This window comes from Ochrobactrum sp. A-1, assembly GCF_022488005.1.
Taxonomy (GTDB): domain Bacteria; phylum Pseudomonadota; class Alphaproteobacteria; order Rhizobiales; family Rhizobiaceae; genus Brucella.
Window position 1 is genome coordinate 873,486 of the sequence record NZ_JAKVQC010000004.1, and the last position, 57,220, is coordinate 930,705.

The window sequence follows — 57,220 nt, forward strand, 5'->3', positions numbered from 1 at the left end:
GCGCACGCTCTTTGAAGCAAAGGTCGATGCTGTGCGTCTGGAAATCGGTTTTGGCGGCGGTGAGCATCTGCATCATGAGACGGGTCGCTATCCGCAAACGGGTTTCATTGGCGTTGAGCCCTTCGTCAACGGCATGGCCAAGATGCTGGCTGCATTGGATAGCGAACCGCGACAAAATCTGCGTCTCTACGACGAAGATGCAACGGCGGTTTTGGACTGGTTGCCGGACGCCTCCTTGGCGGGTATTGATCTTTTCTATCCCGATCCATGGCACAAGCGTCGCCACTGGAAACGCCGTTTCGTCAGCGATGCCAATCTCGACCGCTTTGCCCGGGTCTTGAAGCCCGGTGCAAAATTCCGGTTTGCTTCTGACATCGAGCATTATGTTAACTGGACACTCCAGCATTGTCGCCGTCATTCTGCATTCGACTGGCAGGCAGAAGGTCCCTCCGACTGGAACGACGCTTATGAAGGCTGGCCGGGCACGCGCTATGAGGCAAAGGCTTTTCGCGAAGGTCGGCGCGCCGCCTATCTGACCTTCATACGCCGTTAAAGTTGCCAGCAGCGACGGCGTGTCATCGAACGTCAGAAGCGGTCTTGAAAAAATCCGCTTCCGCTGGTATATAAGTCTCAAATTCTTGGTCGTTTGAACAAGAGTGGGTCCACCCGGTCCCGCTCTTTTTTGTTACTTACGGCTAACTTGAAGAGGCTTTCCAGCCTTTTGAAAGGTTTTTAGGTTGACGGAACAGGTTCAGGCAAACGAAGCAGAAGCGCTCGCAACAGGCGCGGATGAGCGCATCATTCGCGAGACGGGTATCGATGCGAAAGTGGCTTCCATCATCGAGCCCGTCATCAATACGCTGGGCTTCCGGCTGGTGCGCGTGCGTCTCTCGGGATTGAACGGCCAGACCCTGCAGATCATGGCTGAACGTCCCGATGGCACGATGACCGTCGATGATTGCGAAATGGTCAGCCGCACAGTCGCGCCGGTGCTCGATGTGGAAGATCCGGTTAGCGGAAAATATCATCTGGAAATTTCCTCTCCTGGTATCGATCGCCCGCTGGTCCGCAAATCGGATTTTGCCGATTGGGCCGGTCATATCGCGAAGGTGGAAACCTCCATCGTGCACGAAGGTCGCAAGAAATTCCGCGGTCGCATCATTCTGGGCGATACGGAATCAGTCGTGATTGAAAGCGACCAGATTTCCTACGGCAGCGAACCTGTCGTGCGCATTCCATTCGATCTGATTTCGGATGCACGCCTCGTGCTGACCGATGACCTGATCCGCGATGCGCTGCGCAAGGACAAGGCCCTGCGCGAAGGCCGCATTCCCGGTGACGACCTCGGTAGCGAAGAAGCGGGCGAGCCGTCCGGTGAAGCCGCATCGGGCGAAGCTGAAAATAAAGAATAAGTTTCTGGCGTCCGGCATCTAGAGGAGCCGGGTGCGACACCAAGGAGAGTCCAATGGCAGTCAGTGCTAACAGGCTGGAGCTTCTGCAGATCGCCGATGCGGTCGCACGCGAGAAGTCGATCGACCGCGAGATCGTTCTTGCGGCCATGGCCGATGCGATCCAGAAGGCGGCGCGTTCGCGTTACGGCCAGGAAAGCAACATCCGCGCGGACATCAATGCGAAGTCCGGCGAGATCAAGCTGCAGCGCCTGCTCGAAGTCGTCGAGCATGTAGAGGATTACGCGACGCAGATTTCGCTTTTCACCGCGCGCGATCGCAATCCGGATGCACAGGTTGGCGACTTCATCGCCGATCAGCTGCCGCCAATGGATTTCGGCCGTATTGCCGCCCAGTCTGCAAAGCAGGTTATCGTGCAGAAAGTGCGCGAAGCCGAGCGTGATCGCCAGTATGACGAATACAAGGATCGCGTTGGTGAAATCGTCAACGGCACCGTCAAGCGCGTCGAATACGGCAATGTGATTGTCGATCTCGGTCGTGGCGAAGCCATCGTACGCCGCGACGAACTGATCCCGCGTGAAGCATTCCGTTATGGCGACCGTATCCGCGCCTATGTTTACGACGTGCGCCGCGAACAGCGTGGTCCGCAGATTTTCCTCTCGCGCACCCATCCATCCTTCATGGCGAAGCTCTTCACCATGGAAGTGCCGGAAATTTACGACGGCATCATCGAAATCAAGTCGGTTGCCCGCGATCCGGGTTCCCGTGCCAAGATCGCAGTCGTGTCGCGTGACGCTTCCATCGATCCGGTCGGCGCCTGTGTCGGTATGCGCGGCTCACGCGTTCAGGCCGTTGTCGGCGAACTGCAGGGTGAAAAGATCGATATCATTCCGTGGTCGCCGGACGCTGCTTCCTTCATCGTCAACGCGCTTCAGCCCGCTGAAGTTGCCAAGGTTGTTCTCGATGAAGATGCCGAACGTATTGAAGTTGTCGTCCCGAATGACCAACTATCACTTGCAATCGGTCGTCGCGGTCAGAACGTGCGTCTGGCTTCCCAGCTCACCGGCTGGGATATCGACATCCTGACGGAAGACGAAGAATCCGAACGTCGCCAGAAGGAATTCACCGAGCGTTCGACGCTCTTCATGGATGCCCTTAACGTTGACGAGATGGTTGGTCAGGTTCTGGCCTCCGAAGGTTTCGCATCCGTTGAAGAACTGGCCTATGTCGAGCCGGGCGAAATTGCGTCCATCGATGGTTTCGATGAGGATACGGCTGGCGAAATCCAGGAACGTGCCCGCGAGTATCTGGATCGCATCGAAAGCGAACAGGATGATCGCCGCAAGGAACTGGGCGTCGAAGACGAATTGCGCGAGCTGCCGGGCGTCACCACGGCGATGCTGGTGGCAGTCGGGGAAGACGGCGTGAAGACGATCGAGGACTTTGCCGGATATGCCGTTGACGATCTGGTCGGTTGGCGTGAACGCAAGGATGGCGAAACCGTTGCTCATAGCGGCATCTTCTCTTCCTTCGACGTTTCGCGCGTCGATGCGGAACAGATGGTTCTGACTGCTCGTTTGAAGGCAGGATGGATCACGGAAGAAGAACTGGCATCAGCTCAGGAAGAACAAGCCGAAGCAGAAGCCGGTGAAGAGGAAGCTGCTTCTTAAGGAGCTGCTGGAATAAAAAGAGCCGCATGGCTTCTTACGTCTGAGGCAATTCAGGCGTAAGCTGTGCGGCTCTCGCAATTGATCCCGGAAAAATGGTCGTCGTTCATTCGAATTGATTGGCCGGTTCGGGTTTCGAGCGGGTTCCGGCCATCTTACGGGTTGTGGTGGGGCTTTTGCTCTGGTACAGCGCCCGCGTTACGTCCGATGTGCGGGCAGACCGCAATATGGCAAGACTGGAGTTCGCGTGGAGCAGGATATGAATGACAGAACCTGTATCGTCACGCGCGAAAGCGGTTCTGCCGATGATCTGATCCGTTTTGTGGCCGGTCCCGACGGTTCTGTGGTGCCGGACTTGAAAAGGAATCTGCCGGGCAGGGGATGCTGGGTCAAGGCTGAGCGTCGTCTGGTGGATGAAGCGGTCAAGCGCAAGCTTTTTGCGCGGGCGCTGAAAGAAGGTGTGACGCCGCAGGCGGATCTTGGCGCGCTGGTGGACCAGCTGCTGACGAAATCTGCTCTCGGTAGCCTCGCTCTGGCTCGCAAGGCCGGGGCTGTGGTGTCGGGCTCGACCAAGGTGGATCAGGCGATCCGCACTGGGACAGCCGCCATGGTGTTGCACGCAAAGGAAGCCGCCGCCGACGGCGTACGCAAGCTCGATCAGGCTCGCCGTGCTGTGGTGCATCTAGATGGTCCGGAAATCCCTTCTTTCACTCTTTTTACAGGGGAAGAAATGGATTTGGCATTTGGGGGCGGAAATGTGATACATGCAGCCGTACTTGAAGGAAAGGCGGCGGCCGGGTTCGTAAAGCGGGCGCTTATGTTGCATCGCTATCGCGGTGAAAGCGCATCGAACTCGGATTAGAGCGCAAATCTGGAGGGGCTTGGCAGGCCCCGGATTGGATTGCGCGTTGAGGCGGATGACTGGAGCTTTATCCAACCTGACCCAGTCGCGTTGGATAATGCTCGAGTAGAGCGGCCGGAGCCGCGAAGGAAACGGAAACGTAATGAGCGATAAAACGAACGACGACAAGACGCTGAGCGTTAATACGAAGAAGACGCTGACCATGAAGCGGCCAGGCGTCGAGCAGAGCACCGTGCGCCAGAATTTCAGCCACGGCCGCACGAAGGCTGTCGTCGTTGAAACGAAGAAGCGCAAGTTCTCGCGGCCTGACGAAAAGCCGGAAGTCGAGGCAGCGGCCACAAGGCCAGCAGCTCCGGCACCCGCCGCGCCTACGCCTGCTGCATCTGCCCCTGCCGCACCGGCGCCAGTCGCCGCGCAGCCTGCACAGGCCGCTCCGGTAGTGCGCGCGCCCGCTCCTGCTGCCCCGGCACCGAAGCCAGCAGCACCTGCCGCTCCGGTAACAAGGCCGCATGTTGCACAGCAACGACCGGCACAGCAGCGCCCTGGCGGCCAGCAGGCACAACGTCCGCGCCCGTCCGACCGTTCCGGCATGGTGCTGAACACGTTGTCGCGTTCCGAAATGGATGCACGTCGCCGCGCGCTCGAAGAAGCACAGGTTCGTGAAGTTGAAGAACGCGCTCGCGCTGTCGAGGAAGCCAAGCGCCGCGCTGAGGAAGATGCTCGCCGCGCCAAGGAACGTGAAGAATCTGCCCGTCGTCAGGCGGAAGAGGAAGCCCGTCTCAAGGCCGAGGCCGATGCTCGCCGCAAAGCTGAGGAAGAAGCTGCCAAGCGTATGCCGCAGCCGGAAGCCCGTGCCGAGCGGCGCGATGATGCCCGCCCGGCACCGCAGGGCAATCGCCCGCAGCAGGCCGGTCGTCCTCAGGGCAATCGTCCGCCGCAAGGTGGCCGCCCGCAACAGGGTGGTCCGCGCCCGGCTCCGTCGCTTGCCGAAACCGCGCCGGGACCAGGCAAGCCTCTTCCACAGAGCCAGCTTCGCAAGACTGTGGCATCCGACGATGATGACCGTCGTGGTGGTGGGCAAACCACTGCCCGTCGTGGTGCACCGGCCAAGCCGGAAGTTCGTGCGCCAAAGGTGGTCAAGACGGAAGATGATCGCCGTCGTGGCAAGCTGACGATCTCCAGTAATCTGGAAGACGAAGGCCGTTCGCGTTCGTTGTCGGCGATGCGCCGCCGTCAGGAAAAGTTCAAGCGTTCGCAGATGCAGGAAACCCGCGAAAAGATTTCGCGTGAGGTGACCATTCCTGAAACCATCACTCTTCAGGAACTTGCGCAGCGTATGACCGAACGTTCGGTTGATATCATCAAGTACCTGATGAAGCAGGGCCAGATGATGAAGCCGGGCGACGTGATCGATGCCGATATGGCACAGTTGATCGCTGAAGAGTTCGGCCACACTGTCAAGCGCGTTGCAGAATCGGACGTTGAAGAAGGTATCTTCGGTGTAGCCGATAACGAAGCCGCGCTGGTTTCCCGGCCTCCGGTCGTGACCATCATGGGTCACGTCGATCACGGCAAGACCTCGCTGCTCGATGCGATCCGTCATGCGAATGTCGTGTCGGGCGAAGCCGGCGGCATCACCCAGCATATCGGTGCCTATCAGGTAGAACAGAACGGCCAGAAGATCACCTTCATCGATACGCCAGGCCACGCTGCCTTTACCGCAATGCGTGCCCGTGGTGCGCAGGCGACCGATATTGCCATCCTCGTGGTGGCTGCGGACGACAGCGTCATGCCGCAGACGATTGAATCGATCAATCATGCCAAGGCGGCAGGCGTTCCGATCATCGTGGCGATCAACAAGATCGACAAGCCGGCTGCAGATCCGCAGAAGGTTCGTACTGCCCTGTTGCAGCACGATGTCTTTGTGGAATCGATGGGTGGTGAAGTTCTCGACGTCGAAGTGTCGGCCAAGAACAAGCTCAACCTCGACAAATTGCTTGAGGCAATTCTGTTGCAGGCTGAAATTCTTGATCTCAAGTCAGATCCGACGCGTACGGCTGAAGGCGTTGTCGTCGAAGCCCAGCTTGATCGTGGCCGTGGTTCGGTTGCAACCGTTCTGGTTCAGACCGGTACGTTGCATCCGGGTGACATTCTGGTCGCCGGTAGCGAATGGGGCCGTGTGCGCGCCCTGGTCAACGACCGTGGCGAGCATGTCAAGGAGGCCGGTCCGGCAATGCCGGTCGAAATCCTCGGCCTCCAGGGAACGCCGCAGGCGGGTGACCGTTTCGCAGTGGTTGCCAACGAAGCCAAGGCACGTGAAATCGCCGAATACCGCCAGCGTCTGGCACGCGACAAGGCTGTCGCTCGCCAGTCGGGTGCACGCGGTTCGCTCGAGCAGATGATGAACCAGCTTCAGGTGTCGGGCACGAAGGAATTCCCGCTCGTCATCAAGGGCGACGTGCAGGGCTCTATCGAAGCCATCACCAATGCACTGGACAAGCTTGGCACCGACGAAGTTCGTGCCCGCATCGTTCATTCGGGTGCAGGTGGTATCACGGAAAGCGACGTTTCGCTGGCCGAAGCTTCCAACGCAGCCATCATCGGCTTCAACGTCCGCGCCAACAAGCAGGCACGCGACGCAGCCGATCAGCAGGGCATCGAAATTCGCTATTACAACATCATCTATGATCTGATCGATGACGTTAAGGCAGCGATGTCGGGCCTGTTGTCGCCGGAACGCCGCGAAACCTTCCTCGGCAATGCAGAGATTCTCGAAGTCTTCAACATCACCAAGGTCGGCAAGGTTGCCGGTTGCCGTGTCACCGAAGGCAAGGTCGAGCGCGGCGCAGGCGTTCGCCTCATCCGCGACAACGTGGTTATCCACGAAGGCAAGCTCAAGACGCTCAAGCGCTTCAAGGACGAAGTGTCGGAAGTTCCAGCTGGTCAAGAATGCGGTATGGCGTTCGAAAACTACGACGATATTCGCGCAGGCGATGTCATCGAAGCCTTCCGCGTCGAGCACGTTTCGCGCACACTTTAATAGCTTTGAGCCGGACCGTCCCGAATTGGGCGGTCCGGCTTTTTATTGCCCGGTTCCGAGGGTCTGACTCCCATCTGAATTGTGGTAAGTTACGCCCATAATTTTCAAGTCATGCGGTCGGACAGCCGAAAGAGCTGAACGCCGTTTTATGGCTGTTTATCGAGGATTTAACTATGGCACGTTCTCCCGACCCCAAGGGCTCAGGTGGTCTTTCCCAGCGCCAGCTTCGCGTCGGCGAACAGGTGCGTCACGCATTGGCGCAAGTGCTTCAGCGCGGTGAAATTCGCGACGATCTTATCAGCCGCACCGTGATTTCGGTTTCGGAAGTGCGCATGTCTCCTGACCTTAAGATCGCGACCTGCTTCATCACCCCTCTCGGTGATGCCGATACGCAGGCGGTTATCAAGGCGCTGGCTGCAAACGCTAAGTTCATTCGCGGACGCATGGCGCCAAGCCTAAGCCAGATGAAGTACATGCCGGAATTCCGTTTCCGGGCCGATACGAGCTTTGACAATTTTTCCAAGATAGATGCGCTCCTCCGCTCGCCGGAAGTCGCCCGCGATCTTGGACATGACGATGAAGAAGACCGGGAGGCAGACAAGGCTTCCCGCAATGGAGACGAATAAAGCATGGCAAGACGAGGCAAGAAAAAAGGTCGTCCGATATCCGGCTGGGTTATTTTCGATAAGCCGAAAGGGATGGGATCGACCGAGGCGGTCTCGAAGATCAAGTGGCTGTTCAACGCCGAAAAAGCCGGTCATGCCGGTACACTTGATCCGCTTGCTTCCGGCATGTTGCCCATAGCGCTGGGTGAAGCCACAAAGACCGTGCCTTATGTCATGGATGGAACCAAGATTTATCGTTTCACGGTAAGCTGGGGCGAGGAACGCTCCACGGACGATCTGGAAGGCCAGCCGACCAAGACCTCGGACAAGCGGCCGTCGCGCGCTGATGTCGAGGCATTGCTGCCGAATTATACCGGTGTCATTTCCCAGGTCCCGCCGCAGTTCTCCGCCATCAAGATCGACGGTGAGCGCGCTTACGATCTTGCGCGCGAAGGCGAGACGGTGGAGATTCCATCCCGCGAAGTCGAGATCGACCGCCTGGAGATCGTTGGTATTCCGGATGCCGATCGCACCGAATTCGAGGTCGAGTGTTCCAAGGGCACCTATGTGCGCTCGCTTGCGCGCGATATGGGCCGGGACCTCGGCTGCTACGGCCATATTTCGGAACTACGCCGCATTGAAGTTGCGCCATTTACGGAAGAAGACGCCGTAACCCTGGCTGAACTCGAACAGGCTTGGCCTCCACTTCCGCCGAAGGATGAGGACGGCAATATTGTCGAGCCCGCTCCACGTCGCGACTTTTCGGCAATCGACGCATTGGTCATCGATACGGGGGCAGCACTTGACTGCCTGCCGCAGGTATCGCTTACCGACGATCAGGCGCAACGCGTGCGTCTTGGCAATCCGGTGATCTTGCGCGGACGTGATGCTCCTCTGGAAGCGGACGAAGCCTGTGTCACAGCACGCGGAAAACTGCTTGCCATCGGGTATATCGAGCACGGACAATTCAAACCGAAGCGCGTTTTCACAACGGGCTGACGTTTCGTCAGAAGATCGCGATAAGGCGGCAAATTGAATTGAGACTGGCGTTCCCGCCAATTTTGCACTATATGCCCCTCATCGATCATGCGTAAAAGCATGTCAGATCGTGTAAATGGCCCGCGCTGGACGACATCCCGGCCCGGGCGTCTGGTTTTCCTCTCATCTAGAAAGGGTGTTACGATGTCGATTACTGCTGAGCGCAAGCAAGCACTTATCAAGGAATACGCCACCAAGGAAGGCGATACCGGTTCTCCTGAAGTACAGGTTGCCGTTCTTTCCGAGCGTATTGCCAACCTCACCGAACACTTCAAGGGCCACAAGAATGACAATCATTCGCGTCGCGGCCTCTTGAAGCTGGTTTCGCAGCGTCGTCGCCTTCTTGACTATGTCAAGGGCATTGACGAAGCGCGTTATCAGGCGCTGATCGGCCGTCTCGGCCTGCGCCGTTAAGGTTGAAATCGGGCGACGCCTCAAAACGTCGCCCGTTTGATTTATTCAGTATTTTGTCGTGCGGATAGCCGCTAATAGATAAAATGCGACAGTACCGGGCGAATGCCCGCTGGCATGAAACGGCGCACCGGGTGCATTCCGTCATGTCGATGAAGAGCCACAAGGCTCATGACCTGGACCAGTCATGGGGCAGGATTGCAGGCAGTTCGTGTCAGAGGATGTTCGGGAATGAATATTCTGACACATAACGAACTTCCCGTTGTCTTGCCCGTGGCCCGTCCGCCAACCGGGCGATGCCTTCAGGCGCTTTTGCGCGGCATCACCACATGAGGACAAGATATGTTCAATACCCATAAAGTAGAAATCGAATGGGGCGGCCGTCCGCTTACGCTCGAAACTGGCAAGATCGCCCGTCAGGCTGACGGTGCAGTTCTCGCAACCTACGGCGAAACCGTCGTTCTGGCGACTGTCGTTTCTGCCAAGGAGCCGAAGCCGGGCCAGGATTTCTTCCCGTTGACCGTCAATTATCAGGAAAAGACCTACGCCGCAGGCAAGATACCTGGTGGCTACTTCAAGCGTGAGGGTCGTCCGAGCGAAAACGAAACGCTGGTTTCGCGCCTGATCGACCGTCCGATCCGCCCGCTCTTCGTCGACGGCTACAAGAACGACACGCAGGTTGTCATCACCGTTGTTCAGCATGATCTGGAAAACGATCCGGACGTCCTGTCGATGGTTGCCGCTTCCGCAGCGCTTACCATTTCGGGCGTGCCATTCATGGGCCCGATTGGCGGCGCACGCGTCGGCTACATCAATGGCGAATACGTCCTGAACCCGAATATCGACGAAATGCCGGAATCGAAGCTCGATCTGGTTGTCGCTGGTACGTCGGAAGCCGTGCTGATGGTCGAATCCGAAGCACAGGAACTCTCCGAAGAAGTCATGCTTGGTGCGGTCGTGTTCGGCCAGAAGGGCTTCCAGCCTGTGATCGACGCGATCATCAAGCTTGCTGAAGTTGCCGCCAAGGAACCGCGCGACTTCCAGCCGGAAGACCTGTCGGCCCTCGAAGCCAAGATGCTCGCCGTTGTAGAAAGCGACCTGCGCGACGCCTACAAGATCACCGAAAAGCAAGCTCGTTATGCCGCCGTCGATGCCGCCAAGGCAAAGGCGAAGGAACATTTCTTCCCTGAAGGCGTGGAAGAAACGGAAATGTCGCCGGAACAGTTCGCGACCATTTTCAAGCATCTGCAGGCCAAGATCGTTCGCTGGAACATTCTTGATACCGGCAGCCGCATCGACGGTCGCGATCTTTCGACCGTTCGTCCGATCGTCTCAGAGGTTGGCCTTCTGCCACGCACTCACGGCTCGGCTCTGTTCACCCGCGGCGAAACGCAGGCTATCGTTGTTGCCACGCTCGGCACCGGCGAAGACGAACAGATGATCGACGCGCTGACGGGCACCTACAAGCAGCCTTTCATGCTGCACTACAACTTCCCGCCTTATTCCGTCGGCGAAACCGGCCGCATGGGGTCGCCGGGTCGTCGTGAAATCGGTCATGGCAAGCTCGCATGGCGCGCTATCCATCCGATGCTGCCTGCCGCTGAGCAGTTCCCGTACACGATCCGCGCGGTCTCCGAGATCACGGAATCAAACGGTTCGTCCTCGATGGCTACCGTTTGCGGTACCTCACTCGCTCTCATGGATGCAGGCGTTCCGCTTGCACGTCCGGTCGCGGGTATCGCCATGGGCCTGATCAAGGAAGGCGAGCGTTTCGCCGTTCTCTCCGACATTCTCGGCGATGAAGATCATCTCGGCGACATGGACTTCAAGGTAGCCGGTACTGAAAACGGCATCACCTCGCTGCAAATGGACATCAAGATCGACGGGATCACCGAAGAGATTATGAAGGTCGCTCTGGAGCAGGCCAAGGGCGGTCGCGTTCACATTCTCGGCGAAATGGCGAAGGCCCTCTCAACCTCGCGTGAAGAACTCGGCGAATTCGCTCCGCGCATCGAAGTGATGAACATCCCGACCGACAAGATCCGTGATGTTATCGGTTCTGGCGGCAAGGTCATCCGCGAAATCGTGGAAAAGACCGGCGCCAAGATCAACATCGAAGACGACGGCACGGTGAAGATTGCATCGTCCAATGGCAAGGAAATCGAAGCCGCGAAGAAGTGGATTCACTCGATTGTTGCCGAGCCGGAAGTCGGTGAAATCTATGAAGGTACGGTCGTCAAGACCGCTGACTTCGGCGCTTTCGTGAACTTCTTCGGTCCGCGCGATGGTCTGGTTCACATTTCGCAGCTGGCTAGCGACCGCGTTGCCAAGACCACCGATGTGGTCAAGGAAGGCCAGAAGGTCTGGGTGAAGCTTATGGGCTTCGACGAACGTGGCAAGGTTCGCCTGTCGATGAAGGTCGTCGATCAGGAAACCGGCAAGGAAATTGTTCAGGAAAAGAAAAAGGAAGAAGCTGACGCCGAGTAAGCGTTGATTTCTTCGATTTCAAAGGAAGCGCGCCTTGATGGCGCGCTTTTTTGTTGTTGCATGTGAATCATTGAGGCTTTGCGGACTTTTCGGATGCGATCCCGCAGAGTAAAGAACGGTTATGATTACACCGGCACAACAAACACTCTTTCTTCCCTTCGATCAGGGCATTCTGGTTATGCCCGAAGAGGGCCAGTCGTTCCTGGCCTGCGGTCTTTCTGCGGATAGGCATCTTGAAGATGAATGGAAACAGGCGCTGATCTTCCTGCAACCCTGGCGCCCCGACTGGCTGGCGCTGGAAAAGGAAGGCTTCAAGGCAGTTCCGAGATTAGCGTCTGACGTGGGCGAGGAACAGCGTTTTTCCGGCGGGCTACTTCTGCTCGGAAAACATCGCGGACGCAACGAGGCGTGGTTTGCGGAGCTTCTGGCGCGTGTTGAGCCAGGTGGATGGATTGCCGTGTCCGGCGACAAGAAGCTTGGCATCGACAGCTTTCGAAAATGGGCTGGCAACATTGCCGAGATTAGCGACCGCATGTCGAAAAACCATGCGGTGGTTTTCTGGCTCAAGCGTCCTGCCGATCTTGCTGGTGATTTCATTGCGGCGCTGAAACCGCTTGCGACCGATATTGACGAGGTGTTCCGGACCGAACCCGGCATGTTCTCGCACGGCATGATCGATAAAGGTTCGGCGCTGCTCGTCCCGCATATGGAGAAGATCGTTTTCGGCAACGTGGCCGATCTTGGCGCTGGCTGGGGCTATCTTGCAGCGCAATGCCTGAAGTTTGCGGATCGCATCAAATCCATCGATCTTTACGAAGCGGATTATGAAGCACTGGAGGCTGCTCGTGGCAATCTGGAGCGGCTTGGAGCGTCGATACCGATCAGCTTCAATTGGTTTGATGTGACGAGTGAAAAGATGGCAGGCATCTACGACACCGTTATCATGAATCCACCGTTCCACGAGGGAAGGGTGACCGATGTTTCGCTTGGTCAGGCGTTCATTGCTGCTGCCGCGTCGCGCCTTAAACCGGGCGGGCGTCTGCTAATGGTGGCAAATCGTCAACTGCCTTATGAGACAACGCTCAAAGGGTTGTTCAAGAACGTGACGCTCCTCGAAGAGGCAAATGGCTTCAAGATATTTGATGCAAAGAAGTAAATAAAGAGGCCGCCTGGAAGGCGGCCTCTTTCTAAGATGGTTTGGCTTATTCGCCGCGTTCCGCGTCGGAGCTTTTCAGCTCTTCGAGCGTGGGCATGGAGACGATATTATAGCCCGAATCCACATAATGGATTTCACCGGTGACGCCGCTGGAAAGATCGGACAGCAGATAGACCGCTGATTTGCCCACGTCATCAATATCGACGGTACGGCGTAGCGGCGAGTTGCGACGCTGATAGCTGAAGATCGCGCGCGCATCACCGATGCCGGCGCCGGCCAGCGTGCGCACCGGTCCTGCCGAAATGGCGTTGACGCGGATGCCCTGCGGACCGTAGTCGGCGGCAAGATAACGAACCATGGCTTCAAGCGCAGCCTTGGCAACGCCCATGACGTTGTAGTTCGGAATCGTACGGGTCGAGCCGCCATAGGTCAGCGTCAGGATTGAGCCGCCGTCCTTCATGAGCTTTTCGGCGCGCTGTGCCATTTCCGTGAAGGAGTAGGCGGAAATCACCATGGTGCGGCTGAAATTTTCGCGCGTGGTGACGTCTGCGTAGCGACCCTTCAGTTCGGTCTTGTCGGAGAAGCCGATGGCGTGAACGATGAAATCGAGCTTGCCCCACTTCTTTTCGATTTCGGCAAAGACCGCATCGACCGACTCGATATCTTCCACATCGCAAGGCAGCACGAAATCAGAGCCAACCTGTTCGGCCAGCGGCTTTACGCGCTTGCCGAGCGCATCGCCCTGATAGGTAAAGGCCAGTTCGGCGCCTTGAGCTGCGAGTTGCTTTGAAATTCCCCAAGCGAGTGAGTGATTATTCGCGACCCCCATAATGAGGCCGCGTTTGCCTTTCATCAAACCTTCCATATTTTCCCTCTCCCTCAGCCCTGGTAGCGCTGGAAAACCAGCGTCGCATTGGTGCCGCCAAATCCGAAGGAGTTGGAGAGCACGGTGTTGAGCTGAGCGTTGTCAATGCGCTTGCGAACGATAGGCATATCCGCGAAGGCAGGGTCCAGTTCTTCGATATGAGCGCTTTCGCAAATGAAATTGTTGTGCATCATCAAAAGTGAATAGATCGCTTCCTGCACGCCGGTTGCACCGAGCGAGTGACCGGTCAGCGATTTGGTCGCAGCGATCGGCGGGCAGGCGTCGCCCGAGCCGAAAACCTGACGGATAGCTTCGATTTCCGGCGCATCGCCAGCAGGCGTCGAGGTTGCGTGCGGGTTGATGTAGTCGATCTTGCCCTTGACGGTCGACAGCGCCATCTTCATGCAGCGGATCGCGCCCTCACCGGACGGAGCGACCATGTCGTAGCCGTCGGAGGTTGCGCCATAGCCAACGATTTCGCCGTAAATCTTGGCGCCGCGGGCCAGCGCGGTTTCGAGGTCTTCCAGGACCAGAACGCCTGCACCGCCTGCAATGACGAAGCCGTCGCGGTTCTTGTCATAGGCGCGCGAGGCGGTGGATGGTGTGTCATTATATTTCGACGACATGGCACCCATGGCGTCGAACAGAACCGAAAGCGTCCAGTCGAGATCTTCGCAGCCGCCCGCAAACATGCGGTCCTGCTTGCCATACTGGATCATTTCGAACGCATTGCCGATGCAATGGTTGGACGTCGCACAAGCCGAGGAGATCGAATAGTTGATGCCCTTGATCTTGAAGAAGGTTGCCAGCGTCGCGGAAGCCGTCGAGCTCATGGCTTTTGGCACGGCAAATGGGCCGACGCGCTTCGGGCCTTTTTCGCGGGTGATGTCGGCAGAATCGACAATGGTGCGGGTAGAAGGGCCGCCGGAGCCCATGATGATGCCGGTGCGGTCGTTGGAGACTTCCTCGTCGGAAAGTCCCGCATCCGCAATGGCCTGATCCATCGCAATATGGTTCCAGGCCGTGCCACGTCCATGGAAGCGCATCGCGCGACGATCAACCAGTGCTTCGACGTCGATATTCGGAGCGCCGTGCACCTGACAACGGAAGCCAAGCTCGGCATATTCCTCAGCGCGGGAGATGCCGGACTTAGCTTCACGCAGCGAAGCCGTGACCTCTTCGGTGTTGTTACCAATCGAGGATACGATCCCCATACCCGTTACGACCACACGCCGCATCGCGTTCTCCTTTACACCTGATCCGTGAGCGACGTGTCCGTCATGCGGACTGCCGCCTGTTCGCGGTTACATAGGTGCGATCTTCGCATGTTTTGAGCGCGGCCGCATGAAAACTGTTCACTTTTTTGCAGTCGCGCTCGTGGATGATGATGATTGAGGTGCCTTACTGGCCCTCGCTGTCCTTCGACAGGCCGACGCGCAGGTCAGACGCCCGGTAGATGGTTTCGCCATCGGCTTTCAGCCAGCCGTCAGCCGTGCCGAGCACGAGGCGGCCACGCATGACGCGCTTGAAATCGATGCCATATTCGAGAAGCTTGGTATGCGGACGCACCATGCCCTTGAACTTTACTTCACCGGTGGAGAGAGCCATGCCGCGACCCGGCTCGCCGAGCCAACCGAGAAAGAAACCGGTCAGCTGCCACATGCCGTCGAGGCCGAGGCAGCCCGGCATGATTGGATTGCCCATGAAATGGCACGGAAAATACCAATCGTCGGGGCGCACGTCATACTCGGCGCGGATATAGCCCTTGTCGAACTCGCCGCCGGTTTCGGAAATATCGGTGATGCGATGGACCATCAGCATCGGAGGCAGGGGAAGCTGAGCATTGCCGGGGCCGAACATCTCGCCGCGTGCGCAGGCCAGGAGCTCTTCATACCCATAGCTTGATTTCTGTTCTGCCATTACGCCTCCCTTGAGGTTCATTCTGTATCGACCGGCAATCCGGCCCGGTTGTGGGTTTCACCGGAACATCCCTACCACAGACTGTTTCCGGCAGTAAAATCATGCAATGGGTTTATTCGGGGGTTTATCCGAAAAAGCGGGCAATTCCCAAAGCTATTGATAGTTATTTCGCAACGGCATATATCAATGTCAGTATGCAATGGGCAACAGCCCGTTTGACGATTGATGATTTTGCAACAAGCTTGTGACGGAACCAACGGTGAATATGCAGTCTTCACATACCCACTCGACGGTCTCGATGGAAGAGCAGCTCCGCCGCGCGGGCCTGCGTCCGACGCGGCAGCGCGTTGCGCTTGCGAGCCTGATCTTCGCCCAGGGCGATCGCCATCTGTCTGCGGAAGACCTGCACGAAGAGGCCGTCATGGCCGATGTACCGGTGTCTCTGGCGACGGTTTACAATACGCTCCACCAGTTCACGGAAGCCGGTATGCTGCGTATTATCGCAGTTGAGGGCTCGAAGACCTATTTCGATACGAATATCTCGGACCACCAGCATTTCTTCCTCGAAGGGGAAAATGTTGTGTTCGATATTCCACATGGCGAAAAGGGCCAGCCTACGGTTGCCAACATGCCGGATGCTCCGCATGGCATGGAAATCGTCAATGTGGATATTATCGTTCGCCTGCGCCGTAAGGGCCAATAAAGGTCTCCTTTCAGTCAGGGATAAAAGAGAGCGGCCATGGCCGCTTTTTTTGTTGCCTATTGGACCATATGGGGCTGAAAAGGGACGAAGTTCTGCAATCCCGGCTGAATAGCCTCCCAAGCTCAGCTGGACACATTCCAAGGAGATATCATGCGTAAGCTACTCGTCGCCGCGACCATTCTTGCCCTGTTTACCGCTGGCAGCGCCTTTGCAAAAACCATCCGGATCGGAGTAACTCCGGGGCCGCATGCCCAGATCATGGAAAAGGTGAAGGAAGTCGCCGAGAAGAACGGTCTTGAAATCGATATTCAGGAATTCTCGGATTATGTCATCCCGAACACGGCGCTTGCGGATGGCGCACTGGAAGCCAACTCCTTCCAGCACAAGCCCTATCTCGACAATCAGGTCGCCGATCGCGGCTTCGATATTGTGAGCGTTGCGGAGACCGTCAACTTTCCGATGGGGCTGTACTCGAAGAAGCTGAAGAATATTTCGGAGCTGGCCGACGGCGCGACGATTGCGATCCCCAATGATCCGACCAATGGCGGTCGCGCGTTGCTGGTACTTGCCGAAAACGGGATTATTAAAATCGACCCGACCAAGGGGTTGAAGGTCAGCGCGCTGGATATCGTCGAAAATCCGAAGAACCTAAAATTCGTTGAACTCGATGCGGCACAGCTTCCGCGTTCGATGGAAGACGTCGATGCTGCCGTCATCAACACCAATTATGCCATGGAAGCTGGCTTGAACCCTGCGACCGATCCGCTGGTGCGGGAAGGCGAGAAAGCGCCTTACGTTAATATTCTCGTCGTTCGCACCGCCGACAAGGATGCCGATTGGGTGAAAACTCTGATTTCATCCTACCACAGCGACGAAGTGAAGGAGTTCATCGCCACGACGTTCAAGGGATCGGTGGCGCCTGCCTGGTAACATTCCGAAGTAAAAGCGGGGCGATTTTCGCTCCGCTTGGACGAAGTCAGTCGAAGGTTTCGCCCGGATATACGCCCCACAGGTCCGATTGCTTGATCCAGCCTCGGACGCCGCCCATGTCCACCCGACACCATTGGCCGGTACATTCGCGCACCGTTCCAACCACGCCTGGTTCGATCTCGGCGGCAAGCCCGGATGTGTCAGCGGCATCCCGGCGCATATTGACCATCGAACCCTGATTGTTCTTGAGCCAGGGTGCCGTGATTGCGGTTCGCTTGCCGGATAGAAGCGACTGATAAACCCAGCCTTCAGTTCCGTCCGCGTCGCGGATACGGCGCCAGTTGTCATATTCCTGGATGATTTCGACCGGCAGTCCGGCTTTCATGAAAAGCCAGGAAACTGCGTAGTCACGTCCCGGTCCGATGCGCAGATTGACGCGAGCGGGCTTAAGGCTGACGAAACGCGGCACGGGAAGTCCGCTTGCGCCGACAGTGGTACCCGCAGGCTCTGCTGCCTGCGCGCCATGCCTGTGCGAAGCGCCAAGCGGTGCCAGAAAGAAAAAAAATGCCAGAAAGCCAAGCGTGGCTATCAAAAAGCGTTGCGAAAGTACTCTGTACAAACTGCGACCTCTCGCCGTCCTGTCACGACAGAACGGTAGTAGCTTCGGCAGTTTAAGGGGGCTGCGAGGCGACGTTGCCGTCCTGTTTTCAGATCGTGCATCCATTTGTGTACAACAGATGGAGATGCGACTTAATTGTTTGATTTTAAATGCATCTTTTCAGAAAATCGTTGCGGACTTTCCAAGAGGCACCTGAAGTTTCCGGTTTTTCTTTGTCTTTGCCGCTTCGCCTTGATAGAGATGTTCAGCCGAAGCAATATCCCATATTGCACCGCCTTGGTTAAGGAGGTCTCAACATGAAGCTTCGGTTAACGCATTTTCGGGAAAAGTGGGAGTCGGTTTTCCGCTGAAAATGTGCAGGAAATTTCTTGGAGCGTGCCCTGCCATTTGGTTACAACAGGGGCTGTTCCAGGGGCTTTGCTTAACGATGGGGTGGAGATGTCGAACAAGAAGAAACCGCTGGTCGTTCTGACACGAAAATTGCCCGACCCAGTGGAAACCCGAATGCGGGAACTGTTTGATGCGCGTCTGAACATAGATGACCATCGCATGAATCAGCCTGAAATCATCGCTGCGATGAAGGAAGCGGACGTTCTGGTGCCCTGCATCACGGATGTCATCGATGCAGCAGCAATCGAACAGGCTGGCCCCAATCTCAAGCTGATAGCAAATTTCGGCAATGGCGTGGACAACATCGATGTCGCCGCAGCCGCAAAGCGTGGAATCACCGTCACCAATACGCCGAATGTCCTGACCGAGGACACTGCCGATATGACCCTGGCGCTGCTGCTGTCGGTGCCAAGACGTCTGGTGGAAGGTGCCAATGTGTTGGGCGAGCGTCATGGGCAATGGCCCGGCTGGTCGCCGACCTGGATGCTCGGGCGGCGCATCTGGGGCAAGCGTCTCGGCATTGTGGGCATGGGACGCATCGGTACGGCTGTCGCCCGCCGCGCCAAGGCTTTCGGACTTTCCATTCACTATCACAACCGCAAGCGCGTCAATCCTCAGGTCGAGGAAGAGCTGGAAGCGACCTATTGGGATAGTCTCGACCAGATGCTGGCCCGGATGGATATCATCTCGGTCAACTGCCCTTCGACGCCTGCCACATTTCATCTGCTGTCCGCGCGCCGCATCGCGCTGATGCAGCCGACCGCCTATATGGTCAACACGGCGCGCGGACAGATCATCGACGAGAATGCGCTGATCGAGCTAATTGAGCAGGGTAAACTTGCCGGGGCAGGGCTGGACGTTTTCGAGAACGAGCCAGCCGTCAACCCACGCCTGCTGACCCTCGCCGAAAAGGGCAAGATCGTCCTGCTACCGCATATGGGGTCGGCGACGATGGAAGGTCGCATCGATATGGGCGACAAGGTCATCATCAATATCAAGGCATTTGTCGACGGACATCGCCCGCCCGACCGCGTATTACCAAACCGGGTTTAAGAGCATTTTCGAGCCAAAAGTGTGAAGCGCCTACGCAGAGAAATCAGTCCACTGGACTGATTTCTGATCCCGCTTCGATGCGTAGGATAATGTGACGAAACAAATAGTTAGAGCGGTTCCAGCGACTCCGTTTTAACTGGAACCGCTCTAGCTTTTCCCGCTCGCGGTCTTCGTTTCTTCGGCGTTCTTGCCGTCGATGAAACGCAGGACCGTATGCGCATAGAGGCGCGGATTTTCGACCGGGACGCCATGCCCGGCATCGGGCAGAATGATCAACTCAGCACCTGGTATCTGGCTGGCGATGAATTCCGTATGTTCGCGCGTGATGGCCGTATCGCGGTCGCCGATGACAATCGCCGTGCGCACCCGGATATTGGACAAGTCCTCGTCGGTATAGTTCGGCTCATTTGCCCAAAGCGCGTGAATTTCCTTGTCGATGCTCTCATAGTGGCGCAGTTCCGGTATCGGCTTTCCTTCGGCGCGGGCCTCGACATAACCGGTATTGCCGTCGGGTGTGACATTGGCCGCCTGCGCAAACAGGCTTTTTAGCCGTTCGGGATAGCGCATGGCGATGTCGAGGCCGATAATGCCGCCATCGCTCCAGCCGACGAGGTCGACCTTGCCGATGTGTAGAAAGTCAAGCAGCGCCACATAATCATCGGCCATCAATCCATAGGTGATTGGATCATCGGTGCGGGTGGAGCGCCCCTGTCCGCGGCTATCGGCAACGATTACCGTGTGGTGACGCGCAAGGATCGGAAGCTGCGCATCCCACACATGCTGGTCGGACAAGCCGCCGGGAATGAGCAGGATCGGCGGTCCTTTGCCGACAATCCGGTAGTACATTTCAATGCCGTTGACTTCGGCAAAGGCGGCAGGGGACGCGGGAATGGTCATGCGCGCAATTCTCTCAGTCGAAATCGGAGAAGGAAAAGACAAAGCAAAGCCGACCAACAAAGCGGCTATCGTCAATGTCGTCTTTCCCTTCATAAGTCCCGCTCTCTTTTGGAGCATTCACAAGTCAGGGTCTGCGGATGAGTGTCGGCAGATCATAGAGGTAGGCAATTCGCTTGATGGCATCCTGTAGAGGCTCCAGCGTGACCGTCATCGTATGACCGCTCGCATGGATCAGCATGTCGGGGGAAGCGCAGATGGCGACATGGCCCTTCCAGAAGACGAGATCGCCGCGCTTCAGGTTCGAATAAGTCGCATCGGGCTCGATGATTTCGCCAAGCGTATTCTGCTGCATGTCGGAATCGCGCAGAACCTTGCGGCCTGCTACCCACATGCACAATTGCACGATGCCGGAGCAATCGATGCCGAAGCCTGACGTGCCGCCCCACAGATAGGGCGTGTGAAGAAGGGTTTCTGCGACCGCCACATAGTCCGCAGCATGTTCGCCAATCGGTGCAAGGTGGCTTGCGATCAGCGCCTCGCCGCTTTCCAGAAGTGCATATTCCGTACCGCGCGTCTCGGCCGCGCCGACGATACGCACGCGTGAACCGAGCGATAGCGCCTTGGTATGGGGAAAGCGAAGATCGGCGCCGGGATAAACGAAGGTGCGTGGCACGATGACCAGATGTGTTTCGATTCCAGCGGGCTGTTCCAGCGCGGCAGAGGAGACGTAACCCGTATAGCCGTCGCGTTCTGCCTGCACCCACGACCAACCGTCCATTTCCTCAAAGACGCGGACGTGATCGCCAAAAATCATCTGGGTCTGCGGACCGCTATCCATACGTGGTTCGGCGCGCAGATCGACAACGGATGCGGAAACCTGCATCGGCGTTCCGGCGGTAAAACGCGCCGCTTCCACCTGACCGGATAGCCGTTCATCGGCGAGGTCAGGGCGATAGGCGTTGAGGCGGCGGTCAAGCATGGTCAAAGTGGTAACTCCCTGGCTTTGGCGATCACCAGATCACCCAGTCTTTCAACATAAAGTGCACCGGCGACCGTCCTCTTTACTAGCACATTTCGCCGGTCTTTTTCATCACGATGCCGGGAGACGAACTCAAGCGCACCCATCGTGTCGAGCGCGCGGGTAATCACCGGCTTGGTGACGTTCAGTTTTGCTGCAAGTCCCCGCACAGTATGCGGCGGGGGCTCCAGATAGATGGTGAGGAGAATGGCTGCCTGTCGCGTGGTGAGATCGGGCATCTCGTCACGCACCTGTTCCAGCGACAGGGTTCTCAGTAATGTCAGCGCCTGCAACGGCTTCAGCTCAATCGGCATCCGGTTCCACCAAAACGGGGATTGTTTCGGAACCGTTTTATTCAATCTGCTTTTGACGTTTCAGGCAAGTGGATTCATCGTGCCGGATAACGCTTCTTCAAAAGCTGGTAAAGAGCGCGAATGGCTTGCGCCTCTCCACCGATCGGCGAAGCGGGCTTTTCGACTGGTACCCAGCCGAAAATGTCGAAATGCGCCCAGCTTTGAGCCTTTTCGACAAATTTGCTGAGGAAGAGCGCTGCCGTCACCGAGCCAGCAAAGCCATCAGTGGTGACATTGTTGATGTCGGCGATCCGTGAGGACAGCTTTTGCGCATAAGGCTTCCAGAGCGGCATCCGCCATAGCGGGTCTGCCGTCACATCCGCGCTTTGCGCAATCGAAGCGGCAAGTCCGTCATCATGCGTGTAGAATGGTGGCAGGTCGGGGCCGAGCGCGACACGAGCAGCCCCCGTCAGCGTCGCCATATCGATCAGAAGTGCAGGTTCTTCTTCATCGGCAAGTGCAAGCGCGTCGGCAAGGACCAACCGGCCTTCCGCATCGGTATTGCCGATCTCGACGGTCAGCCCCTTGCGGCTTTGCAGCACGTCACCCGGCCGGAAGGCATTACCGGCAATCGAATTCTCCACTGCGGGGATCAGCACGCGCAGCCGCACCGGCAATTGCGCATCCATGATCATGGAGGCGAGGCCGAGCACATTGGCGGCTCCGCCCATATCCTTCTTCATCAGGAGCATGCCGCTTGCCGGTTTGATGTCGAGACCGCCGGTGTCGAAGCAGACGCCTTTGCCAACCAGCGTGATTTTCGGGTCGCTTGCCTTGCCCCAACTAAGATCGATCAGGCGTGGCGCAATAGCACCAGCCCGACCGACCGCATGGATCATCGGGAAATTCTTCTCCAGAAGCGCATCGCCTTCGGTGACGGCAATGTCGGCCTTGTATCTCTTCGCCAGTTCGCGAGCGGCATTTTCGAGAGCATCCGGCCCCATATCGTTGGTCGGTGTGTTGATGAGATCGCGCACCAGTGTAACCGCATCGGCGATGCGGCGGATTTCCGCTTCGTCCACGCCATCCGGCAAGGCAAGGCGGATCGCCTTGCCATTCGCCTTGCGATAACGCGTAAAGCTATAGCCACCCATCAAGAAGCCCAGAACTGCAAGCGCTGCGTCATCGATCGCACCGTCAAGATGCCAGTCTCCGTCCGGAAGACCGCGCGCAAGCTTTCCGGCCAAAAGCTGCGACTGACCACCCTTTTTCTCATCGCCTGTTCCAAAAAGCGCACCCGATACCGATCCACTTGCACCCGGAACAACGAGTACGCGACCGGCTTCGCCGTCAAAGCCATTGGCCTTGGCCCAGACAATTGCATCGGCGGGAAGGCGGGAGGTTTCCAGCCCGCCTTTCGACGTAAACCAGATCGGGCGGCTTTGTTCGGATTTTCGGGAAAGAAGTTCGACAGACATGATGCTCTTTCTGACCAGTAAGCGATATCCGGCAAAAGCGCTGGGATTTTGTCGGAAGTTCATAAAAACAAACAGATAGCGCGATTATTGCCGTGCGGAAACAGAAACCGCAATCGCTTTATTAACCAATCATTAGGGTTAACAGATTATTGATTTAGCAGGAATTGGGCTTGAGGGTGACTAAAGCATGTTGGATGGGCGACACGCTTTAGCAGGAGAGGCGGGATGCTGAACATCGTTCGAAAAGACGCTATCGCAACACGTCTCGGCTTCGCCTGCATTCTTTCGGCACTTATACTTTCCGGCTGCACATCGGTTGACCGGACCACCACCGGTTCAGTGCGGCGCGCGGCAACCGTCGCCACTTTCGATCACATGAACGACGCCCAGCTTGCAGCCATGGCCGGACGGCTCGGCGCGCAATATGAACGCAATCCGAAGGATCGCCAGACAGCGCTCAACTATGCCAACGTGCTGGCGCGCCTTGGCCGCAACGATCAGGCGCTGGCTGTGATGCGGGCGCTCGCTATCGTCTATCCGAAGGATCAGACCGTTCTTGCGGCTTACGGCAAGGCGCTTGCCGGTGCTGGCCAATTCGACGGCGCGCTTGATGCCATTCGCCGTGCACAAAATCCGGCCTATCCCGACTGGAAACTGGTTTCTGCAGAAGGTGCCATTCTCGACCAGATGGGCCGGAAGGAAGAAGCCCGCGCGACCTATCAGAAAGCGCTGCAGCTTCAGCCGAATGAACCGTCCATCATCTCCAATATGGGGATGTCTTATCTTCTGGCCGGCGATGCGCGAACGGCGGAAACCTATTTCAAGCAGGCTGCAGCCGCGCCCGGTGCGGACAGTCGTGTGCGTCAGAACCTGGCCCTTTCAGTCGGCCTGCAGGGGCGTTTTCAGGAAGCCGAAGCGATTGCCGCGCGCGAGATTTCTCCGCAACAGGCCAAGGCCAATACGGATTATCTTCGCTCCATGCTGGCGCAGCAGAATTCCTGGAACATGCTCAAGGACAAGCCGAAGGGCTGATTTCTTCGATCAGATCGCGCTTAGTTGCCGCCGAACAATCCGCCCTGCGCCGAAATCTGGATGAAGGCCGGGCCGAGGATAACGATAAAGAGCACGGGCAGGAAGAACACGATCATCGGCACGGTGAGTTTCGGCGGCAAGGCCGCAGCCTTCTTTTCGGCTTCCAGCAAACGCAGATCGCGGCTTTCCTGAGAAAGCGTGCGCAGCGCCTGTGCGACCGGTGTGCCGTAACGCTCCGCTTGAATAAGCGCCTGCGTTACGGATTTCACCGGCTCCAGACCCGTGCGATTGGCGAGATTGTCATAAGCCTGACGGCGTTCCGGCAGGAATGAAAGCTCGGCATTGGTCAGCATCAGTTCTTCGGCAAGCTCCACGGACTGAATGCCGATTTCATCGGCCACCCGGCGAAAGGCAGCTTCGGTGGACATGCCCGATTCGACGCAGATCAACATCAGATCGAGCGCATCCGGCCATGCGCGGCGGATGGATTGCTTCCGCTTGGTCGCCCTGTTCGAAACATAGAGATTGGGTGCATAGAAGCCGGCATAGCCTGCGAAAATGCAGACAAGCAGGCGAACGAAGAAGGTTTGATCGGCAAGGACACCGAGCACGAAAATGTAGATGGCGGCGACTATCATCGTGCCGAAAGGCAACACAAAGCGCAGGAACAGAAAGATGTTGAGCGGGTTTTGCCCCCGAAAGCCTGCCTGCCTGAGCGAAGCAATCGTCTTTTCATCGGCAAGAGCACGCTTGAGATCAAGCTTTTCGACGAATTCGCGGATACCCTGCTTCTGCTGATGACGCAGGCTGTTGCGACGGTCGCTCTCCGCTGCAAGCCGGGCGCGTTCGCGCGAGCGAATGGCTTCGCGTTCGGTGGCAACCGATTTCATGCGCGACTTCAGCGCGCTGCCACTGAGAACTGGCATGAGGATCGTTACCACGGTCGCAAAAACCGCAACCGTGATCAAAGCACCGATCAGAAACTGTGGGTCGGTCAGTTTTTGTGTGAGGAGAGAAAACATGTCCGGTGCCTCACATATCGAAGTTGATCATGTTCTTCATAATGAAGATGCCGGTCAGCATCAAAACGGCTGCAATGCCCAGAAGCATATGTCCGGTCGAAGACGTGAAAAGCAGCGTCATATATTGCGGGCTCGTCAGATAGACGAGAATCGTAACGATGAAGGGCAGGGCACCGATGATTGCTGCGGATGCTTTGGCTTCCATGGAAAGAGCGTTGACCTTGGCTTTCATCTTCTTCCGGTCGCGCAGAACCTTCGAAAGATTGTTCAAAGCTTCTGAAAGGTTGCCACCTGCCTGGGCCTGTATCTGAATGACAATGGCAAAGAAGTTGGTTTCCGGGCATGGCATGGAATCGGGCATCTTGCCAACCGCCTCAGGGATCGAAAGCCCGATCTGCTGCGCCTCGACAACCTTCTTGAACTCGCTTTTGACCGGTTCCACAGCTTCGCTCGCAATGAGCCGCAAGCCATCGTTGAGCGGGAGTCCCGCTCGGGTCGCACGTACGATGACATCGAGTGCGTTGGGAAACTCTTCGAGAAATTTCTTCAGTCGCCGCTTGCGCTTTTGCAGCACGAACCAGCGTGGCAGGCCGAAGAAGCTGGCAATCGCGATACCTGGCAGGAAAAGCAACGGTGCGCCGAAGATCAGCGCGATGAATGTTGCGAGAAACGCGGCCACACCGGAATAGATATAGAATTTCCGCAAAGTGAGATATAGCCCGGCCTGCGTCAGCAGAATGCGTAGAGGTGGATATTTCTGGTTCTTCTCGCGTTGCTTCTGTCGCGCTTCCAGATCCTTGATGTTGTCCTGCAACTGTTTTCGGCGCTTGAGTATGTCGGCATTTCTGTCGCGTTCGCTGCGCGTTATCGCCCGTTCCGAGCCGCTGTTGCGCACAGTTTCAAAACGACGCGCTGCATGATCTTTCTTGCCGAGCTTTTCATAAAAAAGCGCATAGAACAGAGCCGCACAGGCAATCACGGCAAGCACGACGAACATCATGATGCTGGCGCCGGAACCGGTCATGCGTTTGTCCTTTCCATGCTGTCGAGCACGGAAGCAAGGCGGCTGTCCTCATTGTAATAGCGGGCGCGTTCCCAGAAGGCAGGACGTCCGATTCCGGTCGAGCTATGACTGCCGAGAATGCGGCCGGAAGCATCTTCACCTTTGATATCGTAGAGAACGAGATCCTGGGTGGTGATGACGTCGCCTTCAAGCCCCACCACTTCGGTGATGTGGGTGATGCGGCGTGAGCCGTCACGCAAGCGAGCGGCCTGAATGATGATATCGACCGAGCCCACGATAATTTCGCGTACTGTCTTTTGCGGCAGCACGTAGCCGCCCATGGCGATCATGGCTTCCATACGATTGAGGCATTCACGTGGGCTGTTGGCATGGATCGTGCCCATCGAACCGTCGTGACCGGTGTTCATGGCCTGCAGGAGGTCGAAAACCTCCGGGCCGCGCACTTCGCCGACGATGATGCGTTCGGGACGCATGCGCAGGCAGTTTTTCACCAGATCGCGCATGGTGACTTCGCCTTCGCCTTCCAGATTGGGCGGGCGGGTTTCCAGACGCACCACATGCGGCTGCTGCAATTGCAGTTCAGCCGAGTCTTCGCAGGTGATGATGCGTTCGTGCGTGTCGATATAACGTGTCAGGCAGTTGAGAAGCGTCGTCTTGCCTGAACCGGTACCGCCCGAAATGATCACATTGCAGCGCACACGGCTGATGATCTGCAGCAGCTCTGCTCCGGCATTCGATATAGCGCCGAATCGCACCAACTGGTCGAGCGTCAGCTTGTCCTTGCGGAATTTACGGATGGTCAGGGTTGGGCCGTCGAGCGACAGCGGCGGCGCGATGACGTTGACGCGAGAGCCGTCTGGCAGGCGCGCATCGCAGATCGGGCTCGATTCGTCGACACGACGTCCGACCTGACTCACGATACGCTGGCAGATGTTGAGGAGCTGCTGGTTATCGCGGAAACGGATGCCGGTTTCCTGCAACAAACCGTCCACCTCGATATAGGTCCGGCGCGAACCGTTGACCATGATATCGGCGATGTCGTCACGGGAAAGAAGCGGTTCCAGCGGGCCGTAGCCCAATACGTCGTTGCAGATGTCATCAAGCAGCTCTTCCTGCTCGGCAATCGACATGACGAAATTCTTGATGGCGATGATGTCGTTGACGATGTCGCGGATTTCCTCACGCGCGGCGTCCGGTGCCATGCGTGAGAGTTGCGACAGATCGATCGTATCGATCAACGCCGAGAAGACCTGCGATTTGGTGTCGTAGTAACTTTCGGTCTTTTCGCGGCCCTGTGTACCTGGCTGGGCGGGAGATCGGGCCTGTGTCGTCGGGACGGCTGCCTGCATACGGGATGGTTGGACTGCCGACTGGGCCGGAGTGGATATTGCAGCCGAAATGGCAGGTTTCGGCGCAGCCGGTCGTATTCCGCTTTCCGGCTTGTTTCCCGTATCGTTGCCTCTTCTGCCGAACATGATTTCCTGCCGTTATTTGGTCTTGCGTGCAAACTTGCCGAGAAAGCTCGAAATGCCGGTTTTCTTGCGCGGCTGCACATCGGCCCTGCCGGTCACTGCATGCGCAATATGGCTGATGGCTTCGGCAATCGGGCTTTCCGGATTGGTTTCTGCGATCATCCGGCCATTATTGGCTGCATTGCCGAAAAGCTGTGGATCGAAGTCGATGGTTGCGACTGGATCAATGCCGAGCGGCTCGGAAAAATCGGCGAGCGCGATTTCCGGTCGTTTGGGAATGCCCATCTGGTTCAGGACGAGATGTGGCTTCACATCGTTCGGGCGCAGTTGCGCCAGCGTGTCGAGCAGGTTCTTGGTATTGCGGAGGTTGGCAAGATCGGGTGTTGCAACGATCACGACTTCGTCGGCGCGCATCAATGTGGTCCGCGTCCAGCCGCTCCAGCCATGTGCCACATCCAGCACAATCAGCGGAGAATTGCGCTGGGCAACATCAATCAATTCGGCGAAGGCATCTTCACCGAAATCGAACGTGCGCTCGAGGCTAGAGGGAGCGGCGAGGATCGAAAGATGGTCGCCATATTGAACCAGCAATCGATCGAGATAAACCTCATCAATGCGCTCTGGTGAGAAGACGGCATCGGCAATGCCAAGCGTCGGATCCTGATCGAAATTGATATTGGCTGTGCCAAAGGGCAGATCCATATCCGCCAGAACGACGTCGTGCCGGAACAGGTCGGAGATCGACCAGGCGACATTGTGTGCGATTGTTGAAGCACCAACGCCTCCCTTCGCACCGATGAAAGCAATAGATCGACCGAGCGGTTCCGCACCGGGATCGAGAAAAATCGAGGAGACGATGGCCAGAATATCTGCGAGCGAAACAGGCGCGACGATATATTCTGAAACGCCGCGGCGAAGTAGTTCGCGATAAAGCCAGACTTCGTTCGAGTGGCCGATGACCATGACTTTCGAGCCGGGATCACAGACCTCCGACAATTGCTGCAGTTCTCCAAGCAGCACATTGGGCTCGGAGGCTGATTCGACGATGATCAGATTGGGCGTGGAGGCGGTCTGATAGAACTCGATTGCAGCCGCGATACCGCCCATCATGACCTTGAGATGGGTTTTGGCCATACGGCGGTCACCGCCCGCGCGCTCAATCGGAATGGCGACGCTTTCGTTCACACAAAAGGCCTGGATTGAAATGCGTGGAATGGGGCGCACATTTTCAAGCATGATCGGCGCGCGGCCCGTCTCGACGCCCTGTTCTTCTTCCGCCGGTTCGAACGCGAAGTTGCTCATGGCGCCCTCTTAATACTCGGCCTGCTGGCTGCGGGTTTCCTGCCAGTTGTCCGTCTGTGCAGGCGACATTTTCACATAGCCCTGATCGCCGTTGAGGCGCTCCGTCGTGCGGTCCGAATCGATTGGCAACATGACGCGCGGTCCCAGAAGGTCGGCCGGATTGGCGACCTGAGCGGCAAGATTGTTCTGCGACGCGCAGCCAAAATTGGCGTAGTGCTTGTTTTCAGGCGTGCTGGCGAGATCGTCCGGCCAGCGACCGCACGGTGTCGTGCCAGCTGTCATCGCATAATAGCTGATACGGATGGGGGCCGCTGCTTCCGGGTTGTCTACGGGATAGTTTTCGATGGCGATATTGTTCGCCTTGATGCCGCTGCGCCGCAGTGTTGCCGACACCTCTGTGCTCAGCCGATAGGCTGCGGCCTGATTGGATGCACCCGACGGCACCAGGACATAGAGCATACCAGAACCGTTGCGTCGATAATTGGTAATGGCTCCCTGAATGATGCCGCGCTGCATCGGGCTGAGCTTCTGGTCGGCTTGCGCGACCGGAATATCTGTGACCTGTTCCCGCTCGGCAATCGTGATGGGATGGTTTGTGCGGTAATCGTCCGGCAGCGCCCCCACAGTGACATGCTGGCGGTTCGCGCAACCTGCGAGAAGGGCCAGCAACAGGGCGACAAGCGCTGGTCGGGCGGAAATCCTGCAAAAGCCTCTGACTGAATAGGTCATGATCTGTCCCCGCTCACTTGTAGATATAACCGACGACGCCGTTGTAGCGACCGGGCGGCAGTTTGGTTTCCATCGTGCCGTAAACGCGATTGACCTTGCCAAGAATGTATCCCGCGCCATCGCTGGCCGGGTTGAGATTGTCGTCAGGCCGCGCAAGCTGCTGGCGGGCAACAGGGCGCGCCAGATAAGGCGTCACGATCACCACCAGTTCGGATTCATTGCGGATGAAATCCTTGCTGCGGAACAGCGCGCCGAGGACCGGAATCTTGGTGAGGCCCGGAAAGCCTGAAACCGACTGACGCACTTCATCGCGGATCAGGCCGCCGATCATCATGGAGCCCCCGGATGGAAGCTCGACCGTCGTGTCGGCCACACGCTTGCGCAGCGACAGAATACTTGCGCCGACGCCATCCATCTTGTTGGTCGTGCCTGCGCCTTCCGTCGTCGGTTCGGAGACGGAGGTTCTGATTTTCAGACTGATGCGTCCCGGTCCCAGCACGGTCGGCATGAATTCGAGGCCGATCCCATAGTTAATCTTCGCCAGTTCATTGGTTCGCTTCCCGTCATCATCATATTTCACGCTGTTGATGACGTTATATTCGCCGCCGACATTGAAAGCCGCTTTTTCGCCTGAGATCGCGGTCAGCGTCGGCTCGGCGAGCGTCTTCATCACGCCAGCCGTTTCCATCGCCCGCAGATAGGCCGAAAAATTGCTCGTCGCGAGGCCGAACCCGGTATCGGACAGGTTGTTGCCTATGGCTCCGGCAATACTCTCGGAAATTCCGCCATAGGAAATGCCGTTCGAAACACCGCCGCCGCTCATGTTGACGCCAAGCTGCTTCATGACCGAACGGCTGACCTCGGCGACGGTGACTTTCAGCGTCACCTGATCTTCGCCAACGATAGTCAGCATATTGACGATGGCGCTCTCGCGGCGGTTTCGGTCAGGATTGTTGATGGCAACACCGCCGCCATCCGTTGGCGCGGATGCAGTCGTGGTGAATTGGCCGGTTGTAGCCTCGCCACCAGAAACGAAAAGACCGGCAAGTTTTGCAGCCTTCGCGGAATCCTGTGGGGTCTGCACCGTTCCGGTCAGCACCACATTATCGTTGATCAATTCGACGCGAATATCGGAACCGGGAATGAGACGCTTCAGCTGGGACGAAATCCCGCTCACATCGCGCTCGATTTCGACATCGATGGATGCGACCTGCTCGCCATTCGGACCGAAAACGAAAATATTGGTCTGCCCGATCTGTTTGCCGAAAAGATAGATGCGCCGCGACGTGCGCGTCACCGCATCGGCAATGGTCGGGTTGGAGACGAGAACGTCATAGGCATCCTGCGGAAGATCGAGAACGACAGACTTGTTGAGGCCAAGCTTGATCGTCTGCGAACGCTGCTGGCTGCCGACCTTGACGACGCCAGCTGCCGCCATGGCGGACATATCGGTGAGGGGCAGTGAAAAGGCGGCAAGCGCGCTGGCAAAAAGCGCGATCTTTTTGGAGTACGGGCGCACGCGTTTTATCTTTCTCATGAGCGCGGTCCTATTTCTGTAACGCTGCCGGACTTGATGATCTTGACCGTCCCGCTTCGGGTCGGCGAGGAAACCAGATAGTCGGCCTGCTTGATATCCTTGTCCTCGACATCCTGTGTCGAGCGCAGTGCCAGCGTCAGGCGATCCGCCATCTGCTGGGCGACGGTGATGATTTCGGCCTGTTCCGGCGTGACTTCGAGCGTGGCTGTCTGGCCGACCATGACCTTGCGGCCCTGCTCGTCTTCCTGAATGGCCTGATCGATGGCCAGAACACGTACGTTCTGCAACACGGTTTCGGTGGTGAAGGGTGTCAGCGATTTATCGCCATTGTCCGGCTTGCGGCGGGTCATGATGACATCGACGAAATCATTGGGGAGAATGAAACCACCGGCCGAGCTTTCGGCATTGATCTGTGTCGCGACGGCGCGCATGCCGGGCGGTAGGATCGACGACATGAAGCTCTGTCCCGGACCGATGAGCTTGGTCTTGCGGATCGGTTCACCCGTGAAGAACTGCAACCGCACGGTCGCGCCGCTCAATTGATTGATGGCATCGGGTTCGCTCGCACGGGTGATATAGCCATCGCTGACTGCTTCCGCGGGCCAGGGCTGCCAACGCATCTGCGATGTCAGTTCTGCGCCGACCCCGAGATTCTCAGTGGCAACCAGCACATCTTCCAATTTCATCTGCGGTGTTTCGGGCGCGACGACGATGGGGGCAGGCGGCGGTGCGGAGAGGTTCATGGCAATATAGCCCGCTCCACCAGCCGCAAGAACGGCCACTCCTAAAATGAGCAGTCGAGCTGATTTCATGATATGCCCCACGCAAATCCCCACGTCTCGATGACGTGTTCCAAAATTGCACTGGCAATCGTGTAATTATGGTTAATATAATCTTATTCGAATAAAGAAAGATTGGGATTACACGCTGGCGTTGTGCATGAAGGTGCTCAAAAAGCTCCTGCTATATAAGCCATCATCGAAATTCCGACCGGCGACAGTGGAAATGTCCAGAGTCCGGCAGCACCAAGCGCAATCCCGTAGGGAATGCCTATATCCTTACGAGCAAGCGTTCCCATGAAGGCATAGCGATCCGCCAGAAGCGGGCGGGGGATCGTCCTGTAGAGAATGATCGTGAGTGTCAGCACGCCGCCCAGGATCGAAACCATCACAAGATAATCCATGAGGCTGGTGTTGGGGCCGAACCACAGGGCCGTCGCCGCAATGAGCTTGGCGTCACCGCCCCCCATGGCGCGAAGGCAGAAGAGCGAAAAAGTGACAATGAGCGCGATCCCACCGACCGCCAGATGCCAGCCATAATCGGAAAGAGAGATGCCGCAAAGCGGTGCGAGCAGGATGAAACCGAGTGTCAGGCTGATGGAAACGCGGTTGCGAATGGTCATCGACATCAGGTCGGTGATCATGGCCGTCACCATTGCCAGAGCGAAGATTGCCGTCATGGCTGCTGCTGTCATTGCCGATGCCCCCGCGTCGCCTGTCATCCCACCATTTGGCACCGTTTGCACGGAACTACGCTATAGTGATCAGCGGTTCGTCGCTTGTTCGAACTGGGTGGCGGTGTCGTTGAATTTTTCGCCGACATTACCGGCCACGAGCGCGACGCCGCTGATGATCATTATAGAAACGAGCGTGCCGATCAGCGCATATTCGATTGCTGTCGAACCGGCCCTGTTCTTCATGAAACGCGTCATCAATGTCGGCATCACATGCTCCTCGCTGTTCCGATCGCGCTGGTTTTTGGAATGCGCTTTAAATTCGGATGCGCTCAAGCATAGGAGAGAGGAATTGTGGCCCTCTTAACAATCAGGGTTAATGAAATGTTTCGGCGCTCTCCGGGGTGCGGCAACCGCGCGATTGGTTAATTTTTGGCGAATTGCGGGCATGGTCTGCAAGGAGGGGTAGCGACTTAATTCTTCCTTCACCAATCCTGTTCATTCTTTGCTCATTATATTGATGGGGCTTCATGAGCTTGGCCCATTATATCAGCGGGGGAATGTCGCGTGGCGCGTCGATTGTTTTCTTTGGGTGGCTTCGCCACAGTGCCCGCCATGGGCGTTGCGTTCATGGCAGTTTTTGTCGCCGCACCGGCGTCTGCGGAAGACTATATTGCCCTTGAAACAAGTCAGGCACGCATCCTGCGGCTGGCGCGTCCTGCCGACAGCGTAGTGATCGGGAATCCGTCGATTGCCGATGCGGTTGTTCAGGATGCGCAGACCATCGTTCTGACCGGCAAGGATTTCGGCGTCACCAATATTGTCGTGATGGATAAGCAGGGCGAACCGATTCTCGACCGAGAACTGGTTGTTTCCCGCAATACACGCGGAACGACGCGGATTTACCGTCAGGCAGAAGTACAAACGCTTTCCTGCACGCCCTATTGCGAAAAAGCCTCGACGAAGAGCGGTTTTGACGACAAATAGCGATAATCACGCATGAGCGACCGCTGCCGTTAATACTCTTTCAGGTTGTCCTGTTGTAACGATACGCCCCATCGAATTCAGAAAGAATTGGGTGGGGTATGACATTGGGGCTTTTGGCGCGTCACCTTGCGCGAGTGGGTGTAAGCCTGCGCCGTTTCGTCCGTGCGCAAAATGGCGTCGCGGCGGTTGAGTTCGCGCTGCTCATCTTTCCATTCCTGCTCATCGTCTTTGCGACGATCGAGGTCGGCATGAGTTTTGCTGCGCGTCAGGTCATATCTAACGCGACGGAGACGGTGGCGCGTAGATTGCAAACGGGCCAGATCAGAGGGACTGCGATAAGCGAATAAGCCCTGCGCAAGGAACTCTGCCAGCAGATGCAGTTCATGGTCGCTTCGGGCTGTCCCAATCTTTCACTCAATCTTGGAACCTATGAAGGCTTCGACAAAGTTCCGACTGACAAGATTCTCGATGAGAAAGGCAAGCTCACGCAGACAGGCATTATCGGGACGAGCGGGACATCAACGATCAACCAGCTCAATGTGGTGTATGCCTGGCCGGTGCTGACGAACATCCTCTATATGATGGAAAGCCCTTACAAAGCGGACGGCACGATGCCGCTTTTTGCGACGCTTACCTGGCAGAATGAACCCTTCCCGAACTAGAACAACCGACGTGCACCCCGAAAAGCGTTTCTAACTTTTCGAGCTACACTCCAGAGCGATCGATTGTCATGCGTAACTATCTTCGGAAATTTCTGAGTGACCGGGGCGGCTTGGGAGCGGTTGAGTTCGCCCTGATCGCTCCCGTACTGCTTTTGATTTATCTGGGCTCTGCCGATCTTGCCGACGGGTTCGACACAAACAAGAAAGTGTCGCGGTCGGCGAGCAGTCTCGCCGATCTGGTTGCTCGCCAATTGTCGATCACGAAGAATGATCTGGACGACATGTTCAATATCGGCCGCGCTTCGCTTCTGCCCTATGGCCGGAGCGACCCGAAGATAAGGATCACCGCAATCAGGATCGACGGAACCACGAGTGCCAAGAACCTGACGCCGAAGGTGGACTGGTCCTATGCCAATATCGCGAATTTTGCAGCCAAGAAGGGGGGCAACGGCGATCTTCCGGCAGGCCTCGTTGGTGAAGGATCATATTTCATCAAGGTCGATGTCGAACTCGACTACAAGCCGCTCAATGCATGGATTTCTACCAGCATTCCGATGCGCGAAACCTATTATCTGGCGCCGCGCTATACGAACACGATCCCCTGTACCAATTGCTGAGCTCTTGGCATTGCGGACAAAACTGAACATATAAGGGCAAAGCCAATGTAAGGCTCTTGTTCAGGATCAGTTTTCAATGCCCGAATTACCAGAGGTCGAGACGGTTCGCCGTGGTCTGCAGCCCGTCATGGAGGGCGCGACCGTCAGCCAAGTCGAGCAGCGACGCCCGGACCTGCGCTTTCCCTTTCCCGACCGCTTTGTCGAACGGCTTTCCGGCCGGCGCATTTCGGCGCTTGGACGTCGCGCGAAATATCTCACGATCCATCTTGATGATGGCCTTTCCGTCATCAGCCATCTTGGCATGTCGGGTTCGTTTCGCATTGAAACCAATGACGGCGGCGACACGCCGGGCGAATTCCACCATGAGCGCTCCAAGCTGAGCGCACATGACCATGTCGTGTTTCACCTCCTGGGCGCCGACGGCGCTCCTGCCCGCATCGTCTACAACGATCCGCGTCGCTTCGGCTTCATGCTCTTTGCGGAAGAAGGCACGCTCGACAGCCATCCGCTGCTGGCAAGCCTCGGCATAGAACCGACAGGCAATCTGCTCTCGGGTGCCATTCTGGCAGAACTCTTCAAGGGACGTCGAACTCCGCTCAAGGCGGCGCTGCTCGATCAGCGGTTGATAGCCGGTCTCGGTAATATCTATGTTTGCGAGGCGCTCTGGCGCAGTCATCTGTCGCCCATGCGTTCTGCGGGGTCCATTGCAGAGAACGCCGCAATCATGGAGCGGCTCGCTTCCGATATCCGCATGGTGATTGCAGAAGCCATTGCTGCAGGCGGGTCTACTCTCAAGGACTATATTCAGGCAGACGGCGCGCTTGGTTATTTCCAGCACTCCTTCTCCGTCTATGGGCGCGAGGGCGAGCCTTGCAGAAATCCCGCCTGTAACGGCATTGTGGAACGGGCGATACAGTCGGGACGTTCGACTTTTTTCTGTGCCTCCTGCCAGCATTGAGGCCTTGAAAAAGAAGTGATGTCGGTCCACTTTGCCCGCCAATCGGTGAAAGCGCATCCCGAAAAGTGTGAAACGGTTTTCGGCCAGGATGCGCGGTTCAAACCAAAAAGACAGAGCATTTTCCGTGATTCAGGAAAAACAGGAAATGCTTGATCTGCCTGAAGGAGGAGTTCAAATCCATGGCCTATGAAACGATCATCGTCGAGACACGCGGCGGCGTCGGCCTCATCCGCCTCAACCGCCCGCAGGCGCTGAATGCGCTGAACCGCAAGGTTCTCGACGAATTGACCGAAGCTCTCGGAGCTTTCGATACGGACGGCAAGATCGGCGCTATCGTGTTGACCGGTTCCGAAAAGGCTTTCGCTGCCGGTGCCGACATCAAGGAAATGCAGCCGATTGATTTCGTGGACGCCTATCTTCAGGACATGTTCGCCGACTGGCAGAAAGTGGACCGTGTCCGCAAGCCAATCATCGCGGCGGTGTCAGGCTACGCGCTCGGCGGCGGCTGCGAACTGGCCATGATGTGCGATTTTATCATTGCGGGCAGCAATGCGAAATTCGGCCAGCCGGAGATCACGCTGGGCGTCATGCCCGGCATGGGCGGCTCGCAGCGCCTCACGCGCTATGTCGGCAAGTCCAAGGCGATGGATATGTGCCTGACCGGGCGGATGATGGACGCCGCAGAAGCCGAACGCAGCGGCCTCGTCTCGCGCGTCGTTGCGCCGGAAGAGCTCCTGGAAGAAGCGCTGAAGGCTGCCGAACGTATTGCATCCTTCTCACGTCCTTCCGTGCTGATGGTCAAGGAAGCGGTCAACCGTACTTATGAAATGACGCTGAGCGAGGGGCTTCGCTTTGAGCGGCGTCAGTTCCATTCCCTGTTTGCGACGGAAGACCAGAAGGAAGGCATGGCAGCCTTCATCGACAAGCGGACACCATCGTTCAAGAATCGCTGATTGATCGGCTGGCGGTCCAATGGCCGCCCCGACAACAGCTTGCCGGAAGCCTTCCCGCCACGTTTGAAGGGCTTCCGGGCCGGGTTTGCGGCTTTTTGATCAAGCTTTGGGGCAGAATCCACGTTGACGCCGCGCCAAAGCTGATCTATAAGCCCGCCCACGGATCGGTGGCCCCAGGGAACCTCAAGGGATTTTCTCGGCTGCCCTAGAGGTTTTGTGCCCGGCGGTTTTTGCCCCTGGCTAGCTGACAGAAAAAAGAGAGGCATTTATGGCCAATACTCCTTCGGCCAAGAAGGCAGTGCGCAAGATCGCTGCCCGCACCGAAATCAACAAGTCCCGCCGTTCGCGCGTTCGCACCTTCGTGCGCAAGCTGGAAGACGCTCTGTTGAGCGGCGACAAGCAGGCTGCAGAAGTCGCGTTCAAGGCTGCTGAGCCTGAACTGATGCGCGCAGCGTCCAAGGGCGTAATGCATAAGAATACCGCTTCGCGTAAGGTGTCTCGCCTCGCTCAGCGCGTTAAGGCTCTGAACGCCTAATCATTCATCCATTCTTATGGATCGCTTTCGAAACCCGGCTCATTGTTAGCCGGGTTTTCTTTTTTGAACGCTTTTCAGAAAACCGACGTTCTCTCGCTCCACCTTGAATTGTAGAGATTTTTCAATGCCTAGTTGGAATATCTTGCAGGGCGGCTAATTTCACATCTGGTGATTTAATTAGTATTTTCAAATGGTTGCATATTTTTATCCACTGTTATCCACAGGCTGGTTTAGGGACTCGGAAGGCGTTTTGAGTCAAGGAATATTTTTAAATTTATTTTCAGGCAGAACATATCAGGATCACCTAAAAATTGCTCAGTGAAAACGCATTGAATCCAAAGGTGTTATTTCGCTGGCATTCGATTCCCTACTTTTGTCGAGTCCCTCTGCAAGGGCTTTCAGCAAAAAAATGTGGCTTTCTGAGGCTTGCCCTTTGCAGCAGGGCTTCGCTAAAGTCAGGGCATAAGAGGGGTGGGCCACCGGCCCGGAGTTAGCATCAAATAGTGGATTTGTTGGCGTGGGCATCACAGCCCGCGGGTGTTACATTCTGGTCGTAAGGTCCTGTTCCTCATGGTTGTTTGCTTACCGTTCATTAACCGGAATGCCGTTTTAGGCATGTCCCCGACAATTGAATGGTTGTGGCGGATTTCTTTCCGGGCAATCAGCCTCCGGTAAAGTGTTGTGAGTCGTAAAAAGGTCGCCGGGAAGGAGTATCCGGGTGTGGGTCCTGATGGGACCGTTTGAGTTTGTGTTTGGCCCAGAGCTATAGAGCCGGGCTTTGTGAGTGAGTACCTGCCGCGCCAGACGGATGATAAGTCTGCGGTTCGGACAGGAAAAAATGACAAGCGCCAGAAAACGGCGCGTACGAATGTGAAGGCAGGCGAGACGATGGCAATGATGACCGGTAAATCGACGGCAACGATGGGTGATGATGCACATGCGAACCGTATCCACGGATCTTCTGCTACCGGAAATGACAAGAGCCTGGTCGAGTTGAGCGGCAATGCCGGTGACGAGGTTTTCGAGCGCCTTACGGCAAAGCTGAAAGCCCGCGTCGGCACCGAGATTTATTCCAGCTGGTTCGGTCGTCTGAAGCTCGACGACATCTCCAAGAGCATTGTCCGCCTGTCGGTTCCGACGGCGTTTCTGCGCTCCTGGATCAATAACCATTATTCCGAACTTCTGACCGAGCTGTGGCAGGAAGAGAATCCGCAAATTCTGAAAGTCGAAGTCGTGGTTCGCGGTGTAAGCCGTGTGGTGCGCAGTGCCGCTCCCGTGGAAGCCTGCGAAGCCGCTGAAACCAAGCCCGCCGTCGCTCCACGCGAAAAGATGGTGTTCCCGCTCGGACAGTCGTTTGGCGGTCAGTCGCTGGGTGATAAGCGCGGTTCCGCAGTGGTCGCAGAATCGGCAGCGGCTTCGGGCTCGGTTTTGGGCTCTCCGCTTGATCCGCGCTATACGTTCGACAGCTTTGTCGATGGCGCATCGAATCGCGTGGCGCTTGCTGCAGCCCGCACCATTGCGGAAGCCGGTTCGAGCGCGGTCCGTTTCAATCCCCTTTTCATCCATGCTTCCGTCGGTCTCGGCAAGACGCACCTTTTACAGGCAATTGCTGCTGCCGCGCTCCAGCGTCAGGAAAAGGCCCGTGTTGTCTATCTGACGGCTGAATATTTCATGTGGCGCTTCGCCACTGCTATCCGCGATAACAATGCGCTGTCCTTCAAGGAACAGCTGCGTGATATCGACCTTCTCGTGATCGACGACATGCAGTTCCTGCAGGGTAAATCTATCCAGCACGAATTCTGCCATCTCCTGAACACGCTGCTCGATAGCGCCAAGCAGGTTGTGGTTGCTGCCGATCGTGCGCCTTCCGAACTGGAATCGCTCGATGTGCGCGTTCGTTCGCGTCTTCAAGGCGGTGTTGCGCTCGAAGTTGCGGCTCCTGATTACGACATGCGTGTCGAGATGCTGCGTCGCCGTCTGGCCGTCGCACAGGCAGAAGATTCGAGCCTCAATATTGGCGAAGAAATTCTCTCTCACGTTGCCCGCACGGTCACCGGATCGGGTCGCGAACTGGAAGGCGCTTTCAACCAGCTTCTGTTCCGCCAGTCTTTCGAGCCGAACATCTCCATCGACCGCGTCGATGAGTTGCTCGGTCATCTGACCCGCGTTGGCGAACCGAAGCGTATCCGCATCGAGGAAATCCAGCGCATAGTGGCGCGTCACTATAATGTCTCGAAGCAGGACCTGCTGTCGAACCGCCGCACGCGCACCATCGTCAAGCCGCGTCAGGTGGCAATGTATCTTGCCAAGATGATGACACCACGTTCTCTGCCGGAAATCGGTCGCCGCTTCGGCGGTCGCGATCACACAACGGTTCTTCATGCCGTGCGCAAGATCGAGGATCTGGTTGGAGCCGACACCAAACTGGCGCAGGAACTCGAGCTTCTGAAGCGCCTTATCAACGATCAGGCTGCCTGATCGGTAAACCATCCCCGCTATCAACGGCGGTTATCAACAAAAAGCCCGGGCCCTGTCGCTTTCCGACACGGCGCGGGCTTGCTTTTCTCCTTAAAAATCTGCCACTTTAACGGACCTTCTGGCGCCCCGGCGCCTTATCGACAGGGGCCGCCTGCCTGCCCGTCAGATGCAGTTGCCCTGTCCCAGCGAGCGAGTGCGTTTGAACATGCGTGTTACCCTAGAGCGATCGAACCTTCTCAAATCTCTCAACCACGTCCATCGCGTCGTGGAGCGCCGCAACACGATACCGATTCTGTCGAACGTGCTTTTGCAGGCGGAGGGGGCAAGCCTCGCACTCAAGGCGACCGACCTTGATCTTGAGGTCAACGAAGCGACGGCCGCCATGGTGGAACAGGCAGGCGCCACGACGGTTCCAGCGCATCTTCTCTATGATATTGTCCGCAAGCTGCCTGATGGCGCTGAAGTCATGCTGTCCACCAATCCGGATGGCGGTTCCATGTCGGTCATTTCCGGCAAGTCGTCCTTCCGCCTGCAATGCCTGCCGCAGTCCGATTTCCCGGAATTGACCGCCGGTGCCTTCACTCATTCGTTCCGGATCGAGGCGCAGGCGCTGAAGCGTCTCATCGACCGCACGCAATTTGCGATTTCGACGGAAGAAACCCGTTATTACCTCAATGGCATTTTCTTCCACGCTATCGAAAGCGATGGCGCCTTGAAGCTGCGCGCTGTCGCGACCGACGGTCACCGTCTGGCGCGCGCCGAGCTGGAAGCGCCGTCCGGCACGGAAGGCATGCCGGGCATCATCATCCCGCGGAAGACAGTTGCTGAACTGCAGAAGCTGGTCGATGTGCCGGATGTGGTCGTTACAGTCGAACTGTCGGACGCCAAGATTCGATTCACCGTTGGATCGGTCGTCCTCACCTCGAAGCTGATTGACGGCACCTTCCCGGATTACCAGCGCGTCATTCCGTCTGGCAATGACAAGAAGCTCACCATCGGTCGCCAGGAGTTTGCGGCCTCCGTGGATCGCGTCTCGACCATTTCGAGCGAACGTGGCCGCGCGGTAAAACTTTCGATTGCCGATGGCCAACTGACGCTCACCGTCAACAACCCTGATTCCGGCAGCGCAACCGATGAGCTTGCAGCGGACTATGACGCCGACCCGCTCGATATCGGGTTCAATTCGAAATATCTGCTCGACATTACGAGCCAGCTTTCCGGTTCGGATGCGGTCTTCATGCTCGCCGACGCCGGTTCGCCGACACTGGTGCGCGACACCGGCGATGAAGATGTGTTGTACGTCCTGATGCCGATGCGTGTTTAAAGAACAGAAAAGTGAATACGCCTGAGCCTAATCAAAGCCGCACGGAACGAGTTTCGATCCGGCGGCTCAAGCTTTTGAATTTCCGCAATTATGCGGAACTGTCACTGCCGCTTGGCCCCGGCCATGTCGTGCTGACAGGTGAGAATGGCTCCGGCAAGACCAATCTGATCGAAGCAATTTCCTTTCTGTCACCGGGACGCGGCTTGCGCCGTGCCGCCTATGACGATGTCGCCCGCACCAACTCGCTCGACGGCTTTGCCATTCATGCGGCGCTCGACTGTATGATCTATGGTGAGGCTGAAGTCGGCACCGGAACCGCTGGTGGTGGCGAGGGTGGCCGCAAGGTTCGTATCAACGGTATTGCGGCCTCCGGCGATGATATGCTCGACTATGCGCGCATCCTCTGGGTAGTGCCATCGATGGATGGACTTTTCACCGGAGGCGCTTCTGATCGCCGGCGTTTTCTTGATCGCATGGTGCTTGCCATCGATACTGCCCACGGCAAACGCGTGCTCGATTATGAGAAAGCGATGCGCAGTCGCAATCGCTTGCTGAACGATGGCAACAATGACGATCAATGGCTGGATGCGATTGAAAGCCAGATGGCGGAGCTGGGCACGGCCATTGCCGCTGCGCGCGCCGAAGCCATGCGCCTGATTGCGGCGATGATCGAACGGCTTCCTGCCGAAGGACCGTTTCCAAAGGCCGATTGCTTTCTGGAGGGGGCGCTGGAGCAGCGAATCAATGTCGAGGCAGCGCTCGATCTTGAAGAGGATTTCCGCCGTACCCTACGCGATGGCCGCACGCGGGACCGGGCGGCAGGCCGCACACTCGACGGCCCGCATCGCACCGATCTGATCGTCCAGCATCGCCCCAAGGCTATGCCAGCCGCGCTCTGTTCCACGGGTGAGCAAAAGGCGCTTTTGATCGGTCTCGTGCTTGCCCATGCACGATTGACGGCAGAGCTTTCCGGTATGGCTCCGATACTCCTGCTCGATGAAATCGCCGCGCATCTCGATACGGGACGCCGCGCCGCGCTCTTCGGCATCCTTGATGAACTGGGTGGGCAGGCTTTCATGACCGGTACGGATCGCGCCCTTTTCGAAGCGCTCGAAGGGGAAGCGCAATTCTTCAACGTCTCTGCCGGTCATCTCACCAGACTGTCCGACGCCTGATCCGAAAACCGGTTCCATTTTGGCATCGTGCCGTGAGGCAAAATATCCGCTGACAGCGCCTTGGGAGAGGCATATGTTTGAGGCATGAATGCACCATCCAGACCATTTTCGTCCGAAGAACTTGAACGCTATGCGCGCCATATCGTGCTGCCGGAAATTGGCGGTCCGGGCCAGCAGAAGCTGAAGGCCGCGCGTGTGCTGATCGTAGGCGCAGGCGGGCTTGGCGCGCCCGTGCTGCAATATCTGGCGGCTGCCGGTGTCGGCACGCTCGGCATTGTCGATGACGACACTGTTTCACTATCGAACCTGCAACGACAGGTCATTCATGATACGGAAAGTGTGGGCCAACCAAAGGTGGAAAGCGCGCTTGCCACTATTGCCCGCATCAACCCACATGTGAAGGTGGAAGGACACCAGCTTCGCCTCGATGCGGACAACGTCGAAGCTTTGATCGGTAATTATGACGTCTTGGTGGATGGTTCGGACAATTTCACGACGCGCTATATTCTGGCCGATGCTGCTGCCGGAGTGGGAAGACCGCTCGTGACGGGTGCCATGGGCCGTTTTGATGGCACGGTCACCGTGCTGATGCCCTATGCGACTGGTCCAGATGGCACACAGAACCCATCTTATCGCGATCTTTTCCCGGAGGCGCCGCCACCTGGAACGGTGCCAACCTGCGCTGAGGCCGGTGTGCTTGGCGTCCTGCCGGGTGTGATCGGCAGCCTGCAGGCGATGGAAGTCATCAAGCTCATTACCGGCATCGGTGAGCCGCTGGTCGGTCGTCTGCTGCTCTATAATGCCCTGAATGTCCGTTTTGAGACCATTCGTTACAAGGCACGCAAAAAGGCTGAGCATGGCACTGGCATTAACCCATGAAGAGCGGTCGACAGCCGCAGGCGATCAGGGAGAAGGCGCTGCGATGGCCATGCGCATCGTGGCCGATACCGCGAGGCTGATGGGGGCGCCGCGTCTGATCCCTGTTGCATCCGCTCATATTGACGGCGCGCTTTATCACGGCGACAGCGGAACGCTTTTTGCAGAAAAGCTGGTTGAGGGCGGTGCAAAGGTAAAGGTGCGTTCTACGCTCAATGTCGGCTCTATCGATCTGACGGGCTGTTCGCGTAACCTGTTGCCGGCTCACGAGGCCGATATGGCCAAGCGTATGATGCGAGCCTATATCAAGCTCGGCTGCGAGCCGACCTGGACCTGCGCTCCATATCAGGCCGGGCACAGGCCTGCAAAGGGCACTGATGTCGCCTGGGGTGAATCCAATGCAGTCGTATTCTGCAATTCGGTCCTCGGCGCGCGCACCAATCGCTACGGCGACTTTCTCGATATTGCGTGCGCGATTGCTGGCCGTGCGCCCGATTATGGTTTGCATCAAAGCCAAAACCGTCGCGCCACGGTGGTGATCGATATTTCGGCACTCGATCGGGCCTTCCTGTCTTCAGAAGTGGCCTGGCCCATTCTCGGCAATCTGTTCGGTCGCAGCGTGGGCACGAATATCGGTGTCGTTGCTGGTAATCCTGTCCATCCCGATGAAGACGATCTAAAGGCTTTTGGCGCGGCATCGGCATCGGTTGGCGCAGTCGGTCTGTTCCATATTGCAGGCGTGACGCCCGAGGCTCCCGATCTTGAAACGGCTTTGCAGCACCAGAAGCCGGAGGGCGTCATCAACGTAACGCGAGAAATGATCGAGACGACGCGCAAGCGGCTTTCGACGGTCGAGCGGGTGGATCATATCGACGCTGTTGCCATTGGCAGTCCGCATCTTTCGATAACCGAATTCGACCGCCTGGAGCGCGCGATAGCGGAACGCAAGCTCGCAGTGCCGCTTTATGCCTGCACGGGCCGTCATGCGCTGGTCGAACTGGAGAAAGACGGACGCAGGCAGGCGCTTGAAAAAGCAGGCGTCGTCATTGTCGCCGATACATGCGTGGTCGTTACACCCATTTTGCCGCTCAAGGATGATGCAGTCCTGATGACCAATTCCGGAAAGTTCGCCCATTATGCACCCGGCAATACCGGCTATGGCGTGCTTTACGGCTCGCTGGAAGAATGCGTGGAAAGTGCTGTCGCGGGCAGGCCGGTTTTCGGGAGACAGGCGGTATGAGCACGGGGGAAAGTTCCATACTCGTTGCAGGCAAAGGGGCCGATGCTGAGGCGCTGGTTCTCTCTGCGCCGATCAGTTTCTGGGGCGGTGTCGATCCGAAGAGCGGGCGGATTGCCGACGTGCGCCATCCGGAACATGGGCAGAGCATTGCCGGCCGTGTGTTGTGCCTGCCTGGGACCATCGGGTCTTCATCGGCTGCAGCCGTTCTTCTGGAACTGGTCCATAGCGGTCATGCGCCTGCGGCCATTGTCCTACACGAACCGGATGCGATCCTGCTCCTTGGCCTCATCGTGGCGCGTGAAATGGGGCTTGACGTGCCTATCGCCATTGAACTCGACCGCGAAGCGCAAAAGCAATTCGCCGGCCATCGGGTGACGGTCGGCGAGGATGGGGCAATCGGGATCGCTGCTTGAACCAGTGTATTTCGGGTCGAGCTTATTAATGTTCTCTCAGCTTCTTTTCCGCTGTCGCCACGCTTCCCCCTCATCCTGAGCCCTTCGAAGGATGAGGGAAAAGAGACTGCATGCGCGGCTCTAATATTGCGTATTGCGATCCACGATATGCTCCAGCGTCCCATCCCGCTCAAAGGCTTCGATCTGGCGGATAATCTGCGGCACAAGGGCGGTAGCAGATGAGCTTGCCGCCGCATGCGGCGTGATCGTCACACGCGGATGATCCCAGAGGGGACTGTTGGTCGGTAGCGGTTCCTGCGTGAACACGTCGAGCGAAGCTGCCGAAAGAAGCCCGCGATCGAGCGCGGCCAGAATATCCGCCTCATTCTGAAGACCGCCGCGTCCGGCATTGATCAGCACCGGAGCACCGAGCGGCCCGTCGCTCTTCAGTTGCGCAAACATCGACATGGAGAGGATACCCTTTGTGTCGGGCGTCAGCGGCAGCAGGCAGACGAATATGTCGGCCGTCTTGAGGAATTTCCCAAAACCGTCCTTGCCATGATAGGTCTGCACGCCATCGATCTCTTGCTGGCGGCGGCTCCAGCCGGTGACATTGAAGCCGAGCAACTTCAGCTTTTCAGCAGCATCGCGCCCGAGCACACCGAGGCCCATGATGCCGACAGTGACTTCATGAGCCGCAGGCTGGCGGCGATCCTCGTGCCAGACATGATTCTGCTGCTGCTTGCGATAGCGCTGTCCGAGACGGTGATGGTCCAGCACCTGCCAGACGACATATTCCGTCATGCGCATGGTAAGATCGTCGGAGATGATGCGCACCAGCGGCACATCGGGAATCCGGTCATCGCGGAAGACGTGATCGACGCCTGCGCCCAGCGAGAAGATAACCTTCAGATTGGGCAGGCTCTCAAGCGAGCCGGACTTCTGCTTCCATACGAGCGCATATTTGATGGAAGGATCGTTTTCCGTGCGATCCGTCACCACCGGGCGGTCCGGCGCGTGATCCCGAAACGTCTTCAGCCAGATTTCCGGGTCCCAGTCGGTGATCGCCAGAAGGATATTGCCCTTATCATTGTTTGTCATTGCTTCGTTCCTCCCTCTGTTGCTTCCATGCGGAAGGCTGCCGCCATCAACGCCTTGGTATAATCGGTCTGCGGGTGGGCGAAGACATCCTTCGCCGCGCCATATTCGACGGCCTTGCCGTTACGCATCACCAGCACGTCATTTGCCAGCGCCCGCACCACTTTCAGGTCGTGACTTATGAAAAGATAGGCGAGATCATGCTTCTTCTGCAATGCGCGTAACAGATCGACCACCTGTGCCTGCACGCTCATATCGAGCGCGGATGTCGGTTCGTCCAGCATGACGAATTTCGGGTTCAACACCATGGCACGTGCAATGGCGACGCGCTGGCGCTGGCCACCGGAAAATTCGTGCGGATAGCGGAAGCGGGTTTCCGGATCGAGATTGACCTCGTTGAGCGCGGCAACGACACGCGCATCGCGTTCGTCTGCCGACAGTTTAGGCTCATGCACCAGAAGCCCTTCGGCGATGATGTCCGCGATGGTCATGCGCGGGGAAAGCGAGCCGAACGGATCCTGAAACACGATCTGCATCTCGCGGCGAAGCGGGCGCATATCCTTGAAGCTGAACTTGGCAATATCACGCCCGTCGAACCTGATCTCGCCCTTGGACGAAATCATACGCGACAGTGCGAGGCCAAGCGTCGTCTTGCCGGAACCTGATTCGCCGACGACGCCGAGCGTCTGACCGGCGCGTAAGTTTACGTCGATCCCGTCCACCGCCTTCACATGGTCGACGGTCTTGCGCATGAAGCCCTTCTTGATCGGGAACCAGACGCGGATATCCTTGCCTTCCATTACCGTTTTTGCTGCCGGATCGGCAGCAGGCGGCTCGCCCTTCGGTTCGGCGGCAAGCAGGTGCTTGGTGTAAGGATGCTGCGGGTTTTCGAAAATCTCCTTGGTCGGCCCGGCCTCGACGATCTTGCCCTTGCTCATCACGCAGACCTTGTCGGCGATCTTGCGCACGATGCCGAGGTCGTGGGTGATGAAGAGCATCGACATGCCCTGTGCGGCTTTCAACTCGGCGAGCAGCTTCAAGATTTGCGCCTGCACGGTGACATCGAGTGCCGTGGTCGGCTCGTCGGCAATCAGCAGTTTCGGCTTGTTGGCAAGCGCCATGGCGATCATGACGCGCTGGCGCTGTCCGCCGGAAAGCTGGTGCGGGAAGGCCGACAGGCGCTTTTCCGGCTCGCGAATGCCGACTTCGTTCAAAAGTTCCAATGTCCGCGTTCGCGCCGCCTGTTCGCCCATGCCCTGATGCATTTTCAGGATTTCACCGATCTGCCGCTCCACACTGTGCAGCGGATTGAGCGAGGTCATCGGCTCCTGAAAGATCATCGTGATGTCGTTGCCGCGCACACGGCGCAGTTCCGGCTCCGAAGCCTTCATCAAATCCTTGCCGTTGAAAAGAATTTCTCCGGAAGGATGGCTGGCAGATGGATAGGGCAGCAGCTTGAGGATCGACAAGGCCGAAACGGATTTGCCTGATCCCGATTCGCCGACAAGGGCTACCGTTTCACCTTCGGCAATGTCGAAGGATACACGGTCCACGGAAATGCGTTCCTCGCCATTCTGGCGGAAGGCTACAGACAGATCGCGGACGGACAGCAGGATTTTGTTCCCTGATTCGTTCATTGACCCGCTCATTGACCCACTCATTGAAATGCCTTTCGCGGATCGAAGGCGTCGCGTGTTGCTTCACCGATGAAGATCAGAAGCGACAGCATCAGCGAGATGACCACGAAGCCGGTAATGCCGAGCCAGGGTGCCTGCAGGTTGTTCTTGCCCTGAGCAAGAAGTTCGCCCAGCGAAGCCGAGCCGGGCGGCAGGCCGAAACCGAGGAAGTCGAGCGAGGTCAGCGTGGTGATAGAACCGTTCAGAATGAAAGGCAGGAAGGTCAAGGTCGCGACCATGGCATTGGGCAGGAGATGCCGCCACATGATGGTGCCGTTCTTCACGCCGAGCGCACGCGCGGCATTCACATATTCGAAGTTTCGGGCCCGCAAAAATTCCGCGCGCACAACACCGACGAAAGCCACCCATGAGAACAGAAGCATGATGCCCAGAAGCACCCAGAAGCCGGGCGGCAATATCGCCGCGATAATCAGCAACAGGTAGAGAACCGGGATCGAGGACCAGATTTCGATGAAGCGCTGGAACAGAAGATCGACCCAGCCGCCGAAATAACCCTGAACTGCACCAGCCGTCACGCCGATAATGGCAGAGAAGAAGGTGAGAATCAGGCCGAACAGCACCGAAATACGAAAGCCGTAGAGTGCGCGTGCGAATACATCGCGCGCCTGATCGTCGGTGCCGAGCAGATTGAAATTGCCGAAACGACAATTGGGATCGCTCACGCCCTGCGGATAGCGCTGGCAGCGTTCTTCCGCCGAATAGAGCCAGAACGGCTTCGACGGCGCTGCTTCCGGTATCTCGTTATTCACGGTGTTGTAGGAATAGCGGATCGGCGGCCAGATAGCCCAGCCATTATTGTTGATCTCGTCCTGTATCACCGGATCGCGATAATCGGTAACGGCATAAAAGCCGCCGAATTTCTCTTCCGGATAATCGACGAAAACCGGCATCAGCAGCTCGCCCTTGTAGGAAACGAGGATAGGCCGGTCATTCGCGATGAACTCGGAACAAAGCGCTGCGATGAGCAGGAACAGGAAAATCCACAGCGACCAGTAACCGCGCTTGTTGGCCTTGAAGTTCTGCCAGCGGCGCTTGTTGAGTGGCGACAGAAACGGACGTTTTACCGGCTTTGTGGTTGGGGTGAGGGTGGTGTCGGTCATCACACGTCCCTCCGGTCAAAGTCGATACGCGGATCGATCCACGTATAGGTGAGGTCGGACAGGAGGCCGACCAGAAGGCCGATCAGCGAGAAGATGAAGAGATTGGCGAAGACCACCGGATAATCGCGGTTGATGACCGACTGGTAGCCCAGCAGTCCAAGCCCGTCGAGCGAGAAGATGGTCTCGATCAGAAGCGAGCCGGTGAAGAAGGCCGATATGAAGGCGCCCGGAAATCCGGCAATCACGATCAGCATCGCATTGCGGAAGACGTGACGATAGAGAACCTGATTCTCGGTCAGCCCCTTGGCGCGGGCCGTGGTCACATATTGCTTGCGGATTTCTTCCAGAAACGAATTCTTGGTGAGAAGCGTCGTGGTGGCAAAGGCGGAGAGCACGAGTGCGGTGACCGGCAGCACCATATGCCACAGATAGTCGCCGATCTTGCCCCAGAACGACATTTGCGCGAAATCGGGTGAGGTGAGGCCGCGCAGCGGGAACCAGTCGAAGAACGAGCCGCCTGCAAACAGCACGATCAGCAGAATCGCGAACAGGAAGCTTGGAATGGCGTAACCGACGATGATGACGGCGCTGGTCCAGGTGTCGAAGCGCGAACCGTCCTTGATAGCCTTGCGAATGCCGAGCGGTATAGAGATCATGTAGGACAGAAAAGTCAGCCACAGGCCGAGCGAAATCGAAACCGGCATCTTTTCCTTGATGAGGTCGATCACGCTGATATCGCGGAAGTAGCTGCGTCCGAAATCGAAACGCAGATAGTTCCACAGCATTTGGCCGAATCGTTCCAACGGTGGCTTGTCGAAGCCGAACTGCTTTTCGAGATCGGCGATGAATTGCGGGTCCAACCCTTGCGCGCCGCGATATTTGGAATTGATCGAGCCGCTGTCGACGGCACTTTGCCCGAAATCACCACCACCGCCCGAAAGGCGGTCGAGAGCATCGCCGCCTTGGCCGGAAAGCTGCGCGATCACGCGCTCGACTGGACCACCGGGAGCGAACTGAACCACAGCGAAGGAAATAGCCATGATGCCGAAAATCGTCGGGATCATCAGAAGCAGACGGCGGAGAATGTAAGCGCCCATCAGCTCGGTTTTCTCCGCAGGTTCAGGTTTGTCTTATGGCTTGCCAACAGCTTGTGCCTTTTCATTATCTATCCACCACAGCGTCTCGACAGGAAAGCCGTAATCGGGCTTGGGCTCCTTGAAGCCGAACCGGTCCCAATAGGCCGCGAGATGATTCGCTGTCGTCCAATTTGGAATCCAGTCGCGACGGATACGCAAGTACCGATCAAGCGCTCGCATCGTGGCGACGAGTTCTTCACGGCTCGAAACCTTGCCGATATCCGCAATCAGCGCATCGATCAACGGATCTTCCGTGCCAGGAAGATTGTAGCTGCCCGGCACCTTGGCCGATTCGGAGCCGAACATGCCGGCAAGCGATTCCTGTGTCGGCGTGGGGCTGAACTGCAGCGCCATACCCACCATGTCGAACTGGAAATCCTGCATTCGCGCCTGATACTGGCTTGCATCCACCAGACGCTGGCTCGCATCAATGCCAATGGCCCGCAATTTCTGAATGAACGGATTATAGACACGAGTGAAGCCTTCGGAGTTACTCAGAATCTCCAGCGCGAACTTCGATCCGTCCTTGTCGTGGAACTGGCCATTCTTGCGTTCGAAACCGACCGCCTCCAGCAGTTTGATGGCCTGCGCAAACTGCGCTCGGTCGCGGCCTGTCCCATCCGATACAGGCATGAGTATAGCCTCGCTGAAGACAGCGTCCGGAAGCTTGCCGCGATAGCGTTCAAGGACTTTCAGCTCATCAGGTGTCGGCAGGCCGCTTGCCTGAAAATCCGATCCGTTGAAGCAGGATTGCGAGCGGGCATAAACTTTGTAGAAAAGATGCTCGTTGGTCCATTCGAAGTCGAAGCAGAGCGCAATTGCTTCACGCACGCGCGGATCGCGGAACCGTTCGCGGCGCTGGTTCAGCGCCCATGCCTGCATCAGCGGGCGCTTTTCTCGCGGAAAGGTGCGCTTGATGACCTTTCCCTGCTGTGTGGCCGGGAAATCATAGCCCGTCGCCCAGTTTTTGGAGACGCTCTCCTCGCGGTAATCGATACTGCCTTTCTTGAAGGCTTCGAATTGCGGCTGGCGGTCACGGAAAAACTCGATACGAATGCGGTCGAAATGGTTGAAGCCCTTCTGGGCCGGAAGGTCTTTCGCCCAATAATCCTCGACGCGGTCATACTCGATGAACTGACCGGCTGAGAAATTACCGACCTTGTAAGCGCCGGAGCCGAGTACCGGCTGCATGGTTGTCGCTTCGAAATCGCGGTTCTTGAACCAGCTTTCCGACAGGATCGGCACGGTAACGGCATCGAGAATGGCGTTCGGCCCGCGCCCTTCGACGAAGCGCATGCGCACTTCTCGGCTGCCGGTTACCTCCACTTTTTCCACTCCTGCCAGCGACTGGCGCAGGGTCGGATGGCCCTTCTGCTTGATGGTCGTATAGGTGAACAACACGTCTTTCGCCTCGATAGGCGAGCCGTCGTGAAAGCGCGCTTCCTTGCGAAGCTTGAAGGTGCAGCTGCGGCGGTCTTTCGAAAGCGTCGCATTTTCCGCGATCAGGCCATAGACAGAATCGGGCTCATCCAGCGCCGAAGCCATCAGCGTATCGAATGTCAGTTCCATGCGCGGCGGCGCATCACCCTTGAAGGTGAAGGTATTCAGCGTGTTGAACGTGTCGGTATTCTGGTTCCAGACCCAACTCGACGGCGCGAAATTGAACGTGCCGCCCTTCGGTGCTTCGGGGCTGGCATAGTCGAAATGCGGAAAATCGGGACCGTATTTCAGGTCACCGAAAGCCGAAAGTCCGTGCAGTGCCTTGCCCGTCGGTATGTCGGCAAAGGCCCTTGGCGGCAGGAGGGCCGCAAGGGCTACAGTTCCCGAAAGCCCCAGAAAATGGCGGCGATTCATGCGAAGGATCGTCATTGTCGTCCGGCCCTCATTCACTGCCGGTCTTGAGCTTGGCTTCCTTCGCAGGGTCTATCCACCAGGAGAACGGGTCAATGCCACTGTAATCGGGCTGCTTTTCAGGCATTCCAAATTTATTCCAGTAAGCCACGTTGATTTTGTCATCATACCATTGCGGGATGACGTAGTAGTTCCACAACAAAGCCCGATCGAGCGCATGGGTCGAGGCGACAAGCTCGTCCCGGTCCTTGGCATAAATCACACGGTCGATCAGCTTGTCGATGGCCGGGTTCTTGATACCGGCATAGTTGCGGCTGCCTTTGAAATCGGCGGCTTTGGAGCCCCACATGTCGCGCTGCTCATTGCCGGGCGAACTGCTTTGCGGAATGATGGAGGTCACCACATCATAGTCGAAATCGTTGACACGGGCCTGATACTGCGCCGCATCAACGATGCGTACAGTTGCATTGATGCCGATCTTGCGCAGGCTTGCGGCGAATGGATTGTAAATGCGCTCGTCCGTCGGGTCCTTGCCGAGAAATTCGATGGTGAACGGATTGCCCTTGGCATCGACCAGCTTGTTGCCCTGCAATGTCCAGCCTGCTTCCGAGAAGAGTTTCAGCGAAGTACGCAGGTTTTCGCGGGTGGCCTGCGGCGTGTCATAGACCGGCAGCTTGAATTCCTTGGTCAATGCGTCGGCAGGAAGCGCATCCTTCACCGTTTCGAGTATCGCCTGTTCCGCCGGTGTCGGTGGGCCGCTCAGTTCCAGTTCATTGCCTGCGAAATAGCTGTTGATGCGCTTGTACTGGTTGAAGAACAGTAGGCGATTCATCGATTCGAAGTCGAAGGCGTAAGTCAGTGCCTGACGCACTTTCGGATCCTTGAACTTGTCGCGGCGCGTGTTCAGAAAATAGCCCTGCATACGTCCGACGGCGTGATAAGGGAACGAAGCCTTTACGACATCGCCACGCTGCACGGCCGGGAAATTATACTGTTCGGCCCAGCGTTGGGCGCGATTCTCGTTACGGTAATCGTACTGTCCGCCTTTCTTGAAGGCTTCCCAGGTCGCATCCTCATTGAAATAATATTCGTAAGCGATGCGGTCGAAGTTGTTACGCCCGACATTGACGCCCAGATCCTTGCCCCAATAGTCGTCGACGCGCGCCCAGGTGATGGAGCGTCCGGGCGTCATGCTGTCGATCTTGTAGGCGGCAGAGCCGAGCGGGATTTCAAGCGTCGGGCGGGTGATGTCGCGCTGCCTGCCCTGTGCATCCTTGCCTTCCCACCAGTGCTTGGGAAGAACGGCAAGCTGCCCCAGAATCTGCGGCAGTTCGCGGTTGCCCTTTTGGCTAAAGGTGAATTTCACCTCATGTTCGCCAGTCTTTTCCGCCTTCTCCACGTCGCCATAATATTTGTTGTACATCGGCGACTGCTTCTTCAGCACGTCAAATGACCAGATCACGTCATCGACGGTGATCGGTTGGCCGTCATGCCATTTCGCTTTGGGATTGAGCTTGAATTTCACCCAGGAGAAATCGTCAGGATATTGCAGGGCCTCGGCGATCACAGGATATTGGGTGGAGGGCTGATCGACCGAGTCCGTCATCAGCGTGTCGTAGAGCATCCCACCGCCGAAGTCGGACAGGCCAGCGGCAGGAACGCCCTGCACCACGAATGGATTGAGACTGTCGAAGGTGCCGACGGCGACCATGTTCAGCGTGCCGCCTTTCGGCGCATCGGGGTTCACATAGTCATAATGTTTGAAATCGGCTGGATATTTGGGCTCGCCAAGCAGGCTGGAGGAATATCGCCATTGGGGTTGCGCGTCATTTGCGCGCCCCATTGAAACCGTGCTCGCAAGCATGGCCACTGCGAACGCACCCGCCCAAAAAGCTCTCATCCAGCCTCTCCGTTCCTGTTTCGGATATATTGGGATGAAGTCTTATGGGTTTTTGCGGAGGAAGAAAGGCATTGGGGCAAGAAATTTGACGCCGGCAAGAAAAAAGCCCGGAGAACCGGGCTTTGATCGTGTTTCTATCTTGTCGGCTTAATTAGCGGGTGCCGGTTCCGCAGGCTTCTGTTCGCCACCTGCCGGTGCGCTTGACGGTGCGCCTTCTGCGGGCTTTTCGCCTTCGGCAGGCTTTGCATCGCCACCTTCAGCAGGTGCCGCATCAGCGGTCGGCAGTGGAGCCGGATTGTCGGACAGCGTACGCAGATAAGCGATCAGATCGGCGCGTTCATTGTCCTTCTTGTCGCCGGCAAAGCCCATGGCCGTGCCCTTGATGAAGCCTTTCGGCGAGGTCAGGAACTTGTTGAGATGTTCAAAATCCCACTTGTTGCCGCCAGCACCGAATTCCTTCATGGCAGCCGAATAGCCGAAACCTTCAACGGAGGCAGCCGGACGGTTCACGACATCCCACAGATGCGGACCAACCTTGTTGGCGCCACCCTTTTCACCGGTATGGCATGCAGCGCAACGCTTGAAGACGGTTTCACCGCGTGCCGGATCGGCAGACTGCAGCAACGTCGCAATGGAAACTTCTTCCTTGGCCGGCGCAGCGCCCCCTTCACCGGTCGAGGCTTCCGCCGCTTCGATGGCAAAGCCCGGCTTTTCAGGCGCAGGCGAGTGAAACAGCGAATCGGACAGGATGCCTGTCGTCATGACAACGAACACCGTTGCCAGAAAAGCCATGATAAACTTGTTAGTCCGGGTTGAATTCATCGCCGGTCAGCGCTCCCTCTACCAAAACGCTCTCCCCGAGAACGCTCTCCTAGCCGGCATGCAAACCTTTAATAAAGGTCACAATTCTCTCCCCGGCATCGGGCGGAAACTAGGTCTTTTACCAGGGCGATGCAACACCTATAAGGGTGACTAGACCCGTGACTTTTTGACACTTTTGATGCATTTCCAGCATTGGCAAAGCGGGTTACAAGACGTCCGCGACCTATCGATCTCAAGAGGCGATGATGCTTCAGACATTAAAGACACTCACTCTTATCCCGGCGCGCATGGCGTCTACGCGGCTGCCAAACAAGCCGCTCGCCGATATTTGCGGCAAGCCGATGATCGTTCATGTGGCCGATCGTGCAGCGGCTGCAAAGCTGGGCCGGACCGTGGTCGCAACCGACAGCGAAGAGATTTTCTCAGTTGTTACCGCGCATGGCCACGAAGCCATCATGACGCGTGAGGATCATGAATCCGGCTCCGACCGCATCTATGAAGCATTGATGAAAGTCGATCCGGCGGGCGAGGTCGATGCCGTGGTGAATGTTCAGGGCGATCTGCCGACCATCGATCCCGATATCATCCGCCGCGCGCTTCTGCCGCTCGAAGACGGACCCGCCGACATTGCGACGCTCGGCGTCGAAATCGAGGAAGAATCAGAAAAGACCAATCCGAGCGTGGTGAAGATCGTCGGTTCCCCGCTTGCAGGCAACAGCCGCTTGCGCGCGCTTTATTTCACGCGCGCGACAGCGCCCTATGGCGAAGGCCCGCTTTATCACCATATCGGCCTTTACGCCTATCGCCGCGCAGCACTTGAACACTTCGTCAAACTTGGTCAGTCGCCATTGGAAAAGCGCGAAAAACTCGAACAGTTGCGGGCGCTCGAAGCCGGAATGCGCATCGATGTGGAACTTGTGAGAACGGTGCCGCTCGGCGTCGACACGCAGGCCGATCTTGACCGGGCCCGTCGTCTTGTAGCACAGGGTATCTAATACCAAAACTCGATGAGTTGACTCATCGAGTTTTGGTTAAGCCTGTGCGGCGATTGAGCATTTTCAGGGCGTGATGCGTTAGCATCCCAGCGCCCTGGTATAACGGCCACAATGAGTGGCATTTAAGAAAGCATGGTACGATGAAAACCAACAGGATTTCCTTTCAGGGTGAAGCGGGCGCAAATTCCGATACGGCGTGCCGCAACATGTTTCCCGATATGGAGCCTTTGCCGTGCCCGACTTTTGAGGATGCCTTCAACGCGGTTGAAACTGGCGCTGCCGATCTCGCCATGATCCCGATCGAGAACACGCTGGCCGGTCGCGTCGCCGATATTCATTATCTGCTGCCGCTGGCCGACATGCACATCATTGGCGAATATTTCTTGCCGATCCATTTCCAGCTGATGGTGCTTCCGGGCGTCAAGCGCGAAGAAATCAAGACCGTTCACAGCCATGTCCATGCACTCGGCCAGTGCCGCAACGTCATTCGCCAGAACGGCTGGAAGGGCGTCATCGCGGGTGATACGGCGGGAGCCGCCCGTCTCGTCGCCGATATGAAGGATCGCTCCATGGCGGCATTGGCGCCAAGCCTTGCTGCCGAGCTCTATGGTCTCGATATTCTGGAAGAAAATGTCGAGGATGCGGAAGACAATGTGACTCGCTTCGTTGTTCTGTCCAAGAGCAAGCAGTGGGCGCCGCGTCCCGAAAATGGCGAACGCATCGTGACGACTTTTGTCTTCCGCGTGCGCAACGTCCCGGCTGCGCTCTACAAGGCGCTGGGCGGCTTTGCCACCAATGGCATCAACATGACGAAGCTCGAAAGCTATCAGATCGGCGGGCGTTTCATCGCCACGCAGTTCTATGCTGATGTCGAAGGACATCCGGAGGACCACAATCTCCAGCTCGCGCTGGAAGAACTGCGCTTCTTCACCAAGGAAGTGCGCATTCTCGGCGTCTATCAGGGCAGCGATATTCGCGGCACGCAGTTGCTCGCTGCAGAGTAATTTAGAGAATATCGGGCGGAATCAGTTTTCCGCCCAGGCCTTTATCAGATGGGTTGCGATGGCGCCGGATGGCGGCACCCGCAACCCATTTTCATGTGTGCCTTCCAGCATTGTCCGCACTTCGGCCTTCGAGAACCAGCGACCGTCTTCCAGCTCCGAGCGGTCGATAGTGAAGTCGTCGCTCAAAACCTCGGCATGACAACCGATCATCAGCGAATAGGGAAACGGCCAGGGCTGGCTCGCATGATAGGCAACGCGACCGATGGAGAGCCCCATTTCCTCCACACTTTCACGGCGCACGGCGGCCTCGATTGTTTCGCCGTGCTCGATAAATCCCGCAAGGCAGGAATAGGAGCCGGGCGCGAAATGCGGGCTGCGGGCCAGAATGCATTTTTCGCCGCGCACCGGCAGCATGATCGCCACCGGATCGGTTCGCGGGAAATGTTCGGCACCGCAGTTCGGGCATTGCCGCTTGGCACCGCCGGCACGCATGTCGGTTTTCGTGCCACAACGTCCACAGAAACGGTGATTGGCATGCCATGCGGTCAGCGCTGCGGCTTGCGCCAGCGCGCCGAGCAGGTCGGCGGATACCAGCCCTTCCGTATAGATGCTGCGATAATCCTGCAGGCGGAAAGGCGGTTCCATCGTCTCGGGGTCGAGCGGAGTCGTCAACGCGACAAGCGGCGCGCCGTCCTGAAGACCGAGAAAAATCGGTTCGTGAAGATCGGGCGCAAAGTCATTCGCCTCGCCGAGTACGAAAAAGGCGCGCGGGGCTTTTTCATCGGCATAGTCGAGAAGAAGCCTGTTGCCGCCCAGCAGCATGATTCGCGTTTCGGGAAGTTCCAGAGCCGTAAAGGCAGAATCATCCTGTCGCTTTTCGGATTGGCGGTCGATCCGGTTGCCGGAAAATCCGACAGATCGGCTCGGTTCGATTTCCGGCAGGTCATAAAGACGGAAAGTCATATCGATCTCGGAATTGTTGGGGGATTAAAGCGCATCCCGAAAAGT

At 57.3% G+C, this 57,220-nt stretch carries 54 protein-coding genes (1 of these 54 running past the window's edge); 29 read left to right on the forward strand and 25 right to left on the reverse strand.

What is annotated here, in order from left to right:
* The 10 genes from trmB to MKS82_RS13830 form a co-directional block, all read left to right on the forward strand.
* On the forward strand, positions 1-553 hold the 3' portion of the coding sequence (trmB, locus tag MKS82_RS13785; RefSeq protein WP_109987083.1) for a tRNA (guanine(46)-N(7))-methyltransferase TrmB. It extends 149 nt beyond the left edge of the window; 553 of the gene's 702 nt are visible here — the last part of the coding sequence; the start codon falls outside the window, past its left edge; the stop codon is at positions 551-553.
* 184 nt (positions 554-737) lie between these two features.
* Complete coding sequence (gene rimP / locus MKS82_RS13790; RefSeq protein WP_109987084.1) at positions 738-1,412, forward strand: ribosome maturation factor RimP; 675 nt, start codon at positions 738-740, stop codon at positions 1,410-1,412.
* Positions 1,413-1,465: 53 nt separating this feature from the next.
* The gene (gene nusA / locus MKS82_RS13795) at positions 1,466-3,079 is read left to right on the forward strand and encodes a transcription termination factor NusA (protein WP_109987085.1); all 1,614 of its coding nucleotides are present in this window, start codon (positions 1,466-1,468) and stop codon (positions 3,077-3,079) included.
* A 244-nt stretch (positions 3,080-3,323) separates the two neighbouring features.
* Positions 3,324-3,938: an RNA-binding protein gene (locus MKS82_RS13800; RefSeq protein ID WP_286166520.1), complete on the forward strand. Its 615-nt coding sequence runs from the start codon at positions 3,324-3,326 to the stop codon at positions 3,936-3,938.
* 142 nt (positions 3,939-4,080) lie between these two features.
* The gene (gene infB, locus MKS82_RS13805; protein ID WP_109987087.1) at positions 4,081-6,978 is read left to right on the forward strand and encodes a translation initiation factor IF-2; all 2,898 of its coding nucleotides are present in this window, start codon (positions 4,081-4,083) and stop codon (positions 6,976-6,978) included.
* 173 nt (positions 6,979-7,151) lie between these two features.
* Entirely contained in the window at positions 7,152-7,604 is a 453-nt protein-coding gene (rbfA, locus tag MKS82_RS13810; protein ID WP_109987088.1) for a 30S ribosome-binding factor RbfA, read from the forward strand.
* Between the two features lie 3 nt (positions 7,605-7,607).
* Positions 7,608-8,582: a tRNA pseudouridine(55) synthase TruB gene (truB, locus tag MKS82_RS13815; RefSeq protein WP_109987089.1), complete on the forward strand. Its 975-nt coding sequence runs from the start codon at positions 7,608-7,610 to the stop codon at positions 8,580-8,582.
* Positions 8,583-8,765: 183 nt separating this feature from the next.
* A complete protein-coding gene (gene rpsO, locus MKS82_RS13820) occupies positions 8,766-9,035 on the forward strand; it encodes a 30S ribosomal protein S15 (protein ID WP_006473093.1) in 270 nt (89 codons plus the stop codon).
* Between the two features lie 339 nt (positions 9,036-9,374).
* Complete coding sequence (pnp, locus tag MKS82_RS13825) at positions 9,375-11,519, forward strand: polyribonucleotide nucleotidyltransferase (RefSeq protein ID WP_109987090.1); 2,145 nt, start codon at positions 9,375-9,377, stop codon at positions 11,517-11,519.
* 121 nt (positions 11,520-11,640) lie between these two features.
* A complete protein-coding gene (locus MKS82_RS13830) occupies positions 11,641-12,675 on the forward strand; it encodes a class I SAM-dependent methyltransferase (protein ID WP_109987091.1) in 1,035 nt (344 codons plus the stop codon).
* Positions 12,676-12,721: 46 nt separating this feature from the next.
* Here the strand turns inward: MKS82_RS13830 and fabI are convergent, their stop codons facing one another.
* The 3 genes from fabI to fabA all read right to left on the reverse strand — a co-directional run bounded on the left by fabI (position 12,722) and on the right by fabA (position 15,460).
* Positions 12,722-13,540 carry an enoyl-ACP reductase FabI gene (fabI, locus tag MKS82_RS13835; protein ID WP_104756644.1) on the reverse strand — a complete coding sequence of 273 codons (819 nt, stop codon included), beginning with the start codon at positions 13,538-13,540 and terminating at the stop codon, positions 12,722-12,724.
* 14 nt (positions 13,541-13,554) lie between these two features.
* The gene (gene fabB, locus MKS82_RS13840; protein ID WP_061344685.1) at positions 13,555-14,778 is read right to left on the reverse strand and encodes a beta-ketoacyl-ACP synthase I; all 1,224 of its coding nucleotides are present in this window, start codon (positions 14,776-14,778) and stop codon (positions 13,555-13,557) included.
* Between the two features lie 163 nt (positions 14,779-14,941).
* Positions 14,942-15,460, reverse strand: a complete 519-nt coding sequence (gene fabA, locus MKS82_RS13845) for a 3-hydroxyacyl-[acyl-carrier-protein] dehydratase FabA (protein WP_010657784.1) — start codon at positions 15,458-15,460, stop codon at positions 14,942-14,944.
* Positions 15,461-15,725: 265 nt separating this feature from the next.
* On the opposite strand from fabA, the gene irrA reads away from it, so the two are divergent.
* Both irrA and MKS82_RS13855 read left to right on the forward strand, forming a co-directional pair.
* A complete protein-coding gene (irrA, locus tag MKS82_RS13850) occupies positions 15,726-16,163 on the forward strand; it encodes an iron response transcriptional regulator IrrA (protein WP_109987093.1) in 438 nt (145 codons plus the stop codon).
* Between the two features lie 150 nt (positions 16,164-16,313).
* On the forward strand, positions 16,314-17,093 hold the full coding sequence (locus MKS82_RS13855) for a MetQ/NlpA family ABC transporter substrate-binding protein (protein WP_109987094.1): 780 nt from the start codon (positions 16,314-16,316) through the stop codon (positions 17,091-17,093).
* Between the two features lie 46 nt (positions 17,094-17,139).
* On the opposite strand, the gene MKS82_RS13860 is transcribed toward MKS82_RS13855, so the two are convergent.
* Positions 17,140-17,712 (reverse strand): SH3 domain-containing protein, encoded by a 573-nt coding sequence (locus MKS82_RS13860; protein WP_109987095.1) that lies wholly within the window; start codon positions 17,710-17,712, stop codon positions 17,140-17,142.
* Between the two features lie 438 nt (positions 17,713-18,150).
* Between MKS82_RS13860 and MKS82_RS13865 the strand changes: the two genes are divergently transcribed.
* A complete protein-coding gene (locus MKS82_RS13865; RefSeq protein WP_109987096.1) occupies positions 18,151-19,155 on the forward strand; it encodes a 2-hydroxyacid dehydrogenase in 1,005 nt (334 codons plus the stop codon).
* A gap of 147 nt (positions 19,156-19,302) precedes the next feature.
* Here the strand turns inward: MKS82_RS13865 and MKS82_RS13870 are convergent, their stop codons facing one another.
* From MKS82_RS13870 to MKS82_RS13885, 4 genes are all read right to left on the reverse strand, one after another.
* Complete coding sequence (locus MKS82_RS13870; protein ID WP_109987097.1) at positions 19,303-20,145, reverse strand: alpha/beta fold hydrolase; 843 nt, start codon at positions 20,143-20,145, stop codon at positions 19,303-19,305.
* Positions 20,146-20,176: 31 nt separating this feature from the next.
* Entirely contained in the window at positions 20,177-21,031 is an 855-nt protein-coding gene (locus MKS82_RS13875) for a C40 family peptidase (protein WP_181394262.1), read from the reverse strand.
* Between the two features lie 2 nt (positions 21,032-21,033).
* A complete protein-coding gene (locus MKS82_RS13880; protein ID WP_109987099.1) occupies positions 21,034-21,384 on the reverse strand; it encodes a MarR family transcriptional regulator in 351 nt (116 codons plus the stop codon).
* A gap of 74 nt (positions 21,385-21,458) precedes the next feature.
* Positions 21,459-22,841, reverse strand: a complete 1,383-nt coding sequence (locus MKS82_RS13885) for a leucyl aminopeptidase family protein (RefSeq protein WP_109987100.1) — start codon at positions 22,839-22,841, stop codon at positions 21,459-21,461.
* A 225-nt stretch (positions 22,842-23,066) separates the two neighbouring features.
* On the opposite strand from MKS82_RS13885, the gene MKS82_RS13890 reads away from it, so the two are divergent.
* Positions 23,067-23,873, forward strand: a complete 807-nt coding sequence (locus MKS82_RS13890) for a tetratricopeptide repeat protein (RefSeq protein WP_109987101.1) — start codon at positions 23,067-23,069, stop codon at positions 23,871-23,873.
* A gap of 20 nt (positions 23,874-23,893) precedes the next feature.
* On the opposite strand, the gene MKS82_RS13895 is transcribed toward MKS82_RS13890, so the two are convergent.
* The 9 genes from MKS82_RS13895 to MKS82_RS13935 all read right to left on the reverse strand — a co-directional run bounded on the left by MKS82_RS13895 (position 23,894) and on the right by MKS82_RS13935 (position 32,682).
* Positions 23,894-24,895 carry a type II secretion system F family protein gene (locus tag MKS82_RS13895; protein WP_109987102.1) on the reverse strand — a complete coding sequence of 334 codons (1,002 nt, stop codon included), beginning with the start codon at positions 24,893-24,895 and terminating at the stop codon, positions 23,894-23,896.
* 10 nt (positions 24,896-24,905) lie between these two features.
* Positions 24,906-25,919 carry a type II secretion system F family protein gene (locus MKS82_RS13900; protein ID WP_109987103.1) on the reverse strand — a complete coding sequence of 338 codons (1,014 nt, stop codon included), beginning with the start codon at positions 25,917-25,919 and terminating at the stop codon, positions 24,906-24,908.
* Positions 25,916-27,394 carry a CpaF family protein gene (locus MKS82_RS13905; RefSeq protein ID WP_109987104.1) on the reverse strand — a complete coding sequence of 493 codons (1,479 nt, stop codon included), beginning with the start codon at positions 27,392-27,394 and terminating at the stop codon, positions 25,916-25,918. Before MKS82_RS13905 ends, MKS82_RS13900 begins: the two co-directional genes overlap by 4 nt.
* Positions 27,395-27,406: 12 nt before the next feature.
* Positions 27,407-28,693 carry an AAA family ATPase gene (locus tag MKS82_RS13910; protein ID WP_109987105.1) on the reverse strand — a complete coding sequence of 429 codons (1,287 nt, stop codon included), beginning with the start codon at positions 28,691-28,693 and terminating at the stop codon, positions 27,407-27,409.
* Between the two features lie 9 nt (positions 28,694-28,702).
* The gene (locus MKS82_RS13915; protein WP_109987106.1) at positions 28,703-29,422 is read right to left on the reverse strand and encodes a CpaD family pilus assembly protein; all 720 of its coding nucleotides are present in this window, start codon (positions 29,420-29,422) and stop codon (positions 28,703-28,705) included.
* Between the two features lie 13 nt (positions 29,423-29,435).
* Positions 29,436-30,959 (reverse strand): type II and III secretion system protein family protein, encoded by a 1,524-nt coding sequence (locus MKS82_RS13920; protein WP_109987107.1) that lies wholly within the window; start codon positions 30,957-30,959, stop codon positions 29,436-29,438.
* Positions 30,956-31,771, reverse strand: coding sequence for a Flp pilus assembly protein CpaB (gene cpaB / locus MKS82_RS13925; protein ID WP_109987108.1), 816 nt, complete (start codon positions 31,769-31,771; stop codon positions 30,956-30,958). The genes MKS82_RS13920 and cpaB overlap by 4 nt, the downstream gene beginning before the upstream one ends.
* Before the next feature lie 137 nt (positions 31,772-31,908).
* On the reverse strand, positions 31,909-32,433 hold the full coding sequence (locus tag MKS82_RS13930; protein ID WP_235969058.1) for an A24 family peptidase: 525 nt from the start codon (positions 32,431-32,433) through the stop codon (positions 31,909-31,911).
* A gap of 69 nt (positions 32,434-32,502) precedes the next feature.
* A complete protein-coding gene (locus tag MKS82_RS13935; protein WP_071632059.1) occupies positions 32,503-32,682 on the reverse strand; it encodes a Flp family type IVb pilin in 180 nt (59 codons plus the stop codon).
* A gap of 297 nt (positions 32,683-32,979) precedes the next feature.
* On the opposite strand from MKS82_RS13935, the gene MKS82_RS13940 reads away from it, so the two are divergent.
* From MKS82_RS13940 to MKS82_RS14000, 13 genes are all read left to right on the forward strand, one after another.
* Positions 32,980-33,399, forward strand: coding sequence for a pilus assembly protein N-terminal domain-containing protein (locus MKS82_RS13940; RefSeq protein WP_109987110.1), 420 nt, complete (start codon positions 32,980-32,982; stop codon positions 33,397-33,399).
* 98 nt (positions 33,400-33,497) lie between these two features.
* Positions 33,498-33,746, forward strand: coding sequence for a TadE/TadG family type IV pilus assembly protein (locus MKS82_RS13945; protein ID WP_240578923.1), 249 nt, complete (start codon positions 33,498-33,500; stop codon positions 33,744-33,746).
* 27 nt (positions 33,747-33,773) lie between these two features.
* Positions 33,774-34,061: a hypothetical protein gene (locus MKS82_RS13950; protein WP_240578924.1), complete on the forward strand. Its 288-nt coding sequence runs from the start codon at positions 33,774-33,776 to the stop codon at positions 34,059-34,061.
* Positions 34,062-34,129: 68 nt separating this feature from the next.
* Positions 34,130-34,678 carry a TadE/TadG family type IV pilus assembly protein gene (locus MKS82_RS13955; RefSeq protein WP_109987112.1) on the forward strand — a complete coding sequence of 183 codons (549 nt, stop codon included), beginning with the start codon at positions 34,130-34,132 and terminating at the stop codon, positions 34,676-34,678.
* 76 nt (positions 34,679-34,754) lie between these two features.
* Entirely contained in the window at positions 34,755-35,636 is an 882-nt protein-coding gene (mutM, locus tag MKS82_RS13960; RefSeq protein WP_109987113.1) for a bifunctional DNA-formamidopyrimidine glycosylase/DNA-(apurinic or apyrimidinic site) lyase, read from the forward strand.
* 179 nt (positions 35,637-35,815) lie between these two features.
* On the forward strand, positions 35,816-36,589 hold the full coding sequence (locus MKS82_RS13965; protein ID WP_109987174.1) for an enoyl-CoA hydratase: 774 nt from the start codon (positions 35,816-35,818) through the stop codon (positions 36,587-36,589).
* Between the two features lie 268 nt (positions 36,590-36,857).
* On the forward strand, positions 36,858-37,124 hold the full coding sequence (gene rpsT / locus MKS82_RS13970) for a 30S ribosomal protein S20 (RefSeq protein ID WP_010657809.1): 267 nt from the start codon (positions 36,858-36,860) through the stop codon (positions 37,122-37,124).
* 894 nt (positions 37,125-38,018) lie between these two features.
* Entirely contained in the window at positions 38,019-39,602 is a 1,584-nt protein-coding gene (dnaA, locus tag MKS82_RS13975; protein ID WP_109987175.1) for a chromosomal replication initiator protein DnaA, read from the forward strand.
* Positions 39,603-39,807: 205 nt separating this feature from the next.
* Positions 39,808-40,926, forward strand: coding sequence for a DNA polymerase III subunit beta (gene dnaN, locus MKS82_RS13980; protein ID WP_061344706.1), 1,119 nt, complete (start codon positions 39,808-39,810; stop codon positions 40,924-40,926).
* 11 nt (positions 40,927-40,937) lie between these two features.
* Complete coding sequence (gene recF, locus MKS82_RS13985) at positions 40,938-42,101, forward strand: DNA replication/repair protein RecF (RefSeq protein WP_109987114.1); 1,164 nt, start codon at positions 40,938-40,940, stop codon at positions 42,099-42,101.
* Between the two features lie 84 nt (positions 42,102-42,185).
* Complete coding sequence (locus MKS82_RS13990) at positions 42,186-42,980, forward strand: molybdopterin-synthase adenylyltransferase MoeB (RefSeq protein ID WP_109987115.1); 795 nt, start codon at positions 42,186-42,188, stop codon at positions 42,978-42,980.
* Entirely contained in the window at positions 42,958-44,217 is a 1,260-nt protein-coding gene (locus tag MKS82_RS13995) for an aconitase X (protein ID WP_109987116.1), read from the forward strand. The genes MKS82_RS13990 and MKS82_RS13995 overlap by 23 nt, the downstream gene beginning before the upstream one ends.
* Positions 44,214-44,630 carry an aconitase X swivel domain-containing protein gene (locus MKS82_RS14000; protein ID WP_109987117.1) on the forward strand — a complete coding sequence of 139 codons (417 nt, stop codon included), beginning with the start codon at positions 44,214-44,216 and terminating at the stop codon, positions 44,628-44,630. Before MKS82_RS13995 ends, MKS82_RS14000 begins: the two co-directional genes overlap by 4 nt.
* Positions 44,631-44,750: 120 nt before the next feature.
* On the opposite strand, the gene MKS82_RS14005 is transcribed toward MKS82_RS14000, so the two are convergent.
* The 7 genes from MKS82_RS14005 to MKS82_RS14035 all read right to left on the reverse strand — a co-directional run bounded on the left by MKS82_RS14005 (position 44,751) and on the right by MKS82_RS14035 (position 54,213).
* Positions 44,751-45,710, reverse strand: a complete 960-nt coding sequence (locus MKS82_RS14005) for a 2-hydroxyacid dehydrogenase (RefSeq protein ID WP_109987118.1) — start codon at positions 45,708-45,710, stop codon at positions 44,751-44,753.
* Positions 45,707-47,368, reverse strand: a complete 1,662-nt coding sequence (locus MKS82_RS14010) for an ABC transporter ATP-binding protein (protein ID WP_109987119.1) — start codon at positions 47,366-47,368, stop codon at positions 45,707-45,709. The genes MKS82_RS14005 and MKS82_RS14010 overlap by 4 nt, the downstream gene beginning before the upstream one ends.
* Entirely contained in the window at positions 47,365-48,504 is a 1,140-nt protein-coding gene (locus MKS82_RS14015; protein ID WP_109987120.1) for an ABC transporter permease, read from the reverse strand. Before MKS82_RS14015 ends, MKS82_RS14010 begins: the two co-directional genes overlap by 4 nt.
* Complete coding sequence (locus MKS82_RS14020; RefSeq protein WP_109987121.1) at positions 48,504-49,601, reverse strand: microcin C ABC transporter permease YejB; 1,098 nt, start codon at positions 49,599-49,601, stop codon at positions 48,504-48,506. Before MKS82_RS14020 ends, MKS82_RS14015 begins: the two co-directional genes overlap by 1 nt.
* Positions 49,602-49,634: 33 nt before the next feature.
* The gene (locus tag MKS82_RS14025) at positions 49,635-51,509 is read right to left on the reverse strand and encodes an extracellular solute-binding protein (RefSeq protein WP_109987122.1); all 1,875 of its coding nucleotides are present in this window, start codon (positions 51,507-51,509) and stop codon (positions 49,635-49,637) included.
* A 13-nt stretch (positions 51,510-51,522) separates the two neighbouring features.
* Entirely contained in the window at positions 51,523-53,391 is a 1,869-nt protein-coding gene (locus MKS82_RS14030; protein ID WP_109987123.1) for an extracellular solute-binding protein, read from the reverse strand.
* Between the two features lie 147 nt (positions 53,392-53,538).
* Entirely contained in the window at positions 53,539-54,213 is a 675-nt protein-coding gene (locus tag MKS82_RS14035; protein WP_109987124.1) for a c-type cytochrome, read from the reverse strand.
* A gap of 245 nt (positions 54,214-54,458) precedes the next feature.
* Here MKS82_RS14035 and MKS82_RS14040 point away from each other — a divergent pair, with 245 nt between their 5' ends.
* Together MKS82_RS14040 and MKS82_RS14045 are read left to right on the forward strand one after the other, a co-directional pair.
* On the forward strand, positions 54,459-55,208 hold the full coding sequence (locus MKS82_RS14040; protein ID WP_109987176.1) for a 3-deoxy-manno-octulosonate cytidylyltransferase: 750 nt from the start codon (positions 54,459-54,461) through the stop codon (positions 55,206-55,208).
* A gap of 140 nt (positions 55,209-55,348) precedes the next feature.
* Positions 55,349-56,212 carry a prephenate dehydratase gene (locus MKS82_RS14045; RefSeq protein WP_109987125.1) on the forward strand — a complete coding sequence of 288 codons (864 nt, stop codon included), beginning with the start codon at positions 55,349-55,351 and terminating at the stop codon, positions 56,210-56,212.
* A 21-nt stretch (positions 56,213-56,233) separates the two neighbouring features.
* Here the strand turns inward: MKS82_RS14045 and nudC are convergent, their stop codons facing one another.
* Complete coding sequence (gene nudC / locus MKS82_RS14050) at positions 56,234-57,175, reverse strand: NAD(+) diphosphatase (protein WP_109987126.1); 942 nt, start codon at positions 57,173-57,175, stop codon at positions 56,234-56,236.
* Positions 57,176-57,220 lie beyond the last annotated feature (45 nt).

Excerpts from the sequence above, each read along its gene's own strand:
- MKS82_RS14025 (WP_109987122.1), bottom strand. The coding sequence starts at position 51,509 with ATGACGATCCTTCGCATGAATCGCCGCCATTTTCTGGGGCTTTCGGGA.
- MKS82_RS13995 (WP_109987116.1), top strand. The coding sequence starts at position 42,958 with ATGGCACTGGCATTAACCCATGAAGAGCGGTCGACAGCCGCAGGCGAT.
- dnaN (WP_061344706.1), top strand. The coding sequence starts at position 39,808 with ATGCGTGTTACCCTAGAGCGATCGAACCTTCTCAAATCTCTCAACCAC.
- MKS82_RS13865 (WP_109987096.1), top strand. The coding sequence starts at position 18,151 with ATGTCGAACAAGAAGAAACCGCTGGTCGTTCTGACACGAAAATTGCCC.
- nusA (WP_109987085.1), top strand. The coding sequence starts at position 1,466 with ATGGCAGTCAGTGCTAACAGGCTGGAGCTTCTGCAGATCGCCGATGCG.
- MKS82_RS14015 (WP_109987120.1), bottom strand. The coding sequence starts at position 48,504 with ATGACCGACACCACCCTCACCCCAACCACAAAGCCGGTAAAACGTCCG.
- truB (WP_109987089.1), top strand. The coding sequence starts at position 7,608 with ATGGCAAGACGAGGCAAGAAAAAAGGTCGTCCGATATCCGGCTGGGTT.
- MKS82_RS14045 (WP_109987125.1), top strand. The coding sequence starts at position 55,349 with ATGAAAACCAACAGGATTTCCTTTCAGGGTGAAGCGGGCGCAAATTCC.
- irrA (WP_109987093.1), top strand. The coding sequence starts at position 15,726 with ATGCAGTCTTCACATACCCACTCGACGGTCTCGATGGAAGAGCAGCTC.
- MKS82_RS13885 (WP_109987100.1), bottom strand. The coding sequence starts at position 22,841 with ATGTCTGTCGAACTTCTTTCCCGAAAATCCGAACAAAGCCGCCCGATC.
- MKS82_RS13890 (WP_109987101.1), top strand. The coding sequence starts at position 23,067 with ATGCTGAACATCGTTCGAAAAGACGCTATCGCAACACGTCTCGGCTTC.
- MKS82_RS13870 (WP_109987097.1), bottom strand. The coding sequence starts at position 20,145 with ATGAAGGGAAAGACGACATTGACGATAGCCGCTTTGTTGGTCGGCTTT.
- infB (WP_109987087.1), top strand. The coding sequence starts at position 4,081 with ATGAGCGATAAAACGAACGACGACAAGACGCTGAGCGTTAATACGAAG.
- MKS82_RS13945 (WP_240578923.1), top strand. The coding sequence starts at position 33,498 with ATGACATTGGGGCTTTTGGCGCGTCACCTTGCGCGAGTGGGTGTAAGC.
- MKS82_RS14010 (WP_109987119.1), bottom strand. The coding sequence starts at position 47,368 with ATGAGTGGGTCAATGAGCGGGTCAATGAACGAATCAGGGAACAAAATC.
- fabI (WP_104756644.1), bottom strand. The coding sequence starts at position 13,540 with ATGGAAGGTTTGATGAAAGGCAAACGCGGCCTCATTATGGGGGTCGCG.
- fabB (WP_061344685.1), bottom strand. The coding sequence starts at position 14,778 with ATGCGGCGTGTGGTCGTAACGGGTATGGGGATCGTATCCTCGATTGGT.
- cpaB (WP_109987108.1), bottom strand. The coding sequence starts at position 31,771 with ATGAAATCAGCTCGACTGCTCATTTTAGGAGTGGCCGTTCTTGCGGCT.
- MKS82_RS13915 (WP_109987106.1), bottom strand. The coding sequence starts at position 29,422 with ATGACCTATTCAGTCAGAGGCTTTTGCAGGATTTCCGCCCGACCAGCG.
- MKS82_RS13955 (WP_109987112.1), top strand. The coding sequence starts at position 34,130 with ATGCGTAACTATCTTCGGAAATTTCTGAGTGACCGGGGCGGCTTGGGA.
- MKS82_RS13950 (WP_240578924.1), top strand. The coding sequence starts at position 33,774 with ATGCAGTTCATGGTCGCTTCGGGCTGTCCCAATCTTTCACTCAATCTT.
- MKS82_RS13895 (WP_109987102.1), bottom strand. The coding sequence starts at position 24,895 with ATGTTTTCTCTCCTCACACAAAAACTGACCGACCCACAGTTTCTGATC.
- MKS82_RS13910 (WP_109987105.1), bottom strand. The coding sequence starts at position 28,693 with ATGAGCAACTTCGCGTTCGAACCGGCGGAAGAAGAACAGGGCGTCGAG.
- MKS82_RS14030 (WP_109987123.1), bottom strand. The coding sequence starts at position 53,391 with ATGAGAGCTTTTTGGGCGGGTGCGTTCGCAGTGGCCATGCTTGCGAGC.
- MKS82_RS13990 (WP_109987115.1), top strand. The coding sequence starts at position 42,186 with ATGAATGCACCATCCAGACCATTTTCGTCCGAAGAACTTGAACGCTAT.
- rpsT (WP_010657809.1), top strand. The coding sequence starts at position 36,858 with ATGGCCAATACTCCTTCGGCCAAGAAGGCAGTGCGCAAGATCGCTGCC.
- dnaA (WP_109987175.1), top strand. The coding sequence starts at position 38,019 with ATGATGACCGGTAAATCGACGGCAACGATGGGTGATGATGCACATGCG.
- MKS82_RS14020 (WP_109987121.1), bottom strand. The coding sequence starts at position 49,601 with ATGGGCGCTTACATTCTCCGCCGTCTGCTTCTGATGATCCCGACGATT.
- MKS82_RS13905 (WP_109987104.1), bottom strand. The coding sequence starts at position 27,394 with ATGTTCGGCAGAAGAGGCAACGATACGGGAAACAAGCCGGAAAGCGGA.
- MKS82_RS13830 (WP_109987091.1), top strand. The coding sequence starts at position 11,641 with ATGATTACACCGGCACAACAAACACTCTTTCTTCCCTTCGATCAGGGC.
- MKS82_RS13930 (WP_235969058.1), bottom strand. The coding sequence starts at position 32,433 with ATGACAGCAGCAGCCATGACGGCAATCTTCGCTCTGGCAATGGTGACG.
- fabA (WP_010657784.1), bottom strand. The coding sequence starts at position 15,460 with ATGGCAGAACAGAAATCAAGCTATGGGTATGAAGAGCTCCTGGCCTGC.
- MKS82_RS14035 (WP_109987124.1), bottom strand. The coding sequence starts at position 54,213 with ATGAATTCAACCCGGACTAACAAGTTTATCATGGCTTTTCTGGCAACG.
- rpsO (WP_006473093.1), top strand. The coding sequence starts at position 8,766 with ATGTCGATTACTGCTGAGCGCAAGCAAGCACTTATCAAGGAATACGCC.
- MKS82_RS14040 (WP_109987176.1), top strand. The coding sequence starts at position 54,459 with ATGCTTCAGACATTAAAGACACTCACTCTTATCCCGGCGCGCATGGCG.
- MKS82_RS14000 (WP_109987117.1), top strand. The coding sequence starts at position 44,214 with ATGAGCACGGGGGAAAGTTCCATACTCGTTGCAGGCAAAGGGGCCGAT.
- MKS82_RS13920 (WP_109987107.1), bottom strand. The coding sequence starts at position 30,959 with ATGAGAAAGATAAAACGCGTGCGCCCGTACTCCAAAAAGATCGCGCTT.
- nudC (WP_109987126.1), bottom strand. The coding sequence starts at position 57,175 with ATGACTTTCCGTCTTTATGACCTGCCGGAAATCGAACCGAGCCGATCT.
- MKS82_RS13935 (WP_071632059.1), bottom strand. The coding sequence starts at position 32,682 with ATGCCGACATTGATGACGCGTTTCATGAAGAACAGGGCCGGTTCGACA.
- mutM (WP_109987113.1), top strand. The coding sequence starts at position 34,755 with ATGCCCGAATTACCAGAGGTCGAGACGGTTCGCCGTGGTCTGCAGCCC.
- MKS82_RS13875 (WP_181394262.1), bottom strand. The coding sequence starts at position 21,031 with ATGCTTGACCGCCGCCTCAACGCCTATCGCCCTGACCTCGCCGATGAA.
- MKS82_RS13855 (WP_109987094.1), top strand. The coding sequence starts at position 16,314 with ATGCGTAAGCTACTCGTCGCCGCGACCATTCTTGCCCTGTTTACCGCT.
- rbfA (WP_109987088.1), top strand. The coding sequence starts at position 7,152 with ATGGCACGTTCTCCCGACCCCAAGGGCTCAGGTGGTCTTTCCCAGCGC.
- MKS82_RS13880 (WP_109987099.1), bottom strand. The coding sequence starts at position 21,384 with ATGCCGATTGAGCTGAAGCCGTTGCAGGCGCTGACATTACTGAGAACC.
- MKS82_RS13900 (WP_109987103.1), bottom strand. The coding sequence starts at position 25,919 with ATGACCGGTTCCGGCGCCAGCATCATGATGTTCGTCGTGCTTGCCGTG.
- MKS82_RS13965 (WP_109987174.1), top strand. The coding sequence starts at position 35,816 with ATGGCCTATGAAACGATCATCGTCGAGACACGCGGCGGCGTCGGCCTC.
- pnp (WP_109987090.1), top strand. The coding sequence starts at position 9,375 with ATGTTCAATACCCATAAAGTAGAAATCGAATGGGGCGGCCGTCCGCTT.
- MKS82_RS14005 (WP_109987118.1), bottom strand. The coding sequence starts at position 45,710 with ATGACAAACAATGATAAGGGCAATATCCTTCTGGCGATCACCGACTGG.